This window comes from Brevundimonas pondensis, assembly GCF_017487345.1.
Classification (GTDB): domain Bacteria; phylum Pseudomonadota; class Alphaproteobacteria; order Caulobacterales; family Caulobacteraceae; genus Brevundimonas; species Brevundimonas pondensis.
Genome location: NZ_CP062006.1, coordinates 750,001 through 805,845, shown reverse-complemented (window position 1 = coordinate 805,845; position 55,845 = coordinate 750,001). Strand labels below are relative to the sequence as shown.

General features: G+C 66.8%; 52 protein-coding genes, 1 tRNA gene and 2 rRNA genes (2 of these 55 cut by a window edge). 30 read left to right on the top strand and 25 right to left on the bottom strand.

The features are described 5' to 3' along the window. From IFE19_RS04250 to IFE19_RS04205, 10 genes are all read left to right on the top strand, one after another. Positions 1 to 291, top strand: partial view of a DUF1295 domain-containing protein gene (locus IFE19_RS04250; protein ID WP_207825989.1) — the 3' portion only. It extends 690 nt beyond the left edge of the window; the window shows 291 of its 981 coding nt (coding positions 691-981); its start codon lies beyond the left edge, outside the window; it ends in the stop codon at positions 289 to 291. Then, entirely contained in the window at positions 288 to 1,187 is a 900-nt protein-coding gene (locus IFE19_RS04245; RefSeq protein WP_207825987.1) for an SDR family NAD(P)-dependent oxidoreductase, read from the top strand. The genes IFE19_RS04250 and IFE19_RS04245 overlap by 4 nt, the downstream gene beginning before the upstream one ends. A gap of 91 nt (positions 1,188 to 1,278) precedes the next feature. Next, positions 1,279 to 2,739 carry a carotenoid oxygenase family protein gene (locus IFE19_RS04240; protein ID WP_207825975.1) on the top strand — a complete coding sequence of 487 codons (1,461 nt, stop codon included), beginning with the start codon at positions 1,279 to 1,281 and terminating at the stop codon, positions 2,737 to 2,739. 4 nt (positions 2,740 to 2,743) lie between these two features. Continuing rightward, entirely contained in the window at positions 2,744 to 3,889 is a 1,146-nt protein-coding gene (locus IFE19_RS04235; protein WP_207825973.1) for a thiolase family protein, read from the top strand. A gap of 5 nt (positions 3,890 to 3,894) precedes the next feature. Continuing rightward, positions 3,895 to 5,577, top strand: coding sequence for an aldehyde dehydrogenase family protein (locus tag IFE19_RS04230; RefSeq protein ID WP_207825971.1), 1,683 nt, complete (start codon positions 3,895 to 3,897; stop codon positions 5,575 to 5,577). After that, positions 5,574 to 6,800, top strand: coding sequence for a thiolase family protein (locus IFE19_RS04225; protein WP_207825969.1), 1,227 nt, complete (start codon positions 5,574 to 5,576; stop codon positions 6,798 to 6,800). The genes IFE19_RS04230 and IFE19_RS04225 overlap by 4 nt, the downstream gene beginning before the upstream one ends. Continuing rightward, positions 6,797 to 8,275 carry a class I adenylate-forming enzyme family protein gene (locus IFE19_RS04220; protein WP_207825967.1) on the top strand — a complete coding sequence of 493 codons (1,479 nt, stop codon included), beginning with the start codon at positions 6,797 to 6,799 and terminating at the stop codon, positions 8,273 to 8,275. The genes IFE19_RS04225 and IFE19_RS04220 overlap by 4 nt, the downstream gene beginning before the upstream one ends. 37 nt (positions 8,276 to 8,312) lie before the next feature. Beyond that, complete coding sequence (locus IFE19_RS04215; RefSeq protein WP_207825964.1) at positions 8,313 to 10,040, top strand: class I adenylate-forming enzyme family protein; 1,728 nt, start codon at positions 8,313 to 8,315, stop codon at positions 10,038 to 10,040. Beyond that, positions 10,037 to 10,984 carry an NAD(P)H-dependent flavin oxidoreductase gene (locus tag IFE19_RS04210; RefSeq protein WP_207825962.1) on the top strand — a complete coding sequence of 316 codons (948 nt, stop codon included), beginning with the start codon at positions 10,037 to 10,039 and terminating at the stop codon, positions 10,982 to 10,984. The genes IFE19_RS04215 and IFE19_RS04210 overlap by 4 nt, the downstream gene beginning before the upstream one ends. Positions 10,985 to 10,998: 14 nt before the next feature. After that, a complete protein-coding gene (locus IFE19_RS04205; protein ID WP_207825960.1) occupies positions 10,999 to 11,466 on the top strand; it encodes a PaaI family thioesterase in 468 nt (155 codons plus the stop codon). A 6-nt stretch (positions 11,467 to 11,472) separates the two neighbouring features. Here IFE19_RS04205 and IFE19_RS04200 read toward each other — a convergent pair whose 3' ends face one another. From IFE19_RS04200 to IFE19_RS04190, 3 genes are all read right to left on the bottom strand, one after another. Beyond that, entirely contained in the window at positions 11,473 to 12,693 is a 1,221-nt protein-coding gene (locus IFE19_RS04200) for an acetyl-CoA acetyltransferase (RefSeq protein WP_207825958.1), read from the bottom strand. A gap of 18 nt (positions 12,694 to 12,711) precedes the next feature. Beyond that, on the bottom strand, positions 12,712 to 14,595 hold the full coding sequence (locus IFE19_RS04195; protein WP_225910395.1) for an AMP-binding protein: 1,884 nt from the start codon (positions 14,593 to 14,595) through the stop codon (positions 12,712 to 12,714). A 67-nt stretch (positions 14,596 to 14,662) separates the two neighbouring features. Further along, the gene (locus IFE19_RS04190) at positions 14,663 to 16,144 is read right to left on the bottom strand and encodes a carotenoid oxygenase family protein (RefSeq protein ID WP_207825956.1); all 1,482 of its coding nucleotides are present in this window, start codon (positions 16,142 to 16,144) and stop codon (positions 14,663 to 14,665) included. Positions 16,145 to 16,255: 111 nt separating this feature from the next. Between IFE19_RS04190 and IFE19_RS04185 the strand changes: the two genes are divergently transcribed. Both IFE19_RS04185 and IFE19_RS04180 read left to right on the top strand, forming a co-directional pair. Further along, on the top strand, positions 16,256 to 17,326 hold the full coding sequence (locus IFE19_RS04185; RefSeq protein WP_207825953.1) for a phosphotransferase family protein: 1,071 nt from the start codon (positions 16,256 to 16,258) through the stop codon (positions 17,324 to 17,326). Continuing rightward, positions 17,323 to 18,534, top strand: coding sequence for an acyl-CoA dehydrogenase family protein (locus tag IFE19_RS04180; RefSeq protein ID WP_207825951.1), 1,212 nt, complete (start codon positions 17,323 to 17,325; stop codon positions 18,532 to 18,534). Before IFE19_RS04185 ends, IFE19_RS04180 begins: the two co-directional genes overlap by 4 nt. 22 nt (positions 18,535 to 18,556) lie before the next feature. Here the strand turns inward: IFE19_RS04180 and IFE19_RS04175 are convergent, their stop codons facing one another. Next, entirely contained in the window at positions 18,557 to 19,474 is a 918-nt protein-coding gene (locus IFE19_RS04175; RefSeq protein WP_207825949.1) for a LysR family transcriptional regulator, read from the bottom strand. Between the two features lie 104 nt (positions 19,475 to 19,578). On the opposite strand from IFE19_RS04175, the gene IFE19_RS04170 reads away from it, so the two are divergent. Genes IFE19_RS04170 through IFE19_RS04155 form a run of 4 tightly spaced genes read left to right on the top strand, consistent with a single transcriptional unit; the run spans position 19,579 to position 23,444 of the window. Next, a complete protein-coding gene (locus tag IFE19_RS04170; RefSeq protein WP_207825947.1) occupies positions 19,579 to 20,769 on the top strand; it encodes an MFS transporter in 1,191 nt (396 codons plus the stop codon). Positions 20,770 to 20,792: 23 nt separating this feature from the next. After that, complete coding sequence (locus tag IFE19_RS04165; RefSeq protein WP_225910394.1) at positions 20,793 to 21,872, top strand: alpha/beta hydrolase; 1,080 nt, start codon at positions 20,793 to 20,795, stop codon at positions 21,870 to 21,872. Next, the gene (locus IFE19_RS04160; protein WP_225910393.1) at positions 21,869 to 22,354 is read left to right on the top strand and encodes a (R)-mandelonitrile lyase; all 486 of its coding nucleotides are present in this window, start codon (positions 21,869 to 21,871) and stop codon (positions 22,352 to 22,354) included. Before IFE19_RS04165 ends, IFE19_RS04160 begins: the two co-directional genes overlap by 4 nt. 31 nt (positions 22,355 to 22,385) lie before the next feature. Then, a complete protein-coding gene (locus tag IFE19_RS04155; RefSeq protein ID WP_207825943.1) occupies positions 22,386 to 23,444 on the top strand; it encodes an NAD(P)-dependent alcohol dehydrogenase in 1,059 nt (352 codons plus the stop codon). A 156-nt stretch (positions 23,445 to 23,600) separates the two neighbouring features. On the opposite strand, the gene IFE19_RS04150 is transcribed toward IFE19_RS04155, so the two are convergent. Further along, a complete protein-coding gene (locus IFE19_RS04150) occupies positions 23,601 to 24,191 on the bottom strand; it encodes a TetR/AcrR family transcriptional regulator (RefSeq protein ID WP_207825942.1) in 591 nt (196 codons plus the stop codon). A gap of 42 nt (positions 24,192 to 24,233) precedes the next feature. On the opposite strand from IFE19_RS04150, the gene IFE19_RS04145 reads away from it, so the two are divergent. From IFE19_RS04145 to IFE19_RS04135, 3 genes are all read left to right on the top strand, one after another. Next, a complete protein-coding gene (locus IFE19_RS04145) occupies positions 24,234 to 25,220 on the top strand; it encodes an ABC transporter six-transmembrane domain-containing protein (protein WP_207825941.1) in 987 nt (328 codons plus the stop codon). A 239-nt stretch (positions 25,221 to 25,459) separates the two neighbouring features. After that, positions 25,460 to 26,296, top strand: coding sequence for an alpha/beta fold hydrolase (locus tag IFE19_RS04140; protein WP_207825940.1), 837 nt, complete (start codon positions 25,460 to 25,462; stop codon positions 26,294 to 26,296). A gap of 14 nt (positions 26,297 to 26,310) precedes the next feature. Next, positions 26,311 to 27,723: a coniferyl aldehyde dehydrogenase gene (locus IFE19_RS04135; protein WP_225910392.1), complete on the top strand. Its 1,413-nt coding sequence runs from the start codon at positions 26,311 to 26,313 to the stop codon at positions 27,721 to 27,723. Between the two features lie 58 nt (positions 27,724 to 27,781). Here IFE19_RS04135 and IFE19_RS04130 read toward each other — a convergent pair whose 3' ends face one another. Genes IFE19_RS04130 through IFE19_RS04115 form a run of 4 tightly spaced genes read right to left on the bottom strand, consistent with a single transcriptional unit; the run spans position 27,782 to position 31,329 of the window. Continuing rightward, positions 27,782 to 29,005, bottom strand: coding sequence for an SAM-dependent methyltransferase (locus IFE19_RS04130; protein WP_207825938.1), 1,224 nt, complete (start codon positions 29,003 to 29,005; stop codon positions 27,782 to 27,784). A 34-nt stretch (positions 29,006 to 29,039) separates the two neighbouring features. Then, on the bottom strand, positions 29,040 to 29,843 hold the full coding sequence (locus IFE19_RS04125) for a DUF1365 domain-containing protein (protein ID WP_207825937.1): 804 nt from the start codon (positions 29,841 to 29,843) through the stop codon (positions 29,040 to 29,042). After that, the gene (locus tag IFE19_RS04120; RefSeq protein ID WP_207825936.1) at positions 29,840 to 31,165 is read right to left on the bottom strand and encodes an NAD(P)/FAD-dependent oxidoreductase; all 1,326 of its coding nucleotides are present in this window, start codon (positions 31,163 to 31,165) and stop codon (positions 29,840 to 29,842) included. The genes IFE19_RS04125 and IFE19_RS04120 overlap by 4 nt, the downstream gene beginning before the upstream one ends. Then, on the bottom strand, positions 31,138 to 31,329 hold the full coding sequence (locus IFE19_RS04115; protein WP_207827735.1) for a hypothetical protein: 192 nt from the start codon (positions 31,327 to 31,329) through the stop codon (positions 31,138 to 31,140). The genes IFE19_RS04120 and IFE19_RS04115 overlap by 28 nt, the downstream gene beginning before the upstream one ends. On the opposite strand from IFE19_RS04115, the gene IFE19_RS04110 reads away from it, so the two are divergent. From IFE19_RS04110 to IFE19_RS04100, 3 genes are read left to right on the top strand one after another with little or no spacing between them, the layout of a single operon-like run. Beyond that, positions 31,328 to 31,906 (top strand): sigma-70 family RNA polymerase sigma factor, encoded by a 579-nt coding sequence (locus tag IFE19_RS04110; protein WP_225910391.1) that lies wholly within the window; start codon positions 31,328 to 31,330, stop codon positions 31,904 to 31,906. The two genes, IFE19_RS04115 and IFE19_RS04110, sit on opposite strands and share 2 nt — an antisense overlap. Beyond that, positions 31,903 to 32,541 (top strand): cadmium/peroxide/UV radiation responsive anti-sigma factor ChrR, encoded by a 639-nt coding sequence (gene chrR / locus IFE19_RS04105; RefSeq protein ID WP_207825933.1) that lies wholly within the window; start codon positions 31,903 to 31,905, stop codon positions 32,539 to 32,541. The genes IFE19_RS04110 and chrR overlap by 4 nt, the downstream gene beginning before the upstream one ends. Continuing rightward, positions 32,538 to 33,341 carry a DUF1295 domain-containing protein gene (locus IFE19_RS04100; RefSeq protein WP_225910390.1) on the top strand — a complete coding sequence of 268 codons (804 nt, stop codon included), beginning with the start codon at positions 32,538 to 32,540 and terminating at the stop codon, positions 33,339 to 33,341. The genes chrR and IFE19_RS04100 overlap by 4 nt, the downstream gene beginning before the upstream one ends. Here IFE19_RS04100 and IFE19_RS04095 read toward each other — a convergent pair. The 4 genes from IFE19_RS04095 to IFE19_RS04080 all read right to left on the bottom strand — a co-directional run bounded on the left by IFE19_RS04095 (position 33,338) and on the right by IFE19_RS04080 (position 37,840). Continuing rightward, positions 33,338 to 33,745, bottom strand: coding sequence for a DUF2177 family protein (locus IFE19_RS04095; RefSeq protein WP_207825930.1), 408 nt, complete (start codon positions 33,743 to 33,745; stop codon positions 33,338 to 33,340). The two genes, IFE19_RS04100 and IFE19_RS04095, sit on opposite strands and share 4 nt — an antisense overlap. Positions 33,746 to 33,960: 215 nt before the next feature. Further along, positions 33,961 to 35,556, bottom strand: a complete 1,596-nt coding sequence (locus IFE19_RS04090; protein WP_225910389.1) for a sensor histidine kinase — start codon at positions 35,554 to 35,556, stop codon at positions 33,961 to 33,963. Continuing rightward, a complete protein-coding gene (locus IFE19_RS04085) occupies positions 35,553 to 36,263 on the bottom strand; it encodes a response regulator transcription factor (protein WP_207825929.1) in 711 nt (236 codons plus the stop codon). Before IFE19_RS04085 ends, IFE19_RS04090 begins: the two co-directional genes overlap by 4 nt. 2 nt (positions 36,264 to 36,265) lie before the next feature. Beyond that, on the bottom strand, positions 36,266 to 37,840 hold the full coding sequence (locus tag IFE19_RS04080) for a DUF4153 domain-containing protein (RefSeq protein WP_207825927.1): 1,575 nt from the start codon (positions 37,838 to 37,840) through the stop codon (positions 36,266 to 36,268). A 493-nt stretch (positions 37,841 to 38,333) separates the two neighbouring features. On the opposite strand from IFE19_RS04080, the gene IFE19_RS04075 reads away from it, so the two are divergent. The 5 genes from IFE19_RS04075 (at position 38,334) to IFE19_RS04055 (ending at position 43,061) form a co-directional block, all read left to right on the top strand. Continuing rightward, positions 38,334 to 38,714, top strand: a complete 381-nt coding sequence (locus tag IFE19_RS04075) for a GntR family transcriptional regulator (protein WP_207825926.1) — start codon at positions 38,334 to 38,336, stop codon at positions 38,712 to 38,714. Continuing rightward, positions 38,711 to 39,634 (top strand): ABC transporter ATP-binding protein, encoded by a 924-nt coding sequence (locus IFE19_RS04070; protein ID WP_207825925.1) that lies wholly within the window; start codon positions 38,711 to 38,713, stop codon positions 39,632 to 39,634. The genes IFE19_RS04075 and IFE19_RS04070 overlap by 4 nt, the downstream gene beginning before the upstream one ends. Further along, positions 39,631 to 40,350, top strand: a complete 720-nt coding sequence (locus tag IFE19_RS04065; RefSeq protein WP_207825923.1) for a hypothetical protein — start codon at positions 39,631 to 39,633, stop codon at positions 40,348 to 40,350. The genes IFE19_RS04070 and IFE19_RS04065 overlap by 4 nt, the downstream gene beginning before the upstream one ends. A 2-nt stretch (positions 40,351 to 40,352) precedes the next feature. Beyond that, a complete protein-coding gene (locus tag IFE19_RS04060) occupies positions 40,353 to 40,976 on the top strand; it encodes a DedA family protein (RefSeq protein WP_207825921.1) in 624 nt (207 codons plus the stop codon). A gap of 144 nt (positions 40,977 to 41,120) precedes the next feature. Then, positions 41,121 to 43,061, top strand: coding sequence for a S9 family peptidase (locus tag IFE19_RS04055; RefSeq protein WP_207825920.1), 1,941 nt, complete (start codon positions 41,121 to 41,123; stop codon positions 43,059 to 43,061). A 78-nt stretch (positions 43,062 to 43,139) separates the two neighbouring features. Here the strand turns inward: IFE19_RS04055 and IFE19_RS04050 are convergent, their stop codons facing one another. Next, entirely contained in the window at positions 43,140 to 43,562 is a 423-nt protein-coding gene (locus tag IFE19_RS04050) for a LysR substrate-binding domain-containing protein (RefSeq protein WP_207825919.1), read from the bottom strand. Here IFE19_RS04050 and IFE19_RS04045 point away from each other — a divergent pair. Further along, complete coding sequence (locus IFE19_RS04045) at positions 43,561 to 43,749, top strand: hypothetical protein (protein ID WP_207825918.1); 189 nt, start codon at positions 43,561 to 43,563, stop codon at positions 43,747 to 43,749. The genes IFE19_RS04050 and IFE19_RS04045 overlap by 2 nt on opposite strands. Before the next feature lie 164 nt (positions 43,750 to 43,913). On the opposite strand, the gene IFE19_RS04040 is transcribed toward IFE19_RS04045, so the two are convergent. The 3 genes from IFE19_RS04040 to IFE19_RS04030 form a co-directional block, all read right to left on the bottom strand. Then, positions 43,914 to 44,792, bottom strand: coding sequence for a dihydrodipicolinate synthase family protein (locus tag IFE19_RS04040; protein ID WP_207825917.1), 879 nt, complete (start codon positions 44,790 to 44,792; stop codon positions 43,914 to 43,916). 79 nt (positions 44,793 to 44,871) lie between these two features. After that, positions 44,872 to 45,516, bottom strand: a complete 645-nt coding sequence (locus IFE19_RS04035; RefSeq protein WP_225910387.1) for a B3/B4 domain-containing protein — start codon at positions 45,514 to 45,516, stop codon at positions 44,872 to 44,874. A 61-nt stretch (positions 45,517 to 45,577) separates the two neighbouring features. Continuing rightward, positions 45,578 to 46,201: a LysE/ArgO family amino acid transporter gene (locus IFE19_RS04030; protein WP_207825915.1), complete on the bottom strand. Its 624-nt coding sequence runs from the start codon at positions 46,199 to 46,201 to the stop codon at positions 45,578 to 45,580. 68 nt (positions 46,202 to 46,269) lie between these two features. On the opposite strand from IFE19_RS04030, the gene IFE19_RS04025 reads away from it, so the two are divergent. After that, positions 46,270 to 47,181 carry a LysR family transcriptional regulator ArgP gene (locus tag IFE19_RS04025; protein WP_207825914.1) on the top strand — a complete coding sequence of 304 codons (912 nt, stop codon included), beginning with the start codon at positions 46,270 to 46,272 and terminating at the stop codon, positions 47,179 to 47,181. Here IFE19_RS04025 and IFE19_RS04020 read toward each other — a convergent pair. From IFE19_RS04020 to IFE19_RS04000, 5 genes are all read right to left on the bottom strand, one after another. Beyond that, entirely contained in the window at positions 47,178 to 48,428 is a 1,251-nt protein-coding gene (locus IFE19_RS04020) for a RhtX/FptX family siderophore transporter (RefSeq protein ID WP_207825913.1), read from the bottom strand. The two genes, IFE19_RS04025 and IFE19_RS04020, sit on opposite strands and share 4 nt — an antisense overlap. Before the next feature lie 13 nt (positions 48,429 to 48,441). Beyond that, positions 48,442 to 49,545, bottom strand: coding sequence for a PepSY-associated TM helix domain-containing protein (locus IFE19_RS04015; protein ID WP_207825911.1), 1,104 nt, complete (start codon positions 49,543 to 49,545; stop codon positions 48,442 to 48,444). Further along, complete coding sequence (locus IFE19_RS04010) at positions 49,542 to 49,949, bottom strand: cupin domain-containing protein (protein ID WP_207825909.1); 408 nt, start codon at positions 49,947 to 49,949, stop codon at positions 49,542 to 49,544. Before IFE19_RS04010 ends, IFE19_RS04015 begins: the two co-directional genes overlap by 4 nt. Position 49,950: 1 nt before the next feature. Continuing rightward, positions 49,951 to 52,140, bottom strand: coding sequence for a TonB-dependent siderophore receptor (locus tag IFE19_RS04005; RefSeq protein ID WP_207825907.1), 2,190 nt, complete (start codon positions 52,138 to 52,140; stop codon positions 49,951 to 49,953). Positions 52,141 to 52,228: 88 nt separating this feature from the next. Continuing rightward, complete coding sequence (locus tag IFE19_RS04000; RefSeq protein WP_207825905.1) at positions 52,229 to 53,113, bottom strand: helix-turn-helix transcriptional regulator; 885 nt, start codon at positions 53,111 to 53,113, stop codon at positions 52,229 to 52,231. Between the two features lie 294 nt (positions 53,114 to 53,407). On the opposite strand from IFE19_RS04000, the gene IFE19_RS03995 reads away from it, so the two are divergent. Beyond that, complete coding sequence (locus IFE19_RS03995; protein ID WP_207825903.1) at positions 53,408 to 53,695, top strand: hypothetical protein; 288 nt, start codon at positions 53,408 to 53,410, stop codon at positions 53,693 to 53,695. A 144-nt stretch (positions 53,696 to 53,839) separates the two neighbouring features. On the opposite strand, the gene IFE19_RS03990 is transcribed toward IFE19_RS03995, so the two are convergent. From IFE19_RS03990 to IFE19_RS03980, 3 genes are all read right to left on the bottom strand, one after another. Next, a tRNA-Met gene (locus tag IFE19_RS03990) sits at positions 53,840 to 53,916 on the bottom strand. Between the two features lie 52 nt (positions 53,917 to 53,968). Further along, a 5S ribosomal RNA gene (gene rrf, locus IFE19_RS03985) occupies positions 53,969 to 54,083 on the bottom strand. A 79-nt stretch (positions 54,084 to 54,162) separates the two neighbouring features. After that, a 23S ribosomal RNA gene (locus IFE19_RS03980) occupies positions 54,163 to 55,845 on the bottom strand; it runs 1,103 nt beyond the window's last position.

Sequence of the window (55,845 nt, the reverse complement as noted above, 5' to 3'; positions counted from 1 at the left end):
CTGGACACCGGCGCCTGGGCCATCGTGCGCCACCCCAACTATCTGGGCGAAAGCGTCATGTGGGCGGGCTGGTTCGTGCTGGCCCTGGCCCATCCCTGGGGTTGGATCACAGTATTCGCGCCCCTCTATACCGGCTGGTTCATGGGCTACGCCTCGGCCGCGCCGTTCAAGGAACAGCACATGGCGCGCTCCCGGCCCGAGGCCTGGGCCGCCTATTGCGCCCGCACGCCGCGCTTCCTGCCCTGGCCGCGCCCCAGGGCCACGACCGGGACCGAAGGCGCCGACGCATGAGCCCCCTTCAGGATCAGGTGATCGTCGTCACCGGCGCCGGACGCGGCCTCGGCCGGGCCTATGCGCATGACCTGGCGCAGCGCGGGGCGCGCGTCGTGGTCAACACCCGCCCTCGAGCCGCCGACGCGCCCGGCTCGGCCGAGACGGTCGTGGCCGAGATCATAGCCCTGGGCGGTCGGGCCGTCGCCGCGCCCCTGGCGGTCGAGGAGGCCGATTCCGGCGAGCGGCTTCTGGCTGCGGCTCTGAACGCCTTCGGCCGTATCGACGGCCTGCTGAACAACGCCGGCGCGCCCGAAGCCAGGAGCCTGCACAAGCAGACCACCGACGCCTTTCGACAGGTGTTCGAGGTCAACTTCTTCGGCTCTCTGACGCCGACCCTGCCCATCTATCGCCACCTGCGCGCCCAGGGGTCGGGCCGCATCCTGATGTCGACCTCGGCGGCGGGCCTGCATGGCGTTCACGGCATGGCGGCCTATTCGTCATCCAAGGCGGCGCTGATCGGCCTGATGCGGGTCATCGCCCTGGAAGGGGCGTCCCACGGCGTCGGCTGCAACGCCATCGCCCCCTACGCCGCCACCGGCATGACCGCCGAATATCTGGACGACGCCAGCGCCGCCCGCATGGGGCCTGAGCGCGTCGCCCCGGTCGCCAGCTGGCTGATGTCGCCCGACTGTCCGTTAAACGGCCAGACGCTGGCAGCCGGCGCGGGCGCCGTGCGGCCCGCCGCCCGGATCGAAGGGCCGGGCCTGATCTTCGCCGGCGACGTCGCGCCCGACGACCTGACGAAACAGGCCGCCGCCCTGATGGATCTGAACGGCTGGCGGACCTTCAGCGACGGCAACGCCGCCTTCGACCAGTTGATGTCTGCTGTCTTGAAAATCACCACGACGAAGTGACTTGCGTTAAACGACCAAACTGCTCATGGTTCGTTTATACAAGGATGGACGCAGCACAACCGCGTCCCCGCACAGGGAAGGAACAGCCGCCATGGCCGACGACGCCCGCCGGATCGAAACCGGTCCGCTCAGCCCGCTGAACACGCTGAATCCCTATCTGCAGGGCGCCTATGAGCCCGTGGCCAAGGAGACGACGGCGCTGGACCTTCCGGTCATCGGCGAGATCCCGAAAGACCTCTACGGCTGCTTCTACCGCAACGGCCCGAACCCGGCCCAGGCGCCCGAAGGGATGCATCACTGGTTCGATGGCGACGGCATGCTGCACGCCATCTATTTCGAGAACGGCAAGGCGGAATACCGGAACCGCTTCGTCCGCTCGGCGGACCACATCGCCGACCTGAACGGCAGCTGCGGCGCGGGCGGCGTCATGTATCCCTCAAGCCGGGCCAACCCGGCATCGACGCGCGGGGACAAGGTCTACAAGGACACAGCCAACACCGACGTGATCCTGCACAACGGCTCGCTGATGGCGCTGTGGTACATCTCGGGCCATCCGGTCCGGGTCGATGCGCGCACCCTGGAGACCATCGGGATCGAGACCTTCGGCGGCAAGCTGCCGCGCCACGTCTCGGCCCACTCCAAGGTCGATCCGCGCACCGGCGAGTTCGTCTTCTTCGACTATTCGCTCTACGAGCCGTGGATGACCTTCGGCACGGTCAACGCCCAAAACGAGCTGACCCATTTCGAGCGTGTCGAACTGCCCGGGCCGCGCCTGCCGCACGATATGGGACTGACGGAAAACTACGTCATCCTGCACGACTTGCCGGTGGTCTTCACCGACGCCGGTCTGCGCAAGAGCCAGTGGAACATCCACTTCGCCGACCAGCCCGCCCGTTTCGGCGTCGTGCCGCGCCGGGGCCGAGGCGACCAGATCCGCTGGTTCGAGACGGACAGCTGCTACATCTACCATGTCGTCAACAGCTGGGAGGACGGCGACGAGGTCGTCATGACCGCCTGCATGATGACGCCCAACGGCTATCCGCTGAACCCCGACTACGGCCCCTATGCGCCCATGGTGAACGTGCTGGCGCTGAACGCCGTGCCCGTCGAGTGGCGGATGAACATGCGTACCGGCGAGGTCAAGAAGCGCCAGTTGGACGACCGCATCGGCGAGTTCCCGGCGGTCAATCTGGACTACGCGGCCCAGCCGACGCGCTGGTCCTATCACGTCGCCATGTCCAAAACCGAGCTTCAGCGCTTCAAGGGTCTGATCAAGTACGATCTGCTCAGCGGCGCCGCCCGAACCTATGATTTCGAGCCCCAGATGTTCGGTTCCGAACCCGCCTTCGCCCCCCGCATCGACGCCAAGGGCGAGGACGACGGCTACGTCATCGTCTTTGTCACCGACGAGAATGCCGGCAAGTCCGAGGTTCAGGTCATCGACGCCAAGAATTTCGAGGCCGGTCCGGTGGCGCGCGTCATGCTGCCCGCGCGGGTGCCCGCCGGCTTCCACGGCACTTGGGCGCGCGGCGACCAGATGGCGAAGGGGTGATCCGATGAACGCCTATATCCACGACGCCGTCCGCACCCCGCGCGGCAAGGCCCGACCCGACGGCGGCCTGGCCGCCCTGAAGCCCCACGAACTGGTCACGGGCCTGATCGACGCCATGGAGACGCGCGGCCATGCGCCCCGCACCGCCGAAGCCCTGATCCTGGGTTGCGTCGGTCAGGTCGGCGCCCAGGGGGCCAATGTCGCCCTGGTCAGCAAGCTGCACGCGGGCCTGGACGACGCCGCCTTCGCCTTCAGCCTGAACAACTACTGCGTCTCGGGCCTGACCGCCGTGGGTCAGGCGGCGGCCATGGTCCAGACCGGCGCCGTGCGCTCGGCCCTGGCCGGCGGCGTCGAGATGATGTCGCGCGTCCCCTTCATGGGCGACAAGGCCGACTATTACGAAGACGCCAGCTTCCCGCCGCGCACCCGCTACATCCCCGTCGCCGTCGCCGCCGACCGTCTGGCCGAGGACATCGGCGTGACGCGGGCCGAAATGGACGCCGTCGCCCTGACCTCGCAGCAGCGCACGGCCGCCGCCGAAGGGACCCCGCTGATCGCTTCGCGCATTCCGCTGAACGGGTTGGAACGGGAGGAAGCCGCCCGCGCACAAACCACCGCCGAGAGCCTGGTCGCCATGCCCGCCGCCTTCGCCGCCCTGGCCGCGCCCTATGCCGAGGCGCTGGAGGGGCGGGCCATCGACCACCGCCACACGGTCGCCCATGCCCCGCCGATGAGCGACGGCGCCGGACTGGCGCTGATCTCGGGCGAAGCCGAAGGCGCGCGCGCGCGCATTGTCGCCTGGGTCGAGGCCGGGGGCGATCCCGCCGCCTCCCTGACCGCCGGCTTCACCGCGATGGAGCGCGTGCTGGACAAGGCCCGACTGACGTTGGCCGACATGGACCGGATCGAGTTTATGGAGGCCTTCGCCGTCGTCATCGCCAAATTCTCAAGGGAGCACCCGACCCTGAGCGACAAGGTCAATGTCGGCGGCGGCCATCTGGCCAAGGGCCATCCGATGGGGGCGACCGGCGCCATCCTGCTGTCGTCCCTGCTCGACGCGCTTGACGCCTGCGAAGGCCGCTATGGCCTTGTCGTGGCGGCGGGCGCGCAAGGCGTCGGCTCGGCCATGATCGTGGAACGGGTGGGTTGAGCGCCATGAACGCCCCCTTCCCCGTCGCAGACGCTCGTCGCGCCCTGATCGACCGCCACGCCGACCTGATCAACGCCGCCATCAACGCTGTCGCCACCCGCGCCGCCTGGTCGCCGTTCAAGGACTCGCCCTCGACCAAGATCCACGGCCCGGACAAGCCCCTCGCGGGCAAGGCCGCCTTCGAGGCCCAACTGAACCGTCCCTTCGACCTGGATCTGCCCGGCGTCATTGACCACGTCGGCGCCGAGGTCTCGCCCTTCACCGGCGAGGCGCTGGGGATCACCTATCCGCGCTGCGATCCCGAGGCTCTGATCGAGGCGGCGCAGACCGCCTGGCCCGACTGGCGCGCCGCTGATCCCGAACTGCGTCTGGCCCTGTGCGCAGAGATGGCGACCCGCCTCTATGACGTGAACTTCGAGATGGCACAGGCCGTCATGCACGTCGCGGGTCAGAGCTATACGCAAGCCTTCAGCGGCTCCGGCCCCAACGCCCTGGACAGAGGAATCGAGGCCCTGGCCTATGCCGCCAAGGCCATGCGCGACGTGACGCGCAGCGCTCGCTACGAGCGCGACTTCGCGGGCGAAGCGGTCAGTCTGGACAAGACCTATGCCCTGGTCCCGCGCGGCATCGGACTGGTGGTCTGCTGCGCCAGCTTCCCGACCTGGAACGCCTATCCCGCCCTGTTCGCCAGCCTGGCGACCGGCAATCCGGTCATCCTCAAGCCCCACCCCATCGCCGTCCTGCCCATGGCCATCGTGGCGCGCGAGTGCCGGCGGGTGCTGGCCGATTTCGGTTTTGATCCCAACCTGATCACCCTGGCCGTCGACACCCTGGCCCAGCCGGTGGCTCAGGTTCTGGTCGATCACCCGGCCGTTCAGATCATCGACTTCACCGGCAGCCCACGCTACGGCGGCCATCTGGAACGGACGGTGACGGGCAAGCTGCTGTTCACCGAGACGGCGGGCGTCAACACCGTGGTGGTCCACTCCGTCGCCGATCTGGACGCCGCCGCCCGCGCCGTGGCCCGCGCCGCCAGCCTGTTCTCGGCCCAGATGTGCACCAGCCCCCAGGTCGTCTATGTCGCCCCCGATCTGGTCGAAGCCTTCGGCGCCGCCCTGGTCGCTCAGATCGACGCCATCGCCGACGATCCGGCCATGGCCGTCGGAATCATGGGCGCCATCCAGGGCGAGGTCAGCCTGAAGGCCGTGGCCGACGTGCGCGGCGCCGTCGAACGCCGCGATGGCGTCCACGTCCTGCGCGAAGCCGCGCCCTACGCCCACCCGCAGTTCCCCAAGGCCCGCACCCTGACGCCTCTGGTTCTGGCGGTCGACGGGTCCGCGCCCGACCTCTACGCCGAGGAGCATTTCGGCCCGGTCCTGTTCGTGGTGACGATGGACGCCGACGCCGCCGTGGCCGAGGCGACCTATCTGGCCCGGACGAAGGGCTCGATCTCCTCCTACCTCTATTCGACGGACGAGGATTTCATCGACCGTTCGACGCCCCTCTATGAGCAGGCCGGGGCCAATCTGACGATCAATCTGACCGGGGCGATGTGGATCAACTTCGCCGCCGCCTATAGCGACTATCACGTCAGCGGCCTGAACCCGGCGGGCAACGCCTGTCTGGCCGACCTGGCCTTCGTCGCCTCGCGCTTCCGCATCGTCCAGCGCCGTCGGCCGTCTGAATGACAGCGCCGGTCTTCATCGCCGGCGTGTCGATGACCGCCCTGGGCAAACGCCCCGCCGACACGGTGAAGAGCCTGACCGCCGAGGCGGTGCGCGACGCCCTGACCGACGCGGGCGCTGAGATCAGCGACATCGAGGCCGCCTGGTTCTCCAACACCCGCCAGCCCATGCTGGAGGGCCAGAACACGGTGTGCGGCCAGATCGCCCTGCGCCCGCTGGGCCTGACCGGCATCCCCGTGACCAATGTTGAGAACGCCTGCGCCTCCGGCTCCACCGCCCTCTATCAGGCCATCCAGTGGCTGCGCGCGGGCGCGGGCGACATCGCCCTGATCATCGGAGCCGAAAAGATGGTCTTCCCTGACCGGCCCGAGCGCGTCGCCGCCGCCTTCATGGGCGGGACCGACATCCACGACCGCGAGGGCGTGCTGGCCTACATCGCCTCCATGGGCGGCGCGGCGCCGGGCGACAACCGTAGCCTGTTCATGGACCTGTACGCCGCCCAGGCCCGCGCCCACATGGTCCGCTTCGGCACGACGCAGGAAGACTTCGCCCGCATCGCCGCCAAGAACCACTCGGCCGCCGCCCGCAATCCCAAGTCGCAGTACCGCACCCCGATGACGGTGGAACAGGTCCTGGCCGACAAACCCATCGTCTTCCCCTTCACCCGCGCCATGTGCGCCCCCGTCAGCGACGGCGCGGCGGCCATGATCGTCTGTTCGGCCAAGGGTCTGGCGCGCTTGGGCGCGACCGCCCGCGCCGTGCGGGTGCGCGGCTGCGCCCTGGTCAGCGCCGCCGACCGCGCGCCCGACGACTACGCCAATCACATAGGCCGCCGCGCCGCCCGCGCCGCCTATGAGCAGGCCGGTCTGGGACCGGACGCCGTAGACGTGGCCGAGGTCCATGACGCCACCAGCTATGCCGAACTGCAGCAGATCGAGAACCTGGGCCTGGCCGCCCCCGGCGAGGTCGGGGCGCGGTTGAAGGCGGGCGATTTCGCGCTCGGCGGCCGCACTCCAGTCAATCCGTCCGGTGGTCTGGTGGCCAAGGGGCACCCGGTCGGCGCCACGGGCGTCGGCCAACTGTATGAACTGATACAACACCTACGCGGCGAAGCCGGAGCGCGTCAGGTCAAGGGCGCCCGCATCGCGGCAGCCGAGAACGGCGGCGGCTTCCTGGGCGTCGAGGAGGCGGCGACCGTCGTCACCATCCTGGAGCGCGCGGCATGATCCGCAGCCCGATCCGCGCCCTCTATGACGCCCTGCCCGACAAGCGCGATCGCCCGGCCCTGTTCGATGGCGACCGCGTCATCCGCCACGGCGAACTGGTCACACAGGTCGAGGCCGCCGCCGCCGATCTGATCGCGCGCGGCGTGACGCCTGGCGACCGGATCGGCCTGTGCGCCGCCAACAGCGCCGACCATGTCATCGCCTATCTGGCCATTCTGCGCACAGGCGCCGTCTGGACGCCGCTGAACCCGCGCAACGGGCCGCGCCTGAACAGCCTGTTCCAGAAGCGCGCCCGCCTGAAGCTGACCCTGCACGACGCTGCCTCCGCCGAGGCCATGGGCGAGACGGCCCGTCCTCTGGAGCTCGACGACTGGCGCCCGGCCCCGGTCGATCCGTCGACCCTGCCCCCGATTTCGGATGATCCCGACCTCGCTTTCGCCCTGAAGTTCACCGGCGGCTCGACCGGCGCGCCCAAGGGCGTGTTGCAGAGCGTCCGCAGCGGCGCCGCGGCGCTGCGTTCACTCGAGAGTTTCTACGACTTCGGCCCTGACGACGTGAACCTGGCTGTCGCGCCCCTGACGCACGGCGCCTCGCATTACATCCTGCCGGTGCTGGCGGCGGGCGGAGCCCATGTCCTGCTGGACAGGCCCGAGCGCGAGGCCATCCTGGGCGAACTGAAGACGCGGATCACCACCGTCTTCATGCCCCCGACCCTGATCTATCTGCTGATGGAGGAAGGTCGCTTCGGTCCCGGCGATTTCGCCCGGCTGCGCCACCTGACCTATTCCGCCGCCCCCATGCCGCCCGCGCGGATCGCCGAGGCCATCGCCCGGTTCGGCCCTGTGCTCTCGACCCTCTACGGCCAGACCGAAGCCCCCATGACCATCGCCAGCCTCTCGCCCGCCGAGATGGCGAGGCCCGAGTTGCGCACCTCGGTCGGACGGCTGTTCCCGGACACCCCGGTCGCCCTGCTGGGCGCCGACGGCGAGGTCAGAACAGCAGAGGCCGAAGGCGAAATCCTGGTCCATGGCGACCTGGCCGCCACCGTCTATCTGGACGATCCCGCACAGACCGACGCCGCCCGCCACCACGGCTGGCTGAAGACCGGCGACATCGGGCGGCTGGACGCGGACGGCTATCTGTATCTGCTGGGTCGCTCGAAAGAACTGATCATCAGCGGCGGCTACAACATCTATCCCGGCGAGGTGGAGGCGGCGCTGAACGCCCACCCGGCCGTGCGCGAGGCCTGCGCCTTCGGCGTCGCCGATGATGTCTGGGGCGAGCGGCTGGAAGCCGTGGTCGCCCTGGATGACGCCGCCGTCGCGGCCGACGCCCTGACCGCCTTCGTGCGCGAGACCGTCGGCCCTGTGCGCACCCCCAAGATCCTTCACGTCGTCGCCGCCCTGCCCCGCAACCCGGTGGGCAAGGTGGTGCGCGGCGAGGTGAAGTCACTGATCTATCCGGCGCCTCAATGACCGGAAGACGTAAAAGAGAACCAGGGAGAAGAGCGACATGATCGTCGTGCCGGAGGACCGTATCCGCGACTTCAAGGCCAGGGGCTGGTGGGGCGAAGACACGCTGGACGACCTGTTCCGTCGTCACGTCGCCGCCATGCCGGACGCCGAATCCGTGGTCGACCCCATCAACCGCGAAGCCATCATGGGCGGCGCCCCGGCCCGCCTGACCTGGGCCGAGGTCGAGGACCGGGTCGCCCGCTACGTCGCCGTTCTACACACGGTCGGCGTCGGACGCGACGACGTGGTGGCGGTGCAACTGCCCAATGTCATCGAGCTGGGCCTGATCTACCTGGCCTGTATCCGCCTGGGCGCCATCATCACCCCCGCCCCGGTCCAGTACCGCGAGCACGAATTGGCCTATATCGTCGCCAAGACGGACACCAAGGCCGTGGTGACCGCCGCCCGCATCGGCAAGCACGCCCATGCCGCGATGATGCTGTCGGTCCAGGCGGACGCCCCCACCCTGAAAGCCGTTCTGGTGGCCGGCGGCGAGGCGCCCGCCGGAACCATCGACCTCGACGCCCGCGCATCGGCGTTGGACGAGACCGAGATCGAGGCCGGACGCGCGGCGGCCCGCGCCGCGAACATTTGCGCCGACGACATCGTCACCATCTGCTGGACCTCCGGCACCGAGGCCCAGCCCAAGGGCGTGCCGCGTAGCCACAATGAGTGGATCATCATGGGCGCGGGCGTGGCGGACGCCGCCGACCTGCAACCCGGCGCGGTGCTGCTGAACCCCTTTCCCATGGTCAATATGGCGGGCATCTCGACCAGCTTCGTCTCCTGGCTGCTGCTCGGCGGTGTTCTGATCCAGCATCAGCCGTTCGACCTGCAGATCTTCCTGCAACAGGTCCGCGCCGAGAAGATCGACTACACTGTCGCCCCGCCCGCCGTGCTGAACCTGCTGCTGCAGAACGAGGCCCTGCTCGAAGGTGTCGATTTCGACCGGCTGCGGTCCATCGGCTCAGGTTCGGCGCCCCTGTCGGAATGGATGGTCCGCACCTTCTTCGAGAAGTACGGCGTCCAGATCGTCAATTATTTCGGCTCCAACGAAGGCGCCTCCTTCCCCAGCGCCCAGAAAGACGTGCCGGATGCGGCCGAACGCGCCGTCCTGTTCCCGCGCCTGGGCGAAGGTTTCCGATGGAAGGCCCTGCTGCACGACCGCATCTTCACCCGCCTGGTCGATCCCGAGACGGAGCAGGAGATCACCGCGGTCGGGGTGTCTGGCGAGCTGCGGGTCAAGGGCGCGACCATCTTCTCGGGCTATTGGCGCTCGCCCGAAATCAACGCCCGGGCCTTTGACGCGGACGGCTGGTTCCGCACCGGCGACCTGTTCGAACTGGCGGGCGACCAACGACAGTTCTACCGCTTCGTCGGCCGCCTGAAGGACGTCATCATCCGGGGCGGGATGAATATCTCGTCCGAGGAAATCGAGGGTCATCTGATGGGCCACGCCGCCGTCGCCGATGTGGCCGTGGTGGGCGCTCCCGACCCCAACCTGGGCGAGCGTCTGTGCGCCTTCGTCGTCTTCAAGCCGGGTCAGACCGCCGACCTCGGCGACATCAACCGCTTCCTGACCGGCGACAAGCATGTCGCCGTCTACAAGCAGATCGAACGGCTGGAAGTCATCGACATCCTGCCGCGCAACCCCGTCGGCAAGGTGCTGAAACGCGACCTGCGCCGGTCCCTCGGCGACCACTCTGGACAGTTGAAATCCGCATGACCACCGCCTTCCCCCACCCGATGCGCCTGCCCGTGATTTCGGCGCCCATGTTCCTGGTCAGCGGGCCGGAACTGGTCATCGCCGCCTGCAAGGCCGGGATCGGCGGCGCCTTTCCCACGCCCAACTGCCGCACCGTCGCCGACCTGGACGCCTGGATGGGTCAGATCACCGACGCCTTGAACCCCGGCGACGGGCCGTGGGTCGCCAACCTGATCACCCACTCGACCAACGCCCGGCTCGAAGAAGACCTGAGGCTGGTGGCGCAGTACAAGCCGCCCATCGTCATTACCGCCCTGGGCTCGCCCAAGCCGGTGATGGAGACGGTCAAGGGCTATGGCGGCCTGGTCTTCGCCGACGTGGTCAACATGGCCCTGGCCAGGAAGGCCGCCGACGCGGGCGTCGACGGCCTGGCCTGCATCAGCGCCGGCGCGGGCGGCCACACCGGCCACCTGTCGCCCTTCGCCTTCGTCTCGGCGGTGCGCGAGTTCTTTGACGGCTGGCTGACCATCGGCGGCGGCATCGCCGACGGCGCGGGCGTGGCGGGCGCGATCGCGGCAGGCGCCGACATGGTCTACATGGGCACCCGCTTCCTGGCCGCCGCCGAGAGCCGGGCGCAGGACCCTTACAAGCAGATGATCGTCGACAGCGGCCCCGACGACCTGATCGTCTCCTCGGCCATCACCGGCACCCCGGCCTCCTGGCTGAAGCCCAGCCTGCGCGCGGCGGGCATGGACCCGGACGCCCTGGGCGGCCCGATCACCCGCGACTATTCCGGCGACGCGGCGCACAAGCGCTGGCGCGACATCTGGGCCGCCGGCCAGGGCCTGCAGAAGATCAACGCCGTCGAGCCCACGGCCGTCGTGGTGGACCGGCTGGAGGCGGAATACCGCGCCGCCGCCGCCCGCTTCGCCAGGTTGAGCGCTCCCCGGAGCGTCGCCGCATGAGCGGATCGCCGCAGATGATTCAGCCGCCCGTCTTCGCCCTCGATCCGGCGCAAAGCGGGCTGGAGCTGGCGCGGCGGTGGATCGAAACGGTCTGGCCGGGCGGTTTCGTCAACCGTCTGGCCGCCCGTCCGGTGGACGTGGCCGAGGGTCATATGCGGGTCGAGTGCGACATCGACCCCGGCCATTCCAACTTCGTCGGCCTGGTGCATGGCGGGGTGACGGCGGCCCTGGTCGATATCGTCGGCGGCGGCGCGGCCATGACCCTGCTGAAGCCGGGCGAGTTCCTGCTGTCCACCGACCTGTCGATGCGCTTTCTGAACGCCGCCCCCATCGGCTGCGGACGACTGATCGCCGAGGGTCGCGCCGTCTACGCCGACCCGCGCAAGGTGGTCGCCGAGGTCACGGTCTCTACGCCCGACGGCCTGACCATCGCCCACGGCTCGGCGGCCATCGCCATCCGCACCCGTCGTCAGGACGGCTGAGCCGCCTCAATCCCGGCCGATCACCAGGCTGACGGTCGTGGTGGTCGAGCCGCCGATATTCAGCGTCTGGACGTTCTTCGCCCCCTCGACCTGACAGCCGCCCGCCGTTCCGGTCGTCTGGCGAAAGGCGTCCAGCGCCATCCGCACCCCAGTCGCGCCGACCGGGTGGCCGCAGCCGATCAGCCCGCCCGACGGATTGATCGGCAGACGTCCGCCGATCTCGATGTCGCCCGCCTCGACCGCCTTCCAGCTCTCGCCCGGCGCGGTCAGCCCCAGATGGTCGATGGCCATGTATTCGGTCATGGCGAAGCAGTCGTGCGTCTCGACCGCGTCGATCCCGTCCAGCGACAGACCCGCCCGCGCCCGCGCCTCGTCAATGGCGCGTTTGACCTGCGGGAAAACGTAGTCGCCCCCGGCGCTGGCCTCGACCTTGCGCTGATAGCTGAGCGGGCCCGAGCGATGGCCCCAGCCCTTGATGCGCGGCAGGTTTTCCAGAGGCACGCCGCGTCGCCGGGCATAGTCCGCCGCCCGTTCGGCTGAGGCCAGAACCACCATGGCCGCGCCGTCCGTCACCTGGCCGCAGTCGCTCTTGCGCACCCGCCCCTCGATCACCGGATTGGCTTCATCGTCGGCCGAAAAGCTGGCGTCATTGAAGACGTAGTCGCGCGTCTGGGCCCTGGGGTTCAGCCTGGCGTTGGCGAAGTTGATCTGCGAGATGCGGCGCAGATGCGCCTCGTCGATGCCATAGCGGCGGTCGTATTCGTCGGTCAGTTCGGAAAAGGCGCGCGGCCAGACGTAGCGCGCGTCCTGATACTCATGCCCCACCCAGGCGGCGGCCCCCAGATAGGCGGCCCCCGTCTCGCCCGGCACGTTGCGCATCATCTCCAGCCCCAGGACGGCGGCGGTTCCGTAGCGCCCGGACTCGATGTCCGCCATCGCCGCCAGCAGGGCGATGCTGCCCGAGGCGCAGGCCGCTTCGTGCCGCGAGGTCGGCAGGCCGTCGAAGGCCGGCTCGGCCATGGCGAAGAAGCCGCCCAGCTGCCCTTGGCCCGAGAACAGGTCACCGACGAAATTGCCGACATGGCCGACCTCGATTTCGTCCGGCGCCATGTCCACGGCGTCGAGACCCCCGCGCAGAGCCTCGGCGAAGCCATCACCGATCTCCAGTCCCTCGCGGGCCCAGTTGCGTTTGAAGTCGGACTGCCAGCCGCCCAGGATATAGACCATCGGATATCTTCCTCTGTTTCAGGCGACGATGACGCCCGGCCCGGCAGGCTCGGCGTAGAGGGCCTCGACCTGGGCCCCGCGGTTGTCGATGACGGCGCGGCGGTTGATCGTCGCCTTATCGGAGACTTCGTGCGCGTTCGGGTCGGGCGGCGTCGTCAGGAAGGCCAGACGCGCGATACGGGCGCTGGCGCCGTGAGCCGAGGCGTTGTGGGCGGTCAGCCGTTCGCGCACCGCCTGCGCCAGGGCGCCCGACGTCAGGGCCTCGCCGGCCTCCATGCCCAGCACAGCCTTGATCCCGACGGGCGACGGCCAGGCCAGAACCCCAAGCCACGGCCGGTTGTCGTCGCACAGCACCACCTCGGCGACGAGCGGCGCCAGGGCCTGAAAGACCGTTTCGCGCATCTGCGCCCCAAACACCCAGGAGCCCGTCGACAGCTTGAACTGATCCGCCAGCCGCCCGGCGAAGAAGACGCCCTGGGTCGGGTCGTCTCGATCCGTCAGGGTCGCCAGGTCGCCCATGCGGTAATAGCCCTCGGCGTCGAACGCCTCGGCCGTCCGCGCCGCATCCTCATGGTAGCCGCCCATGACGTTCGGGCCGCGCACTCGCACCTCGAACCTGTCGGCGTCGTACGGGACCAGCTTCACCTCGACCCCCGGCACGGGCAGGCCCAGCCCCAGACGGTCGGTATATTGGTGCACCACCATGAAGCCCGCCGTGGTTTCGGTCGCGCCATAGGCCGAGGTCAGCATGATGCGATGGCCCGTCTCCGCCACCGCCATGGCCTGTATCCGGTCGCTGACCGACTGGTTCAGAGCCGCGCCGCCGAACACCATGACCCGCAGGTCGGAGAAGAAGGTCCGGCGCAGTTCGGCGTCCGCCTCCAGCGCGTCGGCCAGCATGGCGTAGCCGGTGGGCACGTTGACGTAGTAGCGCACAGGCCGCTCGCGCAGGTTGCGAATAGACGCCTCGAACAGGCCCGGCATGGGCTTGCCGTCATCGATATGGAAGGCGCCGCCCGCCAGCAGCACGGCCCTCAGCACCGCCGCCCCGGCCACATGGTTCCACGGCATCCAGCCCAGCAGGTCGCCGGACCAGGCGTAGTCCTCGCCGATCACCTGGGCCGCCTGGGCCGTATTGGCGGCGATGGAGCGCAGGCTCAGCGGCACGACTTTGGGCAGGCCTGTCGAGCCGGAGGTCATCATGAACTGGGCGACCTGTTCCGGCTTCAGACCCTCGATGCTCGCGGCCACGCCGGGACCGGGGCGCGTGGCCATGACCTCCGTCAAGGGCAGGCTCGTCCGCGTCAGCGCCTCGGGCGTGGCGGTGATAACCACGGCTTCGCCCAGGTCCAAGGCGTCGATCGCGGCGGCGGCCATGCGGGCGTCCTCGATCAGCAGGATCGACGGCTTCAAGCTGCGGATGACGTGATTCAGTCGCCCCAGGTCGCCGCCCAGCAGGGCGTAATGGGCGCTGACCGGGGCCGTCGGCACGCCCGCCGCCAGGGCTCCGAACAGGAAGGCCGCCATGACCGGGCTGTTGGCGCCCATAACCATCAGCGGCCCGCCCGTGTGCCGCGGATGATCCAGCAGCCACTGGGTCACGGCGTCCATACTGGCCTTCAGTTCAGCATAGCTCTGCAAACCCCAGGCGCCGCCCTGGGCCGGCTCGCGACGGGCCAGGGCGGTCTTTGCCCCTTCACGCGCCGCCACCGCGGCGAAGGCGCGCGGCAGGTTCCAGTCATGCGCGGCCAAGGGAATGCGCGAGCGCATCACCATGGCCCCGTCCGCCTCGCGCCGCACCTCCAAATCAACCGGCATCAGGCCGGCGTCACGGAACGGCGCCGCTCGCCACGACGCCGTTTCCGAAGCTGCGTCCACCGTCGCCTGTCCCAAAGCCGTCATCGCCCCCTCCCGATCGCCGCTTCAACAAGGTCTGCTAATGAAAGCATGGTGAAGGAGCCCTGGCCGGTCAAGCCGCCTCGTCCGGCAGGAAGCGGCGATCGGCCCAGCAGGCGTGGGTGCCTGAACTGATCTTGTGCGGCAGGGCGATGCGGCAAACGGGGCCGTCCTCGAACCGCTTGCAATCGATCAGGATGCACTCCGACCGGCCCGCGTTCTCGTCGATGATGAAGCTGACCAGATAGCCGTCGTCTTCATCCTTGGCGCCGATGCGCGGCGCGAAGGGCGCCTCGCTGGCGTAACGTCCCTCAGGCAGGTTCACTGTCCAGGACTCGCCGGACTTCAGATCGTGCTTGATGAAGCCGTTGAACAGGAACCAGCCTGGCTTGGTCGTGGTGCTATAGGCGTAGCGATAGGCTTGGCCTGCGTACTGCTGATTGATGGTGCCGAACTCGACCAGGCGGTCGTCCAGCCGTTCTTCCCTGGTCGTGCCGTCCTTCAGGTTGAAGCGCCAGCGGTGCAGTTTGGGCCTGAAGCTGTTCTCATCGACGAAGGCCATCATGTGGGCGTGTTCGGCGTAGATCTCGGGCAGATCGCCCAAGGGATCCGGCATCGGCTTTTCCTGGAAATAGCCGTCCATGATGATCTCGTCGCCTTCCTCATAGGCGTTGAGGAAGTGCAGGACATAGGTCGGCGCCGCCTCGAACCAGCGGACGTCCTCGGTCGTCCCATAGCGAGGAATGACAGCAAAGCGCGACGGCATGTCGGGGCGATAGCGCACGGCGTGATATCCCGCCTTCAGCGCCTTCTCGTCCCAGAACAACGGGAAGTCGTTCAGGATGGTGTAGTTCTCGCTGAAGATCATGTCGTGCGGCAGACGCGCGCCCGGCAAGGGGATCGGCGTGTAGTGCGTCCGCCGCCCGTCCGGCGCGACCACGCCGTAATACATGTAGGGCGCGTGCTTGGAGTAGTTGAAGAACAGCAGCTCGCCGGTCCGTTCATCCACCCGCGCATGGGCCGACACCCCGTCCAGCGGCGCCCACGACGCCACGCCTTCATCGTCCAGGGTGTTGGGGTCCAGCTGATAGGCCTCGCCGCACTGATAGAAGGTCGCCAGCGCCTTGCCCGCATGGACCACAACGTCGGTGCTGGCTGAATCCTTGATGCCCCCGTGGGCGCCGAAGCCAGGACGTTTCGACACGTTCGGCCCGTCCATCATGCCGCCCCATAGGCTTTCGCCCGCCTGCTGCTCCGCCTGAAAGCAGCGGCCCCTCACGAAGCGGTTGCGATAGTCGGCCTTGCCGTTCCGGAAGCTGATCTGGTGCAGCATCCCATCGCCGTCGAACGGGTGGTGGCGGCCCAGCGGCGTGTGCACCTGGTTCTCGGTGTTGCGGATGTAGACGCCGTCGATGTCAGCCGGGATGGCCCCCTCGATCACCTGCAGATCAAAGGCGTTCACCTCCTCATGCTGGGGCGTCCACGGCCCGCTCAAATAGGGATGATTGCTGGGCTTGAGGGTCGCGACGATGGGCGACAAACGCTCGATCTTCATGGCTCGTCTCCTGGCTCTGGACGAACCCTCGCGCTTTTGGTCTATTTACGCAAGTTAGGGGCGCGTATTTTTCAATACGCTCCTTCCGTCCGCCCAAACCGAGCATCCGCCATGTCCCAACAAGCCGCTTTCGAGGGCGCCGGTCCGATCCGCGCCGGTCACGAACTGCCGCTGGATCAGCTGACCGACTGGCTGCGGCGGCACGCGCCGAACCTTGGAGAGCTCCAGAAGGTCAGCCAGTTCAACGGCGGTCAGTCCAATCCGACCTATCGTCTGGATACGGCCACGGGCGCCTGTGTCCTGCGTCGCAAGCCAACCGGCGTCGTGCTGAAGGGCGCCCACGCGGTCGAGCGCGAGTTCAAGGTGATTTCGGCGCTGCGCCAGGCGGACTTCCCCGTGCCCGCGCCCCTGGCCCTGTGCGAGGACGAGGCCGTCATAGGCTCGCCCTTTTATCTGATGGAGATGGTTGAGGGCCGCATCTTCTGGACCCCCACCCTGCCCAGCCTGACGCCGGCCCAGCGTAGCGCCCATTTCGAGACCTTGAACGCCACGATCGCTCGACTGCACGCTCTGGATGTCGCCGCTATCGGCCTCGACGACTACGGCCGGCCGGGGAACTTCTTCGCCCGCCAGATCGCGCGCTGGTCGCGACAGTATCTGGAGGACGACTTGGCAGGCCGCGATCCGAACATGGACCGCCTCGTCGCCTGGCTGCCCGAACACGCCCCGCCGGACGACGGCTCCGTCGCCGTGGTCCATGGCGACTTCCGCGCCGACAACGCCGTCTTCGCGCCGGATCGGGCCGAGGTGCGCGCCGTGCTCGACTGGGAGCTGTCGACCCTCGGCCACCCCATGGGCGACTTCACCTATCATCTGATGATGTATCGTCTGCCGCCGCACATGATCGGCGGCTTCGCCGGCGCCGACCTGACGGCCCTGGGCATCCCGACCGAGGCTGACTATCTGGCCGCCTACTGCGAGCGTGTCGGGCGGACGCCGCCCACGCCCCAGGAACTGCGCTTCTACATGGCGTTCAACATGTTCCGGCTGGCGGCCATCTTCCACGGCATCAAGGGGCGGATCGCGCGCGGCACCGCCTCGTCCGTCCACGCCCAGACCATGGCCGACAACCTGGCCGAACTCGCCGCCCTCGCCTGGGCCCAGACGGAGACGACCTCGTGAGCCAGAACGATCTCGAACACGGCCGCGCCATCGCCGAACGCGTCGAACGTTTCGTCCGCGATGTCGTCATTTCCTATGAAAAGGACCCCCGCGCCACATCGCACGGCCCCACGGACGAGCTCGTCGCCGAACTGCGAGGGCTGGCGCGCGAGGCCGGACTGTTGACGCCCCACATCGACGCGGACGGCTCGCACCTGTCGCAGCGCGCGACGGCCCTGGTGCTGCAGGCCTCGGGCCTGTCGCCACTCGGCCCGGTCGCCCTCAACGTCATGGCCCCGGACGAGGGCAATATGTACCTGCTGGGCCAGGTCGCCAGCGCGGCCCAGAAACGCCACTTCCTGAACCCGCTGGTCAGAGGCGAGACGCGCTCGGCCTTCTTCATGACAGAACCGGCCGAAGACGGCGGGGCCGGAGCCGATCCCTCCATGCTCAAGACCGTCGCCGTTCAGGACGGCGACCGCTGGATCATCAACGGCCGCAAGGCCTTCATCACCGGCGCGGTCGGCGCCGCCGTCGGCATCGTCATGGCCCGCACCGACAGCGGCGACGGCAAGGTCGCCGCCACCATGTTCCTGATCGACCTGCCCGATCCCGCCGTGCGGATCGAGCGCGTGATGGAGACGATCGATTCCTCCATGCCCGGCGGCCATTCGGTCGTGGTTCTGGACAACCTCGCCGTCGCTTCGGATCAGATCCTCGGCGCACCCCACGAAGGCTTCCGCTATGCTCAGGTCCGACTCAGCCCGGCCCGGCTCAGCCACTGCATGCGCTGGCTGGGCGCCTGCCGCCGCGCCCATGAGATCGCCTCCGCCTACGCCATAAGGCGTCACGCCTTCGGCAAACCATTGATCGACCACGAAGGCGTCGGCTTCATGCTGGCGGACAACATGATCGCGCTGAAGCAGGCCGAGCTGATGATCGACTGGTGCGCGGGCGTTCTGGACACCGGCGCACTCGGCACGACCGAAAGCTCCATGACCAAGGTCGCGGTGTCCGAAGCCCTGTTCGGCGTGGCCGACCGCTGCGTCCAGGTCATGGGCGGAACCGGCGTCTCGGGCGACACCGTGGTCGAGCAGATCTTCCGCGAAGTCCGCGCCTTCCGCATCTATGACGGCCCCAGCGAGGTTCACCGCTGGAGCCTGGCCAAGGCCGTGAAGCGGCAGGCGCTGAGCCAGAACCTCGCCATCAAGAGCGCATATCGCAGCTGATGACGGACCTTCTCCGGGACAGTCAGATCGCTGGCGCGCTTCCAACAGGCCCGCGATGCCGCAGGGCGTCGACGATGATCTGGAAGGCCAGCAGGTTCTGGCGGCGGCTGGGATAATAGAGAAAATAACCTTCAAAGGGCGGTGACCAGTCGCCCAGCACCACCTCAAGCGCGCCCGAAGCGACAGCCGTTTCCACCATGCTGTCGGGCACATAGGCGATGCCGAAGCCGCTGACCGCCGCGTCGACCATGGCGTAGGAATTGTTGAAAGTCAGCTGGCCGCTCACGCGGACCCTCAGTTCCTTGCCGTCCTTTTCAAACTCCCAGGCGTAGAGGCCGCCTGAGGTTTCCTGGCGCGTGTTGATGCAGCGGTGTCCCACCAGGTCCTGCGGATGGCGGGGCCTTCCATGCGCGGCGAGGTAGTCGGGCGAGGCCACGGCCACGAGCCGCCAGTCCGGCCCGATACGAACCGCGATCATGTCCTTTTCCACGCTTTCCCCCAGACGGACGCCGGCGTCGTAGCCCTCCTCGACGATGTTGCGGAAAGTGTTGTCCAGCAGCAGTTCGACGCTGATGTCCGGATAGGCGGCCAGAACGGGCTTCAGCTTGGGCCAGACCACCGTTTCCAGGGCGTGATCGGACAGGGTCAGCCGGATCGAGCCTGAGGGCTTGTCGCGAAACGCCGTGAGGGCGGCGATCTCGGCCTCGATTTCGGTCATGCGTGGGGCGATAGTCTGCAGCAGACGTTCGCCCGCGACGGTCGTGGCGACGTTGCGCGTGGTCCGGGTCAGAAGACGGATGCCCATACGGGCCTCCAACTGCTTGATGGCATGGCTGAGCGTCGATTGCGCCACGCCCAGCCGCGCCGCCGCCTTGGTGAAGCTGCGCTCCTCGGCCACCGCCTGGAACCAGGTCAGTTGATTGAAGTCGGTCCGTTCCATGGCGCCTTCCCGTCGTGGAGCGACATATTATTCGATCTGATCGATTAGTTCATGCCAATTGAGCCGACTAATCGCTTTGTATCGCCGCCGTTAGAAGGCGGGCCATGACCCAAGCCACACTCTCTGCCGATACGACCATCCGTCCCGTCGCCGCCTGGGGCGCCGTCCTGTCCATGACCCTGTGCGTGGCCCTGCTGATCGCCTCGGAGTTCATGCCCATCAGCCTGCTGACGCCGATGGCGCAAGGCCTGGGCGCCACCGAGGGCCAGACCGGGCAAGCCATCTCGATCAGCGGCCTGTTCGCCATCGCCGCCAGCCTGCTGGTCACGACCTCGGCCGGACGGGTGAACCGCAAATGGGTTCTGGCCGCCATGACCGCCCTGATGCTGCTGTCGCTGGTGCTGGTTGCGGCGGCGCCCAGCTTCGACGTGCTGATGATCGGCCGCGCCCTGCTGGGCGTCTGCGTCGGCGGCTTCTGGGCCCTGGCCACCGCCGTCATCATGCGTCTGGTTCCCGAGGCCGAGGTGCCGCGCGCCCTGGCTCTGATGTTCGGCGGTCAGCCCATCGCTGCGGCCTTCGCTGCGCCCGCCGGCAGCTACCTCGGTGGTCTGCTGGGCTGGCGCGAAGTCTTCTGGGCGCTGACGCCGCTCGTGGCGCTGAACCTGATCTGGCACGTCGTGGCCCTGCCCTCGCTGCCCGCCCGTCAGCAGCAGGACTTCCGCGCCATGTTCAGCCTGCTGAAGCGCCCCTATTTCCTGATGGGTCTGATCGCCTCCATGCTGTCCTGGGGCTCGGCCTTCACCATGTTCACCTACCTGCGCCCCTTCCTGGAGCGGGTGACGGGGGTGAACGTGACCCTGCTGTCCATCCTGCTGCTGGCGCTGGGCTGCGCGGGCTTCGTCGGCACCTGGGCCTCGGGCCGCTTCGTCAAGGGCGAGGTCGCTCGCCTGCTGAAACTACCCGCCCTGGTGATGGGCTCCTGCCCCCTGGGTCTGCTGGTCCTCGGCGCCTCGCCGATCGCAGCGGGCCTGATCCTGATGCTGTGGGGCGCGATGAACACCGCCATGTCGGTGATCTGGATGACCTGGATGGCCCAGAACGCCGATGACGCGCCCGAGGCTGCCGGCAGCCTGATGGTCGCCGCGATCCAGGCCTCCATCCTTCTGGGCGCGGTGGTCGACGGCTGGCTGCTGGACGGCATTTCGATCCAGGCGACCTTCATCGGCAGCGCGATCCTGGCCGGGGCCGCCGTCATCCTGGTCGGTAACGGTCAGAAGCTTCTGAAACCCCAATAACCGACACGACCGAAGAGATGATCATGACCCGCTCTGACACCCGCTATCTGGCGCGCCGCGACCTGATGAAGCTGACCGGCGTCGGCGCCGTCGCCCTGACCGCCGGGATCGCCGCCCCCGCCAAGGCCCAGTTCAAGGATCCCCCGACCATGACCGCCGAGTGGGACAAGACCTTTCCCCAAAGCCCGAACGTCGATCACGAGAAGGTCACGTTCAGGAACCGCTATGGCCTGACCCTGGCGGGCGATCTCTACCTGCCCAAGACCCGCAAGGGTCCCCTGGCCGCACTGGTCGTAAGCGGGCCGTTCGGCGCGGTGAAGGAGCAATCCTCAGGCCTCTACGCCCAGACCATGGCCGAGCGCGGCTTCGCGACCCTGGCCTTCGACCCGTCCTTCACCGGCGAGAGCGGCGGCGAGCCCCGCAACCTCGCCTCGCCCGATATCAACACCGAGGACTTCAGCGCGGCGGTCGACTTCCTCGGCCTGCATCCGTCGGTTGATCGCGAGCGCATCGGCATGATCGGCATCTGCGGCTGGGGCGGCATGGCCCTGAACGCCGCCGCCGTGGACAAGCGCGTCAAGGCCGTCGTCGCCGTGACCATGTATGACATGACCCGCGTCATATCGCGGGGCTACAACGACAGCGTCACGCCGGAGCAGCGCACACAGACGCTGGAGCAACTCAGCCGCCAGCGCTGGGAAGACATGAAAAACGGCGCTCCGGCCTATGGCCCGGCTTCGCTTGTCCTCAAGGGCGGCGAACCGCAGTTCATGACGGACTACGCCGACTACTACATGACCCCGCGCGGCTATCATCCCCGCGCCGTCAACTCCGGCAACGCCTGGACGCAGACCAACCCGCTGTCCTTCATGAACATGCCGCTGCTGACCTACATCCAGGAGATCGCGCCGCGCCCGATCCTGCTGATCCACGGCGAGAAGGCTCATTCGCTCTACTTCAGCGAGACCGCCTATGCGGCGGCGGCCGAACCGAAGGAACTGATGATCATCCCGGGCGCCAGCCATGTCGATCTCTACGACCGCCTGGATGTCATCCCGTTCGACCGACTGGGCGATTTCTTCGGTCAGGCATTGTCCCAATGAAGACCGCCGCCGCCGCCCTGGCGCTCGCCGCACTCGCCCTACCCGTTCAGGCTCAGGAAGGAGCCCCGATCATGGACATCATGCGCAAGGCTGACCAGAAGACCACCGAGGGGTCGGCCGACTACTTCACCGGCCGCGTCACGATCACCGGACAGTTCCAGCGCGAGGCGCCGTCCCGCGTCAGCGGCGCCCTGGTGCGGTTCGAGCCCGGCGCCCGCACGGCCTGGCACACCCACCCGCTGGGCCAGACCCTGATCATCACCGAGGGCGTGGGCTGGACCCAGATCGAAGGCGGGCCGAAGCTGGAGTTCCATGCTGGCGACATCCTGTGGTGTCCCGCCGAGCACAGGCACTGGCACGGCGCGACACCGCATGAGGCCATGAGCCACATCGCCATTCAGGAAGGCCTGAACGGCACGCCCGTCACCTGGATGGAACATGTGACCGAGGCGGAATATCTTGCTCCCGCCCAGACCGATTGACCCCGCCATCCGCGACTCCGAGGAAAACACCATGACCGTCAAAGCCTATGGCGCGCACGCCGCCGACAAGCCGCTCGAGGCGCTCTACATCTTCCGTCGCGCGCCCGGCGACCACGATGTCCAGATCGAGATCGCCTATTGCGGCGTCTGCCATTCCGACCTGCACACGGTGCGCGGCGAATGGGCCGGCACCCTCTATCCTTGCGTGCCAGGCCACGAGATCGTCGGTCGCGTCTCGGCGGTCGGCGCCCACGTCAGCCGCTTCAAGGAAGGCGATCTGGTCGGCGTCGGCTGCATGGTCGACAGCTGCCAGGCCTGCGCCGCCTGCGACGAAGGCCTGGAGCAATACTGCGAAGGCACGGGCATGGTCGGAACCTACAACGGCCCCACGCCGGATGCCCCCGGCCACACCCTGGGCGGCTATTCACAACGCATCGTCGTCAACGACAAGTTCGTGGTGAAGGTCAGCCACCCCGAGGATCAGCTGGCCGCCGTCGCCCCTCTGCTGTGCGCCGGCATCACCACCTGGTCGCCGTTGCGGCACTGGAACGCCGGTCCTGGCAAGAAGGTCGGCGTCGTCGGCATCGGCGGCCTCGGCCACATGGGGGTCAAGCTCGCCCGCGCCCTGGGCGCCGAGGTCGTGGCCTTCACCACCTCGGAAAACAAGCGTGAAGACGCCAAGGCCCTGGGCGCCCATCAGGTGGTCGTTTCGCGCAACGCCGACGAGATGAAGGCGCACCGCGGCAGCTTCGACCTGATCATCAACACGGTCGCCGCCAGCCATGATCTGGACGCCTACACCAGCCTGCTGCGCCGCGACGGCTCCCTGGTTCTTGTCGGCGTGCCCGAACACAACCACCCCTCGCCCCAGTTCGCCTCGCTGATCTTCCGCCGCAAGTCCATCGCCGGTTCGATGATCGGCGGCATCGCCGAAACCCAGGAGATGCTCGACTTCTGCGCCGAGCACGGCATCGTCGCCGACATCGAGATGATCCCAATCCAGCAGATCGAGGACGCCTATGCCCGCATGACCAGGAGCGACGTGAAATACCGCTTCGTCATCGACAGCGCGAGCCTGGCGACGACCTGAGACCAGCTCGACACGCCCGCCAAACACCCGCCGCTGTCCCTGAACCCTGCCCCCGATGCGGCAGCGGCGGCTCTCCACCTGTGCGCTCGAAACAGCACAAGGCCCCGCGGCTATCGAGCTACGATCCGCTTCATCACCTCGCGACACTGGCGAAGTTCAAAGCTCGCGTCGCGCCGCGAACCCCAGCAGCAACCCGGCGACTTCCATTGCTTCGTTCAACGCTTCATCCGCTGCTTCCTGCGACGGCGCCAGCAAGAGATCATTGGACTGGCCCATCACCATGGCGAACAACTGCCGAGCCGCTCGATCGGGTGACCGGCAGCGAAAATCACCCGAGAAGACGCCACGTTCGATGATGCCGGCCATCATGGCGCGCCACTGGGCGTTCACCTGAAGATAGGTCTGCGCCAGTTCGGGATCGTGCAAAGCCTCGTCCCAGGCGTCGAGCCAGAGCGCCCAACTTCCATTGGCTGACAGCGGCAGGCAGTCTTTCAGATAGCGCTCAAGAGCCTCCAGCGGGGGGGTGTCGTCCAGCCCTGCTGATATCTCCGCCAGTTGGTCGCGCGTGAAGGCGTAGAAGGCCTCTCGCCGAAGCTGCTCCCAGTCGTTGAAGTAGTGGTAGATGTGGCTTCGGGAAAGGCCGGCATGGTCCGCCAGATCGCGGGTCGAGACCGACGCGAACCCCCTTTGCCGAAACAGATCGATAGCCGCCGTAATGATCGCAGCCTTTCGGTTGGCGTTCGCCATCAACTCACCTCGCACGCGCCAGACGACGCAAGAGATCGCGCCTTGCATTTTGAGCGATCGCTCAAGTATATTGAGCACTCGCTCAATTACAGCAATCCCATCGCCGCCTCAATGACCGCCCACTGCTCCACGCACGCCGCTCCGCTTTCACAGATCGGACGGCAATCGGCTGCGAAAACCCTCAAGGGCATTGCTCGAGCCTATGCAGGGAAGCTGAGCCTCACCCTGTCGCTGGTGGCGGCGGAGAACATCCTTCTTCTGGCATACCCGCTGTTCGCCGGCTTCGCCGTGAACGCCATCCTGCGTGGTGATACGACAAAGGCTGTCTGGTACGCCGGGGTCGTACTGTCGTTCTGGCTGGTGGGCGCTCTGCGGCGCTCGGTCGACACGCGCACCTTCACGCGCATCTATGCGGACCTGGCCGTCGGCGTGGTGGTCAACGAGCGCCTTCAAGGCCAGAGCACCTCTGCTTCTGCCGCCCGGGCGGTGCTGGCCCGCGAGTTCATCGACTTTTTCGAAAAGCACCTCCCGATCATGGCGACGGCAATCGCTTCCCTGTTCGGGGCTGCGATCATGCTCGTCATCATCGAGCCATGGATCGGCGTAGCCAGTCTTGTCGTGCTCATGCTCTGCCTCGGCTGGCTGCCAAGGTTCGCGCGCCGAAACCAGACCCTCCACGAACGCCTCAATGACAGGTTGGAGCTGGAAATCGGCCTGGTCCAGCGCGCTGGCCCGCGAACGCTCCTGCGCCACTATACGGTCCTGTCCAAGCTTCGGATCTGGCTGTCGGACCGAGAAGCCTCGGCCTATCTCTTCAATGGCGTCGTGGCGGCGGTTCTCTTCGGCCTGGCCATAACGCTCATGGCCTCGACGCCGTCCATCGAAGCCGGTCACGTCTATGCGGTGATGACCTATCTGTGGACCTTCGTCAGCAGCCTCGATGAGGCGCCTGTGATGGTCGACCAGATGGCCCGCCTTGGCGACATCGGAAAACGGGTCGACCCCGGTCTCGAAGGAGAGGCGGACTGAACGCTCGTTCATCAGCTCAACCGCCGCCTTGCGACGGAGCGTCCCCGGCAAGACGTCGTGTGCCCACCGTTCGAGATCGGACACTGAGCGAGAAGGCGGACCGTTGACGCAACTGCTCGACGGCCTCGACGCTTCAACCCTGGTCCAGTTGGACGTCACGCAAGACGCCCAACTGGTCCTTCACATGCCGACGCCGGTCAGGGCCGCCGGTTCGTTCCAATAACCACAGGAGACAGACCATGCCCTTCGTGACCACCTCCGACGGCGTCGACATCTTCTACAAGGACTGGGGGCCCAAGGAGGCTCAGCCGATCCATTTCCACCACGGCTGGCCGCTGTCGGCGGACGACTGGGACAACCAGATGCTCTTCTTCCTCAAGCAGGGCTATCGCGTCGTCGCCCACGATCGACGCGGGCATGGGCGTTCGGAACAGGTCGGCGACGGGCACGACATGGATCATTACGCCGCCGACGCTTCGGCTGTCGCCGAGCATCTGGACCTGAAGAACGCCGTCCATGTCGGCCACTCGACCGGCGGCGGACAGGTGGCGCGCTACGTCGCCCGGTTCGGCCAGCCCCAGGGCCGCGTCGCCAAGGCCGTGCTGGTCAGCGCCGTGCCGCCGCTGATGGTCAAGACCGAGAACAATCCTGACGGCACGCCGATCGAGGTGTTCGACGGCTTCCGCGCGGCCCTGGCCGCCAACCGGACGCAGTTCTTCATCGACGTGCCCGCCGGCCCCTTCTACGGCTACAATCGACCCGGCGCAGACGTATCGCAGGGCGTGATCGACAACTGGTGGCGCCAGGGCATGATGGGCAGCGCCAAGGCCCACTACGAAGGCATCAAGGCCTTCTCGGAAACCGATCAGACCGAAGACCTGAGGGCGATCACCGTGCCAACCCTCGTTCTGCAAGGCGATGACGATCAGGTCGTGCCCTACAAGACCGCCGCCCTGATGCAGGACAAGCTGCTGCAGAACAGCAAGCTGATCATCTATCCCGGCTTCTCGCACGGCATGCTGACAGTGAACGCCGACGTGGTGAACGCGGACATCCTGGCCTTCATCAAGAAATGAGGGACGACGCCCACATGATCGCTCCAGACGCGGGCGCGGCCGTGCTGGACCGGCAAAGGCGCGCCTTCCTTCGGGACGGCGCGCCGAGCCGCCAGGTCCGCAAGGATCGCCTTCGGCGTCTCCGCGCCGCCGTCCTGGCGCATCGCGCCGAGATCAGCGCGGCCGTCAGCGCCGACTTCGGCCATCGGTCGCGGCATGAAACCGAGTTGATGGAACTGGTTCCCGCCATCCAGGCCATCGACTACCTGATCCGCAATCTGCGTCGGTTCATGAGGCCGGAGCGGCGCCATGTCGGGATCACCTATCGGACGGGGCGGGCCTATGTCGCCTATCAACCCAAGGGCGTGGTTGGCGTGATGGCACCCTGGAACTATCCGGTCTCCCTGACCCTCGTGCCGCTGGCGACGGCGCTGGCCGCCGGCAATCGCGTGCTTCTCAAGCCTTCGGAACTCACGCCGCGCACGAGCGAGGTGCTGCAAGGGCTGCTAGCCGAGGCCTTTTCGGACGAAGAGGTCGCCGTGGTCCTCGGCGGAGCGGACGTCGGGGCGGGCTTCAGCGCCTTGCCGTTCGACCATCTGCTGTTCACCGGCAGCACGGCGGTCGGCCGCAAGGTCATGGCGGCGGCGGCGCAGAATCTCGTGCCGGTCACCCTCGAACTCGGCGGCAAGAGCCCGGCGATTATCGCGCCGGGCCACGTCAACGACCGCACCCTGTCCAGCCTCGTTTTCGGCAAGCTGTCCAATGCCGGTCAGACCTGCGTCGCGCCGGACTACGCCCTGGTGCATCAGGACGATCTGCAGGCCTTCATCGAGGCCTATGGTGCTGCCGTCGAACGCGCCTATCCGGCCGGGCCGACCAGCCCCGACTACAGCACCATCATCAACGACCGGCACTTCGCGCGGCTGCGCGGGCTGTTGGATGACGCCCGCGCGAAGGGCGCCCAGGTGCTGGAGGTCGGCGCCCATCCGCAAGGCGCCGCCGCCCGCGAGCGCACCCTCACTCCCACCCTCGTGATCGACGCCCATGACGAGATGACGGTCATGCAGGAAGAGATCTTCGGCCCCATCCTGCCGGTGCGGACCTATCGGACGATCGACGAGGTCGTCGCCTATGTGAACGCCAATCCCCGCCCCCTTGCGCTCTACTGGTTCGGTGATGAGGACGCGGATTGCGTCAGCCTGCTCAGCCGGACGACCTCGGGCAATGTCGGCTTGAACAACACCCTGATGCACGTCGCACAGGACGATCTGCCCTTCGGCGGCGTCGGCCCCAGCGGCATGGGCGCCTATCATGGGATCGAAGGCTTCCGCTCCATGAGCCATGCCAAGGGCGTCTTCGTCCAGGGACGCTGGAACGCCGCCAGCCTCGTACGTGCGCCGTTCGGACGATTGGCGGATCGCGTGCTGAACGTGATGCTTCGCCGCTGAGGTTCGAGATGCGGATGCGCCAGCAACGGTCATTGGGGAAGAACCCCGTGGCTGAGGATCAGACGCGCATCAGGCCCATCTGGATCACGTCCGTGCGACCAGACCGGAAGCCGGCCTCGCAATAGGCGAGGTAGAAGCGCCAGAGGCGACGGAAGCGGTCATCGAAGCTCGCTTCTATCATGACGATCTCGCCCCAGGCGCTTTCAAAGCGTCGGGCCCATTCGGCCAGGGTCTCGGCGTAGTCTCCGCCGAAACGCACGATCCCCGCCTCGGCCAGGCCCGCGCCGGCGATCTCGGGCGCCATCCGTGCTTCGGACGGCAGGCAGCCTCCGGGGAAGACGTACTTCTGGATGAAGTCGGTGCGCGCGTCATATTCGTCGAACAGTTCATCCTGGATGGTGATGACCTGCAGGCCTGCACGCCCCCCGGGCTTCAGGGCGTCGTGAAGCTTCCGGAAATAGACGGGCCAGTATTCGCGCCCCACCGCCTCGAACATCTCGATCGAGGCGACGCGGTCGAAACGGCCCTCCACGTCGCGATAGTCGATCAGCCGGATGTCGGCGCGCTCGGCCAGCCCCGCCTCGAACAGGCGACGACGGGCGTAGTCATGCTGTTCACGCGAAATGGTGACGCCGGTGACCACGGCCCCCGTCTCGCGCGCGGCGAACTCGGCGAATCCGCCCCAGCCGCAGCCGATCTCCAGCACGCTATGACCCGGCTGAAGGTCCATCATCCGCGCCAGAGAGGCGTATTTGGCGCGCTGGGCGTCCTGCAACGACTGTCCCGGCCCCTCGTAACGCGCCGAGGAATAGGTCATCGAAGGGTCCAGCCAGGCGCCATAGAAGGCGTTGCCCAGGTCATAGTGGGCGTGGATGTTGCGGCGCGATCCGCGGCGGCTGTTGCGGTTCAGCCGATGCCCGATCCCGTTGACCAGTTTCATCAGCGGGTTGCCGTCGAACAGGCGGCGGATCTGGTCGTAGTTGTTGACCAGGGTCTCCAGCAGGACCGCCAGATCGGGCGTGTCCCACTCGCCGGCCATATAGCCTTCCGCGAAGCCGATATCCCCGTTCTTCAACACACGGACGGCGAAGCGAGAATCCCGGATGGTCAGGACGGCGGCATGGCCGGCCGTCTGGCCCGTGAGTTGATGGCGCGCACCATCCGGCATGACCAGGGTCAGCCGCCCCCAGGCCCAGTTGGCCGACAGAAGCCGCAGCAGCAGGCCCATGACCGGAGAGGCCTTCCGCACGTTGTTCGTCGCATCACAATAGGTGGTGGTCATGGGGTCCGTCGGCCTTGTTCTGGGCGGCGCAGGATCAACGCGCGAAGCGGCTCTCACGAGCCCGGCGCTGGATGGTGACAGGTTCCGAAGCCGGCGGCGGCCGACGGGTCAGGCGGACACCCTTGAGCCAGAGCTTCAACGCCTCCCAGTGGATGGCGGCCGTGACCTTCAGGGTCATCAGGGGCAGGGCCAGCGCTGCCGAGCAGAGCGTCCGGTCCTGGAGTGTTCGTCGCTCGCCAGACATGACGGCGGTGATCAGAAGTCCCTCGGCGTCCAGCCCGTCGATGGTCATGTCCAGCCGGGCGCCCGGCGCATGACCGCGAAAGGCGTAGTCCATCTCCATCCCCATGAAGGGCGAGACATAGAGGGCCTTGGCCGCGCCCTGTCGGATCAGACCCGCCGCCTGATCCTCATCGGGCGCCGGGATGACATAGGCGTGGCGCTGGCCAAAGGTGCTGGTCACCTCATAGACCATGGCCCCGAGCCGACCGTCGCCGTGATGGCAGTAGTAGAGGCTGATCGGGTTGAAGACGTACCCGAACACCCGCGGCATGGTCAGCAAGCGTACCGGTCCATCGCCGATCTCGATCCCTGCACGAGCGAGAAGAGCCTCAATCTGCGGTCGCAGCGGCGCCCCGGAGCCGTCGCCGTGATCCCGGTCATGAAAGGACAGGAGATTGAACCGATTGCGCGAGAACAGGCGCAGCCTCTGGTCCAGTCCATCGATCTCGGCCAGGTCCAGCAACAACCAGAAGACGCGGTAGTTCAACCGATGCGCCCTGGGGCGGAGCCGCCGATGCATGACGCCGCCGCGGTAGAGGGCCGAGGCCTGGGTCACGCCGCCGCCTCCATGGCCCGGACGGAAGCCGGCGTGAGATGGATGCGGCCGCTTTCATTCTCGACCGACCAGGGACGCCGCACGCCGCCCAGTTGCTCCGCCACGGCCAGGCCCGACTGCAGGCCGTCCTCGTGGAAACCCGCGCCGAAATGAGCCCCGCAGAACCAGACCCCGCCCTGTCCCTGCAGACTCCACAGCTGTTTCTGGGCCTGGATGGCGGCGGGGTTGAAGACGGGGTGCTCATAAAGCTCGCTGCGCAGCAAGGTATCGGGACGCGGCGGGCGCGGCGGGTTAAGAGTGACGAACAGGTCCTGGCCCGGCAGACCCTGAAGCCTGTTCATCCAGTAGGTGACGCACAGGCCGTCCTCAGCGCCGATATAGTTCCAGCTGGACCAGGCCCGGCGGCGTTGCGGCATCAGGCCGGCGTCGGTGTGAAGGACCGTCAGGTTGCAGCTGTAACGAAAGGCGCCCAGCACCTCCTTTTCCCCGGCGGTCGGATCGGCCAGCATGGCCAGGGCCTGATCGGCATGGGCGCCGATGACCACATGGTCGAAGCGCTCGACTCCGCCTCGGCTGTCATGAACCATGACGCCCTGCTCGACCCGGCGCACAGCGGTCACGCCCCGGTTCAACCGCACATCGCCGATCTCGCGCGCCAGACGCTCGACATAGACACGACTACCGCCCTCCACCGTCCTCCACAGCGGCCGTCCCACCAACTTGAGCAGGCCATGGTTGCTGCAGAAGCGGATGAAGGCCTCAGCGGGATAGTTCATCAGGGTGTGGGCGGGCGAGGACCAGATCGCCGCCGCCATCGGCAGCAGGTGATCGTCGCGGAAGGCCTCGCTGAACCCCTGGCGCTTCAGATAGCCGCCCAGCGTCAGATCGGGATCGGACAGGCCGATGAGGTCGGTCGGGGCCTCCCTATAGAAGCGCAGGATCTCGCTCAGCATGGACCAGAAGCGCGGCCGCAGGACATTGCGGCGCTGGGCGAACAGACCGGGCGCCGCATATTCGAAACGCCCATCGTCCAGTGACACGGCGAAGGACATGTCTGTCGCGCGGGTCTCGACGCCCAGGTGCGTGAACAGGGCGATCAGATTGGGATAGGTGGCGTCGTTGAAGCAGATGAAGCCAGTGTCCACCGCCATCTCACCGGTCGCGGTCCCGGCGCGCACCGTGTGGGAATGGCCTCCGAGGCGATCCGCCTTCTCGTAGAGCGTCACCACGTGCCGTTGAGAAAGAAGCCAGGCCGACGACAGGGCTGCGACGCCCGAGCCGACCACGGCGATCTTCAACGGGCGATCGAAGGAATGTGGCATGGCGGCTCCGGAACACGCCTGCCGGGGCTTTGCAGGCTGACCTGATTACGCAGCCAGATCCCGATCGGATTGCGAATGATCCAGACTTTTTCCCGAAGCGTATTAGGCTCCATGCATGTCGAGGCCGCCTCATTCGCATCTTCAGCCAGGACCTTGCGCCGCATGAGCGCCGACGGCTCCGCGCCGGACGCCTTTGCGCACGACCGCCTGATCGAGGCGGTGGCCTTGCGACGTGATCGCCAGGCCTTCGCCGAGCTGTTCAGCTATTACGCGCCCCGCCTGAAGGCCTGGCTCATCAAAGCGGGAGCCACCGCGGCCGCGGCCGAGGACTTCGCCCAGGACACCATGCTGACGGTCTGGCGCAAGGCCGATCTGTTCGACGCCAGGAAGGCCCGGGCCGCGACGTGGATCTTCACCATCGCCCGCAACCGCCGGCTCGACATGCTGCGCCGTGACGCCCGTCCCCTGCCGACGCCGGAGATCGATCTGGCCGACCCCGAGGTGCGGCAACCAGACGACATCCTGTCCGCTTCACAAGACGCCGAACGCATTCGCGACGCCTTGTCGCGCCTGAAACCTGATCAGGTCGAGGTGCTGCGCCTCGCCTTCTTCATGGACAGTCCCCATTCCGAAATCGCCCGGCGGCTCGACCTGCCTCTGGGCACAGTCAAGTCCCGTATCCGGAACGCCATGATCAAGCTCCGCCTCATCCTCGAACCATCCGGGGAGGCGTTCCGATGAACCCGAACGGGAACCCATCCGAAGAGCGGCTGCTCGCCTATGCGGCCGGAACCCTCAGTCCGCCCGAAGCCGTAGTCGTCGCCGCCCATCTGGCCCTGCGCCCGGCCAACGACGCCTGGGTCCGCCGGCTTCAGGCGGTCGGCGGCGAATTCCTTGAAGAAGCCTCCCCCGTCGCCCTGTCCGCCGACGCGCTGTCCAGAGCCATGACCCTCATCGAGACCGACGCCGGAGAGGTGAAGGCCCCCTCTCCGCTCAATGACATGCCCGACCTGCCCGAGCCGCTGAGGCGATACGCTCTCGGGCCCTGGCGCTGGATCGGCCCGGGCATTCGGGCGCGAGACGTCCACGCCCCTCGCGACGGCGCCTGCCGGGTCATCCTGCTGAAGATCGATCCCGGCCGCGAGACGCCGCGTCACACCCACGGCGGGATCGAACTGACCTGCGTCCTGTCCGGCGCCTACGCCACCGAGACCGAACGGTTCGATGTCGGCGATCTGGAAGAAGCCGATCATGAGGTCCTGCACCAGCCTCGGGTCGTGTCGGCCATCCCCTGTCTCTGCGTCGTCGCCCTGGACGGCGAGATTCAGCTCGACGGCTGGCTGGGGCGGCTGATGCAGCCCTTCGTGCGGCTGTGATCCCCCTGCTGCCGCTCTGGGGTGCGGCGGCGCTCTTTCTCGTCGCTGTCATGAGCGCGGCCTGGCTGGTTCAGCGCCGCACCGGACAGGGTGGCTGGGCCGACGTTTTCTGGTCCTTCGGACTAGGCCTGGCCGGCGTCGGCGTCGCCCTGTTCCCGTTGGACGGATCGCCGCCCTCCGCGCGGCAATGGCTGGCCGCCGTTCTGATCGGATTGTGGGGTCTGAGGCTGGGTCTTCACATCGCCCGCCGGGCCGCCCGCGAAACCGAGGACGCGCGCTACGCTCGGCTTCGTATCGAATGGGGCCCAGGCTTCCAGTCGAAGATGTTCGGCTTCCTTATGCTTCAGGCCGGAGCCGCCGCCTTCCTGTCGCTCAGCGTGCTGGCGGCGGCGCGCAATCCCACGCCGGGACTGGGGTTTCAGGACGGCGCCGCCGCCCTGCTCTTCATATCGGCCCTGATCGGAGAAACCGTCGCCGATCGTCAGCTCGCCGCCTACAAGGCCGACCCCGCCCATCGGGGCGGCGTCTGCGATGTCGGCCTCTGGGCCTGGTCAAGGCATCCCAACTACTTCTTCGAATGGCTGGGGTGGTGCGCCTGGCCGATCTTCGCTATCGACCTCCGCGGTTCCTGGCCCTTGGGCTGGCTGGCCCTGACCGGTCCCGCCTACATCTATTGGCTGCTGACCGCGGTATCGGGCGTCCCCCTGCTGGAGGCCCACATGCGCCGGTCGCGCCCCGAGGCATTCGCGGCCTACGCCCGGCGCACCAGTCGCTTCTTTCCCCGTCCCCCGAAGCGCTAGGCCGCGCGAAGCAGGCGTATGGCGAGGGCGCAGGCGATCGACGACGACCCCGCGCTGACGCAGACGCCCCAGGCCATATCGATCAGCGACAGCTTCAGGCTCCAGGTCTTGAGCGTGGCCAGATTGGTCAGGTCATAGGTTCCGTAGGCGAAGAGGCCGAACAACCCGCCCCATAACAGCGCCTTCTTCCAACCGCCTTCGGCAAGACCCGGCAGGACGGCGAAGATCGTAATACCCGCGGCGTAGAGGGCGTAAAAGGCGACGGCGGGCGCCAACCGGAAGTTCTCCGCCAGCATGGACCCGATCAGCGGACGGTAGAGTCGGTCTCCCATGGCGCCCAGCCAGGCCGTGTCAATCACGGCGAAAACGACCAGGGTGAGAAGATAGGCGATGGCTATGTTCATGGCGCAGTCCCGTCAGCTTGCGGACAGATACGCCCACATGGCCCTGGTGGATTGGTCTCAGGACGGAAGCCACGCAATCATGTGCGGGGTCAAAGGAGCAGGCTGAACACGGCGGCTTCTCTCACAGAGCGCTCTTCCGCCTTCGCGACCTGCGCGATCCGGACCACCTGCCCGCGCTCGACCCGACCTGCCCGTCCAGCCAACCCGTCATGGGCTTAGGCCTGTACGCGCGGCAAGACGATCTGGAATATCGCTCCGGTCGCCGACGTCACCAACTCTAGATCGGCGCGGTTTGCCCGCAGCAGCGAACGCGCGATCGACAGGCCCAGACCAGCGCCGCCCTCGCTGCGACGGGTCGTAAAGAACGGCTCAAAGATCCGCTCGACGTCACCTGCGGCCACGCCCGGCCCATTATCCGTCACGAACAAGCGCACCTGGTCGGCCTCAATACGGGTTGTGATCACCACCTCGCTCGCCCCCACCTGGCGGCTGTTCTCCAGCAGGATGGTCAGGGCCATCTCGAGGCTGGCCCCAGGCACGGCGACCTGGGGCAGGTCGGCGGGCAGATCGACTGTGATCGCCAGATCGCCCTTCAGGGCGTCGGCGACGCGGGCCGCGACGGGCTGGAGGGCGACCGCCGCGCCCGCCTCAGGGCGCGCCATGTCGGCGCGCACCAGGTCCAGCAAACGCGTGACCAGATCGGAAAGCCGCCGCGCATCGGAATCGATGTTGCCGAGGAAACGACTGCGTTGCTCCGCTTCCATGTCGTCGCCGTGGTCCTGCAGGAGTTCGACAGCGCCCTGGATACCCGCCAACGGCGTCTTGAACTCATGACTGACAGCGGCGGCGAAGTCGCGCAGATAGCGGGAACGGCGGTCCACGGCCTCGGCCATCCGGCCGAAGTCTTCGTAGAGGTCGCGGATCTCGACGGCCGCTGTCGCGGGCGGCGGCGGCACCTTCCCCCCGCCGTTGGTGACGTCGCGGGCGACCCGACGCAGGGCCTCGATCGGGCGGGCGATGCCGCGCGAAACCACGACCGCCAGAACACTGAGCAAGCCAAGAACGGCGACAATTCCGAACAGGATCTTGCCGCGGTCCTGATAGACGCCCTTGAACAGGGCGCGCGGCGACCGCGAGGTCAGGATAACGCCCTCGACCCGACCGTTCACCACCACAGGCCGGGCGTGATGGATGCGCAGTCCCGAGGCGCGGCTGAGCCATTCCATCTGATATCGCGGCTGGTAGGCCGCGTTGCGGCGCAGGACCGTTGAAGGCGAACCGGACAGGGCCGCCTTGACCTCCGGCAGATCGCGCCAGGTTCCGCCTCGGCCCAGGCCGCGCACCACGACGCCGTTGCGATCCATCAGGACGATGGAGGCCAGGGTGGTTCGACTGGTCTCGTCCAGGATCGGCGTCAGGATCGCTGCAGCGGCCAGGGCCTCGGGGTCCGGCGGCGTCGATGCGACACGCGCCGGTGGGCGCGGCGCTAGTATGGGATCAGAGCGCAGGTCGATGGCCGCCGGCTCTGGTCGAAAATAGTCCGGCGCCGCCCGCTGGGCCTCGGTCGGGGTGATGACGCGCGCACCGGGCCACAGGGTTTCGGCCGCCGCCGACAGGGCCGCCGTCTGGGCGATCAGTTCCGCCTCGGTCTGGCGGACCAGTGTGTTTTCGTAGACCCGCAGAAAAATGGCCCCGGCGCCTGGCAGGACAGCTGCGAAAAACAGGACCGACAGCAGGATGGTGCGCAGACGCAAGGCGGGCCAATGCGCTCGTACGAAGGCCCGCGCCTGTTGGACGGCGCCGCCGATCACGCCGCCTGACCGCGACAGGGCCCCATCTGATACCCGACCCCCGCACGAGTCTCGATGACGTCAGAGGCGCCGAAGGCCGCGAACTTGGCCCTCAGATTGCGCACGTGGCTGTCGATGGTCCGGTCGGTCAGGGCGAAACCCGGTCCATGGATGCGGTCGATGATGGCGTCGCGCGTGAAGACCATCTGGGGGGTCGCCGCCAGAGCCTTCAGGATTCCGAACTCGGTGATGGTCAGCGCCACCTCCCGATCATCCCAACGCGAACGCCAGCCATCCGTGTCCAGCGACAGACGGCCGATCCGCACCGCGCCCGGCGGCGGGGGCGGCGGCGACAGGTTCACCCGGCGCAGGATGGCGGCGACGCGGGCCACCACTTCTCGCGGGCTGAACGGTTTGACCACGTAGTCGTCAGCGCCCAGCTCGATCCCCAGAATACGGTCGATCTCGTCGTCGCGCGACGACAGGAACAGGACCGGAAGCTGCCCTTGCGCGCGGATACGTCGGCAGACCTCGATCCCGTCCATGCGCGGCATGTTGATGTCCAAGATGACCAGGTCCGGGACCCGCTCTGCGATGGCGGCCAGCGCCGCCTCGCCGTCCCCGGCCTCGCGCGTGGCCAGCCCCGCCTTGCCGAGAGCGAAGGTCAGGAGGTCGCGGATATGCGGGTCGTCGTCGACGACCAGGACTGTGCGCTGCATGATCGCCATGTTCAGGCTCCGGCTTCAGAGGTCAACGGGGGAGCGACAGGCGCCGGCGCGATCGTGGGGACGGCCACGGCCGCTGGCATGATCCATCCGTCGCAGTCACGCCGCCCCGGAACCGGCGTCGTCAGCGGCTGAGACGCAGCCAGCCGCGCCACGCGCTCCAGCCTTCGTGCATCCCGCCAGCGCCACGCCCGCCAGTCGGCCTGATGCGCTTGCATCGTCGCCATCTGGCGGGCGCGGACTGCGGCGACACGATCCTTTAACACCGGGTCCGCCGCGCGCTGCTCCAGTTCAACAAGGGAAACCAGGGCCGCGCCGTTCAGGCTGTCGAGGTAGCAGAGGTCGAGTTGCGCCCCCTGGCCGTCGATCTCACGCGCATGGCGCACGTTCCAGGACGCCGCCACCGCCCCCAGGTCGACGGCGCTGACGATCGTCAGCACCAGCAATGCGGCGACAACGTTGGCGTTAATCAGCCAGTCGGCGCTCTTGTTCGTCAGCAGACGCCAGCAGATCAGGGCCAGACCGACGCCGACCAGCACCATCCAGATCATGGCCGCGATGCGGAACCGGGTCAGGGAATAGACCTCGATATAGTCCGCCGTGCGCAGCAGGCTGGAGGCCACCAGCAGCAGGTTCTGCCCGACCCAAAGCATGACCAGCCCGCGAACCAGAGGACGCGCCGCCGTCTCCGACCCCGGCCTCAGGAAGACCAGGACGAACAGGCCCGCCAACAGGGCCGTGACGATCAGCGGATAGGCGCCGCGATGGGCGTATTCGGCCAGGCTCACACCCTCGGGCAGAGGCGCGCCGCTCCACAGGAAGGCCAGGTCCAGGCCGTTCTGCACGGCGAACAGCAGGTTGAACACCACCAACGACAGGGTGACCGAGGCCGCCGCGCCGCCAGGGACGGCGCGTCCCTGCAACGACGGCAGTGCGATCAGTCGACGCCGCCAGCGCGGGCGAAGAACACCCCAGATCGCGATCAGCGTCGCCAGCCAGAAGGTGACGCGCGCCACCGTATCCCCGGTCAGCGGCGGCAACCGCAGCCGGCTCAGGAGCTCGCCGATCAAGGGATTGGCGCTGGCGAACAGGCCCAGGAACACCGCCCCGCCCACAACCGGAAGCAGCAGCAGGCGGACCGCCCCCGACAGTTTCAGCGTGCGCCCGCGCTTCCGGCTGTTCCGGTTCAGGCGAAACAGGTCGATCCACGGCCCAGCCACGGCCACGACGGCGTAAACGACCAGCCTCTGGGCCCAGCGCCAGGCCTCTTCGCCATCCCGGACCCGCACCGACTGCACCGCGATCATCAGGGCGAGGCCGAACAGCACCCAGGCCAGAAGGCCCGGCCGGTCGATCATCACCATGGCCAGAGCCGCCGCCGCGCCCGCTGCGGCCAGCCCCCGCCGGTCCCTGACCCAGCCCTTCCGAAACAGGGCCGAAGCCGCCAGCCACACCAGGGCGAAGAAACCCAGGGTCGCGCCGGGCCGATGCATGAAGAACAGGGCGTCAGCTGCAGCGACAAGCGGCAACCCTATGGCGACCTTCAGCCAGAAAGAGGATCGAAGGGATGAGATGGACACGGGCGGACGGCGCCTCCTTTTCAGAGACGCCCTTGTCGCCACGCGGCATCAAGCCGCGATGATTGGACGGTCGAGCTTCACAGCAGAAGCCATGCAGAACCTGTGCAGACAGAGGGGCCGGGAACCGCACCGCCAAATCGCAAACAAACTAGACCCGAGTTGCACCACCCTTGATGGTGGCAGGGCGCATGGTGCAGCTGAGGGGGCGAGTTTGAGGTTTGTTTTGGGGGGCGTGAACGGCCTCTATCTCCGTGAAATCCTGGAGAATGCAGGCGACCGGGTCGAACGCGTGGACGCAGCTGTCGCCTCCCCGCCTCGAAATGGCCGGACCAGCAAGTCCTTGCGTTCACTGAGTTACGATATCCGAGTTCACGTCGGGGACTGACGACCGGTTAGTGAACCGTCCGTCTCCCAGTTCCTTGCAGGCAGTCGGTGTATTGACGACCTCAGATTGGTGTATTAGTTCACCGATACACCAATCGGACATCCCGCATTGAGCTTCTCTATCAACCCATCGGACAGTCGCCCCATCTACGTCCAGATCATGGACGAGGTCCGGCGCGGCATGGCCGCCGGCGCGCTCGTCAGCGGCGATCCCCTGCCTTCCGTCCGCCAGTTGGCCGCCAGCCTGAAGGTCAACCCCAACACGGTGGCCCAGGCCTATCGCGAACTGGAGCGGGAGGGCCTGGCCTATGTCCAGCGCGGACAGGGAACCTTCGTCGGCTCCGCGCGCCAGATCGACGACGACCGTACCGCCCTGGCCCATGAACTGGCGCAACGGTCGCTGGTCGAGGCCGCGCGCCTGGGCCTGAACACGGAACAGTTCATTCAGGCGATCCGCTCGGTCGACTCCTCGAAAGCCCCGCTCAAATGACCACGCCCTCCCCTTCCATCGACGAAGCCAGCCTCGCCGTCGCGACCCACGCCCTGTCCAAGCTCTATGGGCGATCCACCGCCTTGGAGGCTGTCGACCTCCGGGTTCCCGAAGGCGCCGTCTATATGCTGGCGGGCGAGAACGGGGCCGGGAAGTCCACCCTGTTGCGCCTTCTCCTGAATCTGGAACAGCCGACGAGCGGCCGGGCCGAGGTCACGGGTCTGGCGACGGACCGGCACGGCGCGCGCGTCCGCGCCCGCGTCGGCTATGTGCCCGAAGGCTTCGGCATGGGGCCGCGCTGGATGACGGTGGAGCGCTGGCTCGCCGAACGCACCGTCTATTACCCGGCCTGGGACGCCGGGTACGCCGACGCCCTGTGTCGTCGTCTGGACATCGACGTCTCTCGGCGGATCGGCCAGTTGTCCAAGGGACAGACGCGGCGCGCGCAGATCGTGGCCGCCCTGGCGCACCGCCCGCCCCTGCTGCTGCTGGACGAGCCCAGCGACGGTCTGGACCCGGCGGCGCGCGACACGGTGCTGGAGCTAGTCTCTGATCATCTGTCCCAGACCGGCTGCACCATCCTGGTCTCCACTCACCTGATCTATGAACTGGACGCCCTGGTCGATCAGGTCGGGGTCCTGTCCCACGGTCGCCTGACGACACAAGCGCCCCGCGACGCCTTGCGGGACACCGTGAAGGCCTATCGCATCCGCGCACCCGAGGGATGGGAGACCGCGCCCGACATTTCCAATGTCCTGCATCGCAGCCGGTTCGGCCGCGAGCACAGCTGGGTCATCCGCGGCGACGAGACAGAGGTCGCCGCACGCATCGCCGCATCCGGCGGCGAGGTTCGGGATATCGCCTCCCTCACCCTCCACGACGCCGTCGTCCATCTGATGCGCCAGGGAGCGGCGTCATGAATTCCAGCCTTCAGCACGAGCCGCCGCGCGCGGCCGCCGTCTTTCAACTGCAGCTCAGGAAGATGGGCCGGATCCTGCGCCCCGAGCTGATCGGCCTGGCCCTGATCCTCAGCCCCACGGCGATCATGGCCCTGGGCCTGCTGATGCAGCGCGACGCGGCCCTGGACTACCCCACTGAGCTGAACTTCCTGCTGCCGGCCGCCGCCTTCCTTCTGCCCTTCAGGCTCTGGAGCAAGGAGCGGCTGTTCGATCGCGGCGACTTCCTGTTCATGCCCGTCGAGCGCCGCAAGCACATCCTGATCAGGGTTTGCGCCGGCGCGGTCTGGGCCCTGGGTCTGGCGGCGGCCGTCGTTATCCTCTTCAACCTTCTGGCGCTGGCGGCGGGTTCACCGACCATCGGGGCGGCCTGGCGGTGGCTGGTTCCGCTGGGGTCCGTGGCGACGGCCTACCTGCTGGGCAGCGCCCTGGTTCTGGCCCTGCGTCATCCGCTGCGCTGGAGCCTCGGCCTGGTCCTGGCTTTCGCCCTGCTCTCGGCCTTCGACCTCAGCGCCCCTCTGGAGCCCTCGATCCAGGTCATCCTCCACGGCGATCTGGGGCTGGAGCGCGTTTTGAGCGGCGGCGCGTCGAGCATGAACTGGGCCGTCGCCCTGCTGTTCTGGTTCGGGTTGAGCCTGACCGCTGTCGCCCTGGTCTCCCTGCGTCACAGGGAGGGCTGAGGATGGAAGGCTTCATTCACGACGCCGCCGCCTTCATCGCACGAAACGCCGCCTGGGCCGGACCTCTGCTGGGCCTGATGACCTTCGGAGAATCCCTGGTGCTGGTCGGCGCCTTCGTGCCGGCCACCGCCTTGATGGCGGCGACGGGCGTCCTCGTGGCGACCGAGCTCCTGCCGCTGGGGCCGGTGCTGTTCTGGGGATGCGTCGGCGCCGTCCTGGGCGAGGCCCTGTCCTATCATCTGGGGCGGCGCGCGGGACCGGCGATCTGGCGCCACAGGCGTCTGCGGTCTCAGCGCAAGTCGGTGGCCCGCGCCCGCCTCTATTTCCGGCGTTACGGCGCGGCGTCCATCTTCATGGGGCGCTTCCTGGGTCCCCTCCAGGCCGTCGTCCCCCTGATCGCCGGCGCGACCGGCATGGGCAAGGGCCGTTTCCATGTCGCCAATGTACTGTCGGCCCTGATCTGGACGCCCGCCATGCTGGCGCCGGGGTATGTCGCAGCCGGCGGCCTGAACGGGTGGAATCCTGGCCCCTGGATTGCGGCCGTCGCCGTCATGAGCCTGGGCTGCCTGCTGATCCTCCAGCCCCTGCTCGATGATCAATCAGGCGAAATTCCGCGCCCGACATGACCGCGCCCCTTCTTCTGTCTGTCGAGGTTCCTGAACTGCTTCTCGGCACAAGCCTCTGGCTCCTGATCTGCTGCGCCGTCGCCTTGAGCCGGCCACGCTCGCGGTCCTGACCGCCTTCCTATCCCTCCATCACAGAGACCTTCCATGACCCGCTCACAAGCGCGCCTTTTCGCATGCCTGGCGTCTAGCCTCGTTCTGGCTCTGGCCGCAGGAACCGCCGCCGTCGCCGAAGCCTCGGCCTCCAGGCCCGCCGCCTACAGCGCCGCGCAGTTCTATGAGACGATCGACCACCGACTGGCCGGCGGCTCAGGCCTCGCCTTTTCTCCCGACGGCCGGTTCGTCCTGATGACCAGCGACCGATCGGGCGTGTTCAACGCCTACGCCGTTCCGGTGGACGGCGGAGACCCCGTAGCCCTGACGACTTCGACCACCAACGCCATACAGGCCCTGAGCTGGTTTCCTGGGGACGAGCGGACCCTGGTGATCTCGGACAAGGGCGGCGACGAACGCACTCGTCTCTATGTGCGCGAACGCGACGGAGGCTTGCGCGACCTGACGCCCGAGGGGCGGGTGACGTCGGACCTGCTGGGCTGGAGCGGCGATCGGTCCACGATCTGGATCACGTCCACGGCGCCGGATCGCCGCGCCCCGGACATCCTGGCGCTCGATCCCATCACCTACGAAAGCCGCCTGCTGTTTCAGAACCCCGGCATGCTGATCGAGGCGATCTCGCCAGACGGACGCTGGATCGCCCTGCGCCGACAGTCCGGCTCGGCCGACAGCGACCTCTATCTCGCGGACCTGGCCCAGGGGGGCGAGCCTCGCCTGATCACCCCTCATGTCGAGATGGTCCGCCATCATGTCTTTGACTTCACGCCCGATTCTTCCGCCCTGATTTTCGGCTCTGACGGCGTGGGCGAGTTCGGTCGGGCCTATCGCTACGCCCTGGCCGACGGCGCGATCACCGAGGAGCTGAAAGGCGACTGGGACGTCATCGCCGCCCACTTCTCTCCGTCCGGCCGATACCGAGTGTCCGCCTTCAACGCCGACGCTCGGACGGAGATGACCGTCACGGACATGACCACCGGCGCGCCCATCGCCCTGAAGGGCGTCCCGGCGGGCGACATCGGCGCGGTGCGCTTCCGCCAGGACGAAGGACAAATCGTCTTCACCGTGTCCTCCTCCACCTCGCCCGCGGACGTCTTCGTCGCCGACCTGACGACGGGCGAGACCCGAAGGCTGACCCATGCCCTGAACCCGGCGATGAAGGAGGAAGACCTCGTCGAGGCCGTGGTCGTTCACTTCCAGGGCGAAGGCGGAGTGACGATCCCGGCCAACCTCTATCGCCCCAAGGGAGCCTCGGCCGACGCGCCGACGCCGGGCGTGGTCATGGTTCACGGCGGACCGGGCGGTCAGGCGCGCCGGGACTATTCGCCGATCATCCAGCATCTGGTCAATCACGGCTACGCCGTCCTGGCGGTCAATAATCGCGGCTCGTCGGGCTACGGCAAGACCTTCTTCCGCATGGATAATCGCGCCCACGGTGAGGCCGACCTGCGCGACGTGGTCGCTGGCGGCCAATGGCTGCGCGATCAGGACTGGGTCGCCGACAACCAGGTGGCGGTGATGGGCGCCTCCTACGGCGGCTACCTGGCCCTGGCCGCACAGGCCTTCCATCCCCAGGCCTTTGAGGCCGCCATCGACATCTTCGGCGTCACCAACTGGACCCGCACCCTGGAGGAGGCCGCGCGCCTGCCTGAATCGCGCCGCACCGCCCTCTACGACGAGATGGGCGACCCCGCGACCGACGCCGAGCGCCACCGCCGCATCTCGCCCCTGTTCCACGCCGCGAACATCGTCAAACCGCTTCTGGTCGTTCAGGGCGCCAACGACCCTCGCGTCCTCAAGATCGAAAGTGATGAAATGGTCGCTGCCGTCAGGGCCAACGGCACGCCGGTGGAATATGTGGTCTTTCCCGACGAAGGGCATGGCTTTCGCCGACGCGAAAACCGGGTGACGGCTCAGGAAGCCTATCTGAAGTTCCTGAATCGCTATGTAGGCTCACCGTCCAGATCGGAACGCTAGCACCCGGAATGCGCGAACAGCTGTCATTGGCATCGTTCCTTAAACACGACAATCGATCTGCCAGTCATTGCCGCCCGCCTATTCGAGCGCGCGCCGCTTCTCGATGAGGAAGTCCACCAGGGCCCTCATCTTGGGCGCCATCTGCTCGCGGGAGGGCAGGTAGAGATCGAAGCCGTCGAAGGGCGGGCACCAGGCGTCCAGCACCGGGATCAGGGCGCCGGCGGCGACATGCTCGCGCACCACACACTCCATGTGCTGAACCAGGCCCAGCCCCTGGAGGCCGGCGCTGAGCATGGTTTCATCCGCATTGGTGATGAAGACCGTCGGCGGTTCGATCGTGAAATCCCGGCCGGTCTCAGGGTCGCTGAATTCCCACTTCATGATCGGCCCCTGGACGCCGGGCCGGAAGGCGACGCATTCGTGGCTGTCGAGGTCATGGGGTGTCTGCGGCGCCGGACGAACGGCCAGGTAGGCGGGCGAGCCGACCACCGCCAGGCGCATGGGCGGACTTATCGGCACGGCGATCATGCTGTCCGCCACCGCCTCGCGCACCCGCGCCGCCAGCACGGACAAGAGCCTGCACGTCGTCGAAGGCGCCAACCACATGGACCTCTACGACGGCGAGAAATACGTCGCCGAGGCCGTCTCCGTCCTGGCGCCCTTCTTCACGGCCAGGCTGAGCGCCTGACTTCTCACCTCATCCGCCTCCAGCTTGAGCGCTGGGGGCGGGTGGGTCATGTGCCGGCGCAGGCGGGACGGAGTTGATACTGACGTCGTGCGGCCATGTTCCTCATCGCGAACAGATCAACCACTGAGCATTGAGAGCACGATCGATCCCCGCCATCCGCTGGCTCAGGAGTTTGGCAACACGCGGGCGAGCCGAGCTTGCAACGTCTCTTCCAGCGGTTGCAGCGGCTTTGGCGGTTGTGCCTGCGTCAGCCCCATCAAGTTCGCAGCCGCGTACATCAATCGAAGACTGCCCTGCTCGCGGAACAGCTTCCACAAGTCGGCGAAAACGTCATCACAATGGCCCGCCGTCTCCCGATCATTCTTCATGGCCGCCGTCGTCAGGGCGGCGGCCTGTTCTGGAAACAGTCCGCCCGCCACGCTGTACCAGCAATCGGCCCCCGCCAGCAGCGCCTCCTTGCAACCCCAATCGCCGCTGTAGCCGATGGACAGGTCGGGCGCCGCCGCCCGGAAAGCCGCCAGGTCGGATGCAATGCTCCCGTTCGCAGGCAGCGGCAGCTTGATCGCGGCTATGCTCGGGATCGCAGTCAGGCGTGCAACCAGGTCCGGACTGAAGGTGAAGTTCGTCGTGCCCGGATTGCTGTAGATGCAGAGCGGCAGGTCAGTGGCGGACGCGACCGCAAGGAAATGGCGGAAGACCTCTTCCTCGGTCAACGGGGTATAGCTGACCGGCGCGAGCAGCAAGCCGGCCGCCCCCTCTGTCGCCGCGTCATGCGCCAGGGCCTGGGCTTCATCCGTCCGCATTGCCCCGACGCCGACGATGATCGGAATGGAAACCGCGACCTCTACGGCGGCCGCCACCGCGCGCCGCCGCTCATCACGGCTAAGGAACATATAGGTCCCGGTGCTGCCCAGCAGACCGACGGAATCGGCGCCGCCCGCCTCGATCCTGCGCACGAGCCGCTGAAGATCAGGCGCGATCACCTCGCCTCCGGACGTCATCGGGGTAATGGGAAAGGCCGAGAGGCCCGAAAACAGCGCCATGCAAAATCTCCACAATCCACGCCCATGAGGTCAGGTTCGGCGCTCGGTTCAAATCAGGCTTGGCTTCGCTTTGTGACGATCAATCAGGGCGCCGGAGCAACTGCATCGTCGCTTCCAGGGAGGGAGCCAGACGCTTCAATCCTGCGATCAGGTCTTCCCCGGCCTGAAGCAGCGCAGAGATCGGCATGGACTCCAGTCGCTCGAGGACGAACCACATGGCTGTGCTTTCATCGGTGATGCGGGTGCGGACGCCCTGGCGCCAGTTCCAGCGCCGGCAGGTGACGCCGCGGTCATCACACCAGACAACCTCGCCGGCCTCCACGGTCTCCACCTCAGATTCGCCGCTCCGGGTCGTATCAAAGGGCTCCATGCCGCCCGCAACAACCAGCCGTGGCGTCCCGGAATAAGCATGAGCGTCCTCACCACCGATCGGCAGGCCGTAGCGAAGACTGATCGCATTGTAGAGGTCGACGACAGCGTTCATGGGCGGCAGAATACCGTCCCGCAGCGCTCGCTTGCGCAAGGCCTCGACCGAGCACGGCGTCCGCTGGGGCTTGGCGCCGAAAGCCCGATAGGCGTCACGCCAGGCTTCCAAATGAGCCTCCAGCCATTCCGGCCCCTCGTCTGCACAGGCCAGTCGAAGCTGTTCCGTGCACCAGGGATCGCTCGCCGCATTTTGCGCACCGACGACGCTGATGCTGAGCGCCGCGAAATCGGGTCGCATGGCGTAGATTTGAGGCGAGATGACGGGTGAATGCATCTGAACCTCGATGAGATGGGCCAGGTCAGGCGAAGGCGCCGCGCACCAGGATCAGCGCGATGGCGGTCATCATCAGGCCAGTGACGACATCCAGAACACGCCAGGCGGCAGACCGAGCGAAAAGCGGCGCCAGAAAACGCGCGCCGAAACCGATCGAAGCGAACCAGATCGCCGCAAAGCTCGAGGCGCCGATAATGAAGAAGGTGCGCTGGTTTTCCGGAAGGCTCGACCCGACCGCGCCCATCAGCATGACGGTGTCGATATAGACGTGGGGGTTCAGCAAGGTGAAGGCGGCCGTGGCCGCCAGGGCGGCAGCCAGCGAGAGCCGGCTATCGCCTTCCACCACCAAGGTCGCTGGCCGCACGGCGCGTCGAAAGGCGCCGATGGCATACCAGGACAGGAAGGCTGCGCCGCCGAGGCTGAGCGCCATCGACAAACCGGGAACCGCCGCCAGCAGGCGACCAAGACCGTTCACGCCCGCGATCACCAGAACCGAATCCGCGGCGGCGCAAAACAGCACCACCGGCAGGACGTGTTCGCGCTTCAGCCCCTGCCGCAGCACGAACATGTTCTGCGCGCCGATGGACACGATCAGACTGGCCGACAGGGCGAAGCCCTTCGCCAGGGGAGGAAGAACGGAGAGGAACATAAGCGGCTGATCGCACGTCGATCAGCCGTAGCCGAACTAATCCTTCTTAGGGTAGATTAGCCATCCTAATGCTCGACTATCCCGCTCTCGCAGCCTTGGCCGCCGTCATCCGCACCGGCTCCTTCGACGCGGCCGCTGAAACCCTGTCGGTCACGCCTTCGGCCGTCTCCCAGCGCGTGAAAGGTCTGGAGGAACGTCTGGGCCTGCCGCTAGTCATTCGGGGCACGCCCTGCCGACCAACCGAAGCGGGCGCACGATTGGCCGCACACCTCGACCAGGTGACCTTGCTCGAGCACGACATGCTGGCGGGCGATCCGGTCTGGGCCGCCGCCTTCGGCGGTGCGCGCCCGACGCTGAAGATCGCGCTCAACGCCGACAGCCTCGGCACCTGGTTTCCGGGCGCGGCGGCCCGCTTCGCCGCCGTTAAACCGAACACCCTGTCTCTGGTCCTGGACGACGAGGCCGACACCGCCGAACGACTACGCTCTGGCGAGGTCATCGCCGCCGTGACGACAGCGGGAAAAGCGGTAGCAGGCTGTCGCACCCTGTCGCTGGGTTCGCTGCGTTACGTGGCCGCAGCCACGCCTGACTTCCGTGATCGCTACTTTCCAGAGGGCGTGACAGCTGAGCGCCTCGCCGAGGCGCCGGTCCTCAGGTTCAGCCCTCGCGACCGGCTGCAATTGAAATGGACGGAAAAGGTCGCAGGCCAAGCAATCAAGGGGCCGACCCACTGGGTGCCGTCCACTCAGGGCTTCCTTGATTTCACCCTGGCCAGCGTCTGTTGGTCACTGACTCCGGAACGCCTCGCCGCGCCGCTGATCGCGTCTGGACGACTGGTCGATCTCGTCCCTGGCGTCACCATCGACGTTCCGCTCTTCTGGCAGCACCTACGCATCACCACTCGCCTGATCGAAGACCTGACCAAGGCCGTGCGCGAAGAGGCCGCGGATTGGTTGGTCGTCCCCGAAGCAGACGCTTAAACATCCTTGCGAGCACCTTGGTCCCTCTTCATCGCCAGCGTCCTGCGCGCGCTCGCAACGGCGCCAAGCGCCGAGCCCCCCAGAAGCAGGCCGATGATGAACGCGAGCGTGTATCCCCCCGCCGCAGCCACCCCGGTCATGACGGAGGAGGCGCCGATCTCGCCCAGATCACGCGAACTCTGGACGGCGGTCATGTCCGTGCCCGCCTGATCATCGCGGGCCGCGAACTGCATGGCCAGGGTCATGGCGCCGACCGAGGCTGAACCGCTTCCCGCAGCGCCGATCATCATGGCCGCCAGAATGACCGGATGCGCCGCCGGGATCGCGCCAGACGCCACGCCCAACCATAGAGCCAGCCCTGCCGCGCACAACACCACCCCGGCGGTCAACACGCGGAACAGACCAACCCGCCCGATCAGCCATGCCGCGCCGCCGCAGCCGACGATGATGGTCGTGGCGCCCGCGACCATGCCGTAAAGACCGATCTGCTCGACCGGCCAGCCTGCGTCCACCAGCCACAGCTTGGCCAGACCGAAACCGGACGCCGCCGTCAGCGCCGTGAACAGGGCCGTCGCCAGGATAGAGCCCGCCCCAGGTCGACGCAGCAGCCGACGCAGGCTGGCCCGCTGTCCACGCACCGGCGCGGCGTGCGGCGCCTCTTGCATCATCAAGGCCAAAGCAAAGCCGACCGCCACGACCATCGCCAACGCAAGCAGCGCCGCCGAACGTCCGACCAGGCCGCTCAGGATCAATGCGCCGGAGCCGCCTACGAAGAAGCCGATCATGGTGCAGGCCACCTGCAGCGCATTGGCCCGCGCCAGCATGACGCCGCCGAAACGCTCGGCCGTCAGACCGTCGGTGGCCGTGTCCTGGGTGGCGCTGGCCAGCGACGCCAGCACGCACGGACCGACGACGACCGGCGCCGTCTTCTCGGTCAGGCCGACCAACGCCGCGCCGAGCAGGCACAGGATGACGATCGCCTGCATGGGCAGGATCCAGCTACGCCGCCGCCCCAGTCGCGGCGACCACAGATTATCGACCCACGGCGCCCAAAGCACCTTCAGCACCCACGGCAGGCCGACCAGTGGCAGCCAGGCCAGCGCCGCCAGCGAGGCGCCGTCCTTGCGCAACAGGGTCGGCAGGGCCTCCATCGCCACGCCGAACGGAATGCCCTGCGCCAGATACAGCGTCGCCACCGTCAACAGCAGACGTGCGGATTCAGGCGTCAGACGATCGTGCTTTTTCATGGCCAACTCGGGATCATGCAGAGGGGATGCGGCGCGTCGAACGCTCCGCCTTGTTGCGGGCGGGCCTGCGGCGGCGCAGCCATAGCCAGGGGCCGGTCACCACCACGGCGATAGGCGTCAGACTGAACAGGACATAGACGGCGTGCAGCCATGATCGCTCCCACAGGCCCGTATGCAGGGCCTTGGCGGCGATCATCACCTTCATGAAGCCCGGCGGTTCGCGCGCGGGCACGTGCGCGCCCGCCGCGTCGAAGGCCACCGTCGTCGACTTGCGCCACGGCGCCGCGTCGCGGTTCAATACGATCACCATGACGCCATGGGGACTGCGGCTCAGGGCCTGCACCTCGCCGCCCGGATGAAGCGCCAGCGCCGCCTCGACCATCTGCGACAGGGAAGCCTGAGGCGCCGTCGGTTGCACGGCCTGAGTCTCGGGCGCGGCCTCTGACGCGGGCGCTGACCGGGCCTTCACTGTCGAGCCGACGCCGAACTCGGGCAGGCTCTTGTAGACCAGCAACATGAAGCCGGTGGAGGCCCACAGCACGATGAACAGGCCGCCGACCAGCCCCGTCCAGTGATGCAGCGATCGCGCCCGCAGCGGCGGCGCCAAGGGCGAGGATGTCAGGGCCTTCCAACGCCGCCGCATCATGGCGACGCCCGTGATCGTCAAGCAAATGACGCCCAGCGCCATCGCCAGCACCACCAGCTTGCCGGTCACGCCCAGGAACAGGCTGTTGTGCAGTTTCAGCAGCACGTCCCGCAGCGACGTCTCGGCCTTGTCGACGCGCAGCACGCGGCCGCTGCCGGGGTCGAACTCGGCGCTCAGGGCCGGGCCTTCACCCGATGCGGGTCGCAGGCCGACCTGCCAGCTGCGCTGCGACGTCGAGCCCGGCAGGATCAGACCCGGTTGGTGATGCGGATAATCCACGGCCAGGCGCCCCAGCGCTGTCTCGACCCCCGCCAGAGACGTCGCCGGATCATCCAGGCGCACCGCGCCCTTCAGGTTGATCTGCGGCTCGATCAACAAGGCTGTTCCCGTCAAGGCCACGACCAGGAAGACGGCGGCGCAAGCCAGGCCGACCCAACGATGGAGCCGCCAGAACAGGGCTCGCCAGTTCACGCGTCGGCATCCACGGGACGCATCCGGGTGCCGCCGCCCGGCGTCACGAACATCAGGGCGGACGGCTGTCTGAGCAGCAGTCGGTGCCAGACGCCGCGCGGCACCACCACCGCCCCGCCCTGCGTCAGGGTCAGACGCGCATCCTCGCCCGGCCGATCCAGCACCACCTCCAGTTCGCCCTCGATCAGGTGCAGGAATTCGTCCCCGGAGGGATGCATCTCCCATTTGTCGGGGTGGAGATCCTCGGCGATCTGCGGCCGGCTGAAGCCGATGACGCGCCCGTCAGAACTGCGGTTGACGCGACGCCAGGCATCGACCGACCGCAGCAGGGGCGCCGCCGCGCCTTCAGCGTCAAGCAGGATCAGATGATCTTGCGCGACGAACGGCTCTATTCGGCCCGGCATCTCAATAGGACGCCCTGAGGGTGATCAGGACGTTGCGCGGCTCGCCGTACCAGTTGTTCCAACTGACGCCGCCCAAGGTTGTGAAATAGCTCTTGTCGAACAAGTTGTTGACGTTGAGCGACAGTTCTGCACGCGGGTTCAGACGCCAGGCGGCGCGCGCATTGACCACCGCATATGCGCCCTGCTCCATCACCACGGCGCCAGCGACGGCCTGAGCCTTGCTCTGGGCGATGACGCCGCCGCCCACGGACAGCCGACCGTCCATCAGGCCTGTGTAATGGGTCCACAGCTTGAACTGATGACGCGGAGTGAAGCGCGAGAAGGGCCGGCCCTCGTTGCCGCTGGGCGTCCCGGCGGCCGTGCGGTCGCGTTTGTACTCCGTCTCGACGTAGGTGTAGCCCGCCTGCACCGTCCAGTCGGGCCTGATCCGCCCGGCCAGTTCAGCGTCCAGCCCCAGGCTTTCAACCTCGCCCTCGGCCACATAGGCGCACGTCATGCCCGGCGCGCACGGATGGTCCGGGTCCAGCTGGGCGCGGTTTTCCTGAAGGATGCGGAAGGCCGCCAGCGAACCGTTCAGCCGCCCGCCGAACCACTCGCCCTTGACCCCGGCCTCAATGTTCGCGCCCGTCATCGGGTCGATGACCTTGCCGTCCCAGGTCAGGCTGTTCTGCGGCGTAAAGATCGAGGTGTAGCTGGCGTACAGCGAAAAGACCTCATCCACCGCCCAGACCAGGCCGACGTAGGGGGTGAACTGGCCGTCGATCTTGTAGCCGCCCGTCGGCGTCAGCGGGCCGCCGATGGTCGCACGCCGATCGGTCGTCGTCTCCCACCAGCTGAGCCGCCCGCCCAGCACCAGGGTCAGCGGATCGGTCAGGTGCAGCCGCGCCACGCCATAACCGCCATACTGCTCGGTGGTGGTCGTCTGCTCGCCGGAATAGGTCTTGCCGGTCGCGCGCGGCGCGGCGGCCGGGTTCCAGGTAAAGACATCGACCGGCCCCATCAGCCCCGCCAGATTATAGGCCGTCTGGTGGGTCTTGCCGTCCCAGTAGTTGGCGCCCAGCACAATCTCGTGCCGCCGTCCGAAGGCCCCGACCGTGCCGGACAGATAGGCGTCCAGGTCCGTCTCTTCATTGGTGAAGTCGTAGGCGCCGCCATAGAGGATCGGCCCCTTGCCGGTCGCCCGGTTCACCGCGCCCAGGGCGCTGGCGTAGGTCAGGTCGCTGTCGCCGTCGATGCGGCTGATCGAGATCTTACCTTCCCAATCGCCGGCGAAACTGTGGCGCAGCTCCAGGAAGGACTGGGTGTTGTTCCAGTTCCGCCGATCCCACCCCGTCCCCGGATAGAAACGACGCGGCAGGTCGATGACGCCCCCGTCGCTGTAGCGCGGCACGCCCATGTAGGCGCCGTCGTCCTGGACGTCCTGCCATTTGACGGTCGCGGCCAGGACGGTGCGCGGCGTCACGTTCCACTCGGCCGTCCCATAGATCAGACCCTTCTGCCGATGGGCCGTGTCATAGAAGAAGTCGCGGTCTTCATAGACCGCCACCAGCCGCCCGCGCAGATCGCCGTCCGCCGCCAGCGGGCCGCCGACATCGCCCTCTACGCGCCAGTTGTTCCAGCGTCCGCCGCTGACGGCGCCCTGGGCGGCGAAGTCCCGTCCCGGGCGCTTGCGCACGAGATTGATCGTGCCCGATGGATTGCCGGACCCCTGCAAAAGGCCGCTGGCGCCGCGCAGCAGTTCCACGCGCTGATAGATGGCCATGTCCTCGGTATTGACCGCCTCGTTCCAGCCCGAGGTCGGAATGCCGTCGAAGTTCAGGGTGTCGATGGAGAAGCCGCGCGAATAATAGGCGGTGCGCAGCCGCGTGCCCGGCTGAACCGTGACGCCGGGCGCATTGCTCATCACATCATCCAGCGAAACCAACGCCTGCTGCTCGATTCGCTCATGATCGATGATGCTGACGGTCTGTGGAATTTCGCTCAGCTTCAGCGGCATCTTCAGAGCCGCGCCAGCGGCGGGCGCCAAGGCCGCCGTGACCACGACATCTGCGACGGTCGTCGCGTGTTCAGCGTCCTGCGTCGACTGGGCCGACGAGGCAGAAGCCAGCCCCACCCCCGCCCCCAATGCGGCCATCGACACAGCGGCGCGCAACCCCCGACGGGAGGAGAAAATCTGAACGGGGAGAGACATGACGGCGACTCGTTATGCGAATGATTATCAGTTGGAGCCTAATAAGCACTCGTCGCCGCAGTGTCTTTCAGATCGCCGGACTATGTTTTCAGATCGAGGAACGACTTCGCATGGCGCTGGGCAGGACGCCGAAACGTCGCAGGAAGGCGGCCGAGAAATGCGGCAGCGCATAGCCGGCGTCTTCCGCCGCCCGGGTCACGTCGCAAGCGCCGCTGGACAGACTCCGCCACGCTTCGACCATTCGTCGCTCTCTCAGATACTCCGCAACGCTCATGCCGTAGAGAGCGCGAAATCCCGCCGTGAGCTTACGCACGTTCAGTCCCGCGCCGCGCGCCAGCTCCGACAGCGACGGCGCCCGTCCCGGCGCCGCATCCAGCATTTCACGCGCAACCACCACCCGGCGCAGTTCGGCCGCACCGAGCGAGGTCGCCCCCGCCCTCGCCTCGCCCCGGACGAAATGATCGAGGGCCATGGCCGTCAGCTCCAGCCCCTTTCCGCCCAGATAGAGAGTCCGGGCCGCCCCCTGCATCGGGCAACTCAGAATTTGCTCTCCGATGGCGGCGATGGAGGACGGCGGCGAGCTTCTGAAAGCCGAAACCGGTCCGTCTTCGGCCGCGGCCGCCAGAGCCGCCCCCGAATCCAGGGCCTCCGCCTCCAAAAGAGAGGCGTCGAGGTTCAGCGTGACGTAGCGCAGGCTCCTTCCGGCGGCATATTCATGATCCAGTCGCCAGGGTTCGCGCCCCACGAATAGGCACAGCGAAGCGCCATTGAGCCGGGCCGGCGCGCCTTCATCCACCCGCACGATCAAGTCACCCTCGAGCACCAGGGCGATCTTCAGACCCGCATCCAGGGTTTCGCAATCATGCGTCGGCTGAATGAAGGCCGCTTCACCGCCATTCATGTCGAATGCGGCCAAGGGCCTTGCGGACCACTGCGCCGGAACTCTTGCCTGATGATCGGGAACGGAACCCATGACCAAGGCCTAGCACGTCAACATGCGAATGACACGCACCATCGACTTGACCGCGCAATGCCCCCCCGCTCGCAGCGAGACCCTCGCCAGCCTTGCAACTCGCAATGAACTAGCTCTCGCCCAGCCTTCTGTCGCGAACGGCTCCCCACGACGCCTTCAGCGGCCTGCGGCGTCGTCGGGCGACCGCGCGCCGCCGTCACAGCGAGATTCCGGTGATATTCTCAACGTCCCGAAGTGACCGCCAGGCGCAGCAATTGGAGTCTAAGCGAGGGGGCGACTTTCGGTGCGGCTCACATGCCACGTCTGCATGGCCGCCCCCGCCATCGCGGCGCTGAAGCCCTGGCCCCTGATCAGGTCGAAAGGCAGGAAGGCGGCTATCTGAGCGCCGCCTATACGGAACAGCGCAGCGAATACGGCCTGCCCGGCCACAGCCACGGATACGAGTCCTGCCAGCCGCACGCCTCGAGCCTGCACTGCGCCGGCCACGACCAGCCGGGGCCTATTGGCGGCTGGCGAGCGACCTGCAGCAAGCCCTGGAGGGCGACACTGGCGAAGATCTACGCGCCGAACTGCACCAGTTGATCGACAGTGTGGACTTGATCCCGTTGGAACGCCTGGGCAAGTTCCAGCTGGAGGTTCACGGCAGCCTGGCGGCGCAGCAGGCGCTGGGTGGAGCGGCAGACGACAAAAAGCCCCGCGGCGAGTGGCAGCGGGGCTTTTGATGTTTGGGTGCGGGAGCAGGATTTGAACCTGCGACCTTCAGGTTATGAGCCTGACGAGCTACCGGGCTGCTCCATCCCGCGGCAAGGCGGTGTGCGAAGGAAGAATGGGTTCGAGTTCTTATGTATCTGGTAGACCCCGCGGCGACCTACTCTCCCGCGCCTTGAGACGAAGTACCATTGGCTCTGGAGGGCTTAACGACCGAGTTCGGAATGGGATCGGGTGTGGAACCTCCGACATAGCCACGGGGTCAACCAGACACATAAGAAGAAGAAGACATCGTCGCGTTTTATTATCGGCAAGTAGAACCGAATGAGTTTTGCTGAGAAACGATCAAGCCGATCGGATTATTAGTACCAGTAAGCTTCATGCGTCGCCGCACTTCCACACCTGGCCTATCAACGTGGTAGTCTTCCACGATCCTCAGCGAAGCCTTGTTTTGAGGTTAGTTTCCCGCTTAGATGCTTTCAGCGGTTATCTATTCCATACTTAGCTACCCTGCTGCACGGCTGGCGCCATGACAGGTCCACCAGAGGTATGTCCATCCCGGTCCTCTCGTACTAGGGACAGATCCTCTCAAGCTTCGAACACCCACGGCAGATAGGGACCAAACTGTCTCACGACGTTCTGAACCCAGCTCACGTACCACTTTAAATGGCGAACAGCCATACCCTTGGGACCTGCTCCAGCCCCAGGATGTGATGAGCCGACATCGAGGTGCCAAACTTTGCCGTCGATATGGACTCTTGGGCAAAATCAGCCTGTTATCCCTAGAGTACCTTTTATCCGTTGAGCGATGGCCCTTCCACGCGGGACCACCGGATCACTATGGCCGACTTTCGTCTCTGCTCGACTTGTCAGTCTCGCAGTCAGGCGAGCTTATGCCATTGCACTCGACGAGCGATTTCCGACCGCTCTGAGCTCACCATCGCGCGCCTCCGTTACACTTTGGGAGGCGACCGCCCCAGTCAAACTACCCACCACGCCATGTCCCGGGACCGGATAACGGCCCTCGGTTAGACGTCAACGACAGTAAGGGTGGTATTTCAAGGATGGCTCCACCAGAGCTGGCGCCCCGGTTTCATAGCCTCCCACCTATCCTACACATACGGTCGCTAACGCCAAGGCGAAGCTATAGTAAAGGTTCATAGGGTCTTTCCGTCTGACCGCGGGAACCCCGCATCTTCACGGGGAATTCAATTTCACTGAGCCTGTGCTGGAGACAGTGGGGAAGTCGTTACGCCATTCGTGCAGGTCGGAACTTACCCGACAAGGAATTTCGCTACCTTAGGACCGTTATAGTTACGGCCGCCGTTTACCTGGGCTTCAGTTCGGAGCTTTCACTCCTCCCTTTAACCTTCAGGCACCGGGCAGGCGTCAGACCCTATACGTCGCATTGCTGCTTCGCAGAGCCCTGTGTTTTTGCTAAACAGTCGCTACCCCCTGGCTTGTGCCACTCATTCCTGCTTGCGCAGGGTGAGTCACGCTTATTCCGAAGTTACGCGTGCAATTTGCCGAGTTCCTTCAGCACAGTTCTCTCAAGCGCCTTGGTATGCTCTACCTGACCACCTGTGTCGGTTTCGGGTACGGTCTCTGCTGGAGTTATTTCCAGGGACAACGCCCCTGCAAGGACAATCCAATAAGCCCTTACAAGTTATGCCATCCGTCACTTCCAGCTGGTGCAGGAATATTTACCTGCTTCCCATCGACTACGCTTTTCAGCCTCGCCTTAGGGGCCGACTAACCCTGCGCAGATTAGCTTTACGCAGGAACCCTTGGTCTTTCGGCGACAGTGTTTCTCACACTGTTTATCGTTACTCATGTCAGCATTCTCACTTCCGATACCTCCAGCCAACCTCACGGTTGACCTTCACAGGCTTACGGAACGCTCCGCTACCGCTTGCAGTAAACTGCAAACCCATATCTTCGGCGCATGGCTTTAGCCCCGTTACATTTTCCGCGCAGGATCGCTTGATCAGTGAGCTGTTACGCTTTCTTTAAAGGATGGCTGC

What these genes read in the sequence shown, in the direction of transcription:
- IFE19_RS04245 (WP_207825987.1), top strand. Translation starts at nt 288, where the DNA reads ATGAGCCCCCTTCAGGATCAGGTGATCGTCGTCACCGGCGCCGGACGC.
- IFE19_RS04240 (WP_207825975.1), top strand. Translation starts at nt 1,279, where the DNA reads ATGGCCGACGACGCCCGCCGGATCGAAACCGGTCCGCTCAGCCCGCTG.
- IFE19_RS04235 (WP_207825973.1), top strand. Translation starts at nt 2,744, where the DNA reads ATGAACGCCTATATCCACGACGCCGTCCGCACCCCGCGCGGCAAGGCC.
- IFE19_RS04230 (WP_207825971.1), top strand. Translation starts at nt 3,895, where the DNA reads ATGAACGCCCCCTTCCCCGTCGCAGACGCTCGTCGCGCCCTGATCGAC.
- IFE19_RS04225 (WP_207825969.1), top strand. Translation starts at nt 5,574, where the DNA reads ATGACAGCGCCGGTCTTCATCGCCGGCGTGTCGATGACCGCCCTGGGC.
- IFE19_RS04220 (WP_207825967.1), top strand. Translation starts at nt 6,797, where the DNA reads ATGATCCGCAGCCCGATCCGCGCCCTCTATGACGCCCTGCCCGACAAG.
- IFE19_RS04215 (WP_207825964.1), top strand. Translation starts at nt 8,313, where the DNA reads ATGATCGTCGTGCCGGAGGACCGTATCCGCGACTTCAAGGCCAGGGGC.
- IFE19_RS04210 (WP_207825962.1), top strand. Translation starts at nt 10,037, where the DNA reads ATGACCACCGCCTTCCCCCACCCGATGCGCCTGCCCGTGATTTCGGCG.
- IFE19_RS04205 (WP_207825960.1), top strand. Translation starts at nt 10,999, where the DNA reads ATGATTCAGCCGCCCGTCTTCGCCCTCGATCCGGCGCAAAGCGGGCTG.
- IFE19_RS04200 (WP_207825958.1), bottom strand. Translation starts at nt 12,693, where the DNA reads ATGGTCTATATCCTGGGCGGCTGGCAGTCCGACTTCAAACGCAACTGG.
- IFE19_RS04195 (WP_225910395.1), bottom strand. Translation starts at nt 14,595, where the DNA reads ATGACGGCTTTGGGACAGGCGACGGTGGACGCAGCTTCGGAAACGGCG.
- IFE19_RS04190 (WP_207825956.1), bottom strand. Translation starts at nt 16,144, where the DNA reads ATGAAGATCGAGCGTTTGTCGCCCATCGTCGCGACCCTCAAGCCCAGC.
- IFE19_RS04185 (WP_207825953.1), top strand. Translation starts at nt 16,256, where the DNA reads ATGTCCCAACAAGCCGCTTTCGAGGGCGCCGGTCCGATCCGCGCCGGT.
- IFE19_RS04175 (WP_207825949.1), bottom strand. Translation starts at nt 19,474, where the DNA reads ATGGAACGGACCGACTTCAATCAACTGACCTGGTTCCAGGCGGTGGCC.
- IFE19_RS04170 (WP_207825947.1), top strand. Translation starts at nt 19,579, where the DNA reads ATGACCCAAGCCACACTCTCTGCCGATACGACCATCCGTCCCGTCGCC.
- IFE19_RS04165 (WP_225910394.1), top strand. Translation starts at nt 20,793, where the DNA reads ATGACCCGCTCTGACACCCGCTATCTGGCGCGCCGCGACCTGATGAAG.
- IFE19_RS04160 (WP_225910393.1), top strand. Translation starts at nt 21,869, where the DNA reads ATGAAGACCGCCGCCGCCGCCCTGGCGCTCGCCGCACTCGCCCTACCC.
- IFE19_RS04155 (WP_207825943.1), top strand. Translation starts at nt 22,386, where the DNA reads ATGACCGTCAAAGCCTATGGCGCGCACGCCGCCGACAAGCCGCTCGAG.
- IFE19_RS04150 (WP_207825942.1), bottom strand. Translation starts at nt 24,191, where the DNA reads ATGGCGAACGCCAACCGAAAGGCTGCGATCATTACGGCGGCTATCGAT.
- IFE19_RS04140 (WP_207825940.1), top strand. Translation starts at nt 25,460, where the DNA reads ATGCCCTTCGTGACCACCTCCGACGGCGTCGACATCTTCTACAAGGAC.
- IFE19_RS04135 (WP_225910392.1), top strand. Translation starts at nt 26,311, where the DNA reads ATGATCGCTCCAGACGCGGGCGCGGCCGTGCTGGACCGGCAAAGGCGC.
- IFE19_RS04130 (WP_207825938.1), bottom strand. Translation starts at nt 29,005, where the DNA reads ATGACCACCACCTATTGTGATGCGACGAACAACGTGCGGAAGGCCTCT.
- IFE19_RS04120 (WP_207825936.1), bottom strand. Translation starts at nt 31,165, where the DNA reads ATGCCACATTCCTTCGATCGCCCGTTGAAGATCGCCGTGGTCGGCTCG.
- IFE19_RS04110 (WP_225910391.1), top strand. Translation starts at nt 31,328, where the DNA reads ATGAGCGCCGACGGCTCCGCGCCGGACGCCTTTGCGCACGACCGCCTG.
- IFE19_RS04115 (WP_207827735.1), bottom strand. Translation starts at nt 31,329, where the DNA reads ATGCGGCGCAAGGTCCTGGCTGAAGATGCGAATGAGGCGGCCTCGACA.
- chrR (WP_207825933.1), top strand. Translation starts at nt 31,903, where the DNA reads ATGAACCCGAACGGGAACCCATCCGAAGAGCGGCTGCTCGCCTATGCG.
- IFE19_RS04095 (WP_207825930.1), bottom strand. Translation starts at nt 33,745, where the DNA reads ATGAACATAGCCATCGCCTATCTTCTCACCCTGGTCGTTTTCGCCGTG.
- IFE19_RS04085 (WP_207825929.1), bottom strand. Translation starts at nt 36,263, where the DNA reads ATGGCGATCATGCAGCGCACAGTCCTGGTCGTCGACGACGACCCGCAT.
- IFE19_RS04070 (WP_207825925.1), top strand. Translation starts at nt 38,711, where the DNA reads ATGACCACGCCCTCCCCTTCCATCGACGAAGCCAGCCTCGCCGTCGCG.
- IFE19_RS04065 (WP_207825923.1), top strand. Translation starts at nt 39,631, where the DNA reads ATGAATTCCAGCCTTCAGCACGAGCCGCCGCGCGCGGCCGCCGTCTTT.
- IFE19_RS04060 (WP_207825921.1), top strand. Translation starts at nt 40,353, where the DNA reads ATGGAAGGCTTCATTCACGACGCCGCCGCCTTCATCGCACGAAACGCC.
- IFE19_RS04055 (WP_207825920.1), top strand. Translation starts at nt 41,121, where the DNA reads ATGACCCGCTCACAAGCGCGCCTTTTCGCATGCCTGGCGTCTAGCCTC.
- IFE19_RS04045 (WP_207825918.1), top strand. Translation starts at nt 43,561, where the DNA reads ATGGGCGGACTTATCGGCACGGCGATCATGCTGTCCGCCACCGCCTCG.
- IFE19_RS04050 (WP_207825919.1), bottom strand. Translation starts at nt 43,562, where the DNA reads ATGCGCCTGGCGGTGGTCGGCTCGCCCGCCTACCTGGCCGTTCGTCCG.
- IFE19_RS04040 (WP_207825917.1), bottom strand. Translation starts at nt 44,792, where the DNA reads ATGGCGCTGTTTTCGGGCCTCTCGGCCTTTCCCATTACCCCGATGACG.
- IFE19_RS04035 (WP_225910387.1), bottom strand. Translation starts at nt 45,516, where the DNA reads ATGCGACCCGATTTCGCGGCGCTCAGCATCAGCGTCGTCGGTGCGCAA.
- IFE19_RS04030 (WP_207825915.1), bottom strand. Translation starts at nt 46,201, where the DNA reads ATGTTCCTCTCCGTTCTTCCTCCCCTGGCGAAGGGCTTCGCCCTGTCG.
- IFE19_RS04025 (WP_207825914.1), top strand. Translation starts at nt 46,270, where the DNA reads ATGCTCGACTATCCCGCTCTCGCAGCCTTGGCCGCCGTCATCCGCACC.
- IFE19_RS04020 (WP_207825913.1), bottom strand. Translation starts at nt 48,428, where the DNA reads ATGAAAAAGCACGATCGTCTGACGCCTGAATCCGCACGTCTGCTGTTG.
- IFE19_RS04010 (WP_207825909.1), bottom strand. Translation starts at nt 49,949, where the DNA reads ATGCCGGGCCGAATAGAGCCGTTCGTCGCGCAAGATCATCTGATCCTG.
- IFE19_RS04005 (WP_207825907.1), bottom strand. Translation starts at nt 52,140, where the DNA reads ATGTCTCTCCCCGTTCAGATTTTCTCCTCCCGTCGGGGGTTGCGCGCC.
- IFE19_RS04000 (WP_207825905.1), bottom strand. Translation starts at nt 53,113, where the DNA reads ATGGGTTCCGTTCCCGATCATCAGGCAAGAGTTCCGGCGCAGTGGTCC.
- IFE19_RS03995 (WP_207825903.1), top strand. Translation starts at nt 53,408, where the DNA reads ATGCCACGTCTGCATGGCCGCCCCCGCCATCGCGGCGCTGAAGCCCTG.